Origin of the sequence: Mesorhizobium sp. BH1-1-5 (assembly GCF_020165615.1) — a bacterium.
GTDB lineage: Bacteria > Pseudomonadota > Alphaproteobacteria > Rhizobiales > Rhizobiaceae > Mesorhizobium.
On record NZ_JAIUIM010000008.1, the window covers coordinates 170,002 to 227,672 of the forward strand.

At 64.8% G+C, this 57,671-nt stretch carries 45 protein-coding genes and 1 pseudogene (2 of these 46 only partly in view); 30 read left to right on the plus strand and 16 right to left on the minus strand.

Annotated elements, in window-relative coordinates; genetic code table 11:
* The 3 genes in view from fliI to LB572_RS13350 are tightly spaced (at most 7 nt apart) and all read right to left on the minus strand, a layout consistent with a single transcriptional unit that may run on beyond the window.
* Positions 1-631 carry the 5' end (the start) of a flagellar protein export ATPase FliI gene (gene fliI, locus LB572_RS13340; RefSeq protein ID WP_224668026.1) on the minus strand. The gene continues 776 nt to the left of window position 1, outside the view, so 631 of the gene's 1,407 nt are visible here — the first part of the coding sequence; it begins with the start codon at positions 629-631; its stop codon lies off the left edge, out of view.
* Between the two features lie 4 nt (positions 632-635).
* Positions 636-1,358 carry a flagellar basal-body rod protein FlgF gene (flgF, locus tag LB572_RS13345; protein ID WP_140803112.1) on the minus strand — a complete coding sequence of 241 codons (723 nt, stop codon included), beginning with the start codon at positions 1,356-1,358 and terminating at the stop codon, positions 636-638.
* Between the two features lie 7 nt (positions 1,359-1,365).
* Entirely contained in the window at positions 1,366-3,177 is a 1,812-nt protein-coding gene (locus LB572_RS13350) for a DUF1217 domain-containing protein (RefSeq protein ID WP_224668027.1), read from the minus strand.
* 147 nt (positions 3,178-3,324) lie between these two features.
* Between LB572_RS13350 and motA the strand changes: the two genes are divergently transcribed.
* From motA to LB572_RS13380, 6 genes are read left to right on the plus strand one after another with little or no spacing between them, the layout of a single operon-like run.
* The gene (gene motA / locus LB572_RS13355) at positions 3,325-4,200 is read left to right on the plus strand and encodes a flagellar motor stator protein MotA (RefSeq protein ID WP_140807362.1); all 876 of its coding nucleotides are present in this window, start codon (positions 3,325-3,327) and stop codon (positions 4,198-4,200) included.
* 34 nt (positions 4,201-4,234) lie between these two features.
* Positions 4,235-5,173: a FliM/FliN family flagellar motor switch protein gene (locus LB572_RS13360; protein WP_140807363.1), complete on the plus strand. Its 939-nt coding sequence runs from the start codon at positions 4,235-4,237 to the stop codon at positions 5,171-5,173.
* A 30-nt stretch (positions 5,174-5,203) separates the two neighbouring features.
* Positions 5,204-5,584 (plus strand): flagellar motor switch protein FliN, encoded by a 381-nt coding sequence (fliN, locus tag LB572_RS13365; protein WP_140807364.1) that lies wholly within the window; start codon positions 5,204-5,206, stop codon positions 5,582-5,584.
* A 43-nt stretch (positions 5,585-5,627) separates the two neighbouring features.
* Entirely contained in the window at positions 5,628-6,650 is a 1,023-nt protein-coding gene (locus LB572_RS13370) for a flagellar motor switch protein FliG (RefSeq protein ID WP_224668028.1), read from the plus strand.
* Between the two features lie 24 nt (positions 6,651-6,674).
* The gene (gene flhB, locus LB572_RS13375; RefSeq protein WP_224668029.1) at positions 6,675-7,757 is read left to right on the plus strand and encodes a flagellar biosynthesis protein FlhB; all 1,083 of its coding nucleotides are present in this window, start codon (positions 6,675-6,677) and stop codon (positions 7,755-7,757) included.
* Between the two features lie 17 nt (positions 7,758-7,774).
* Positions 7,775-8,212, plus strand: coding sequence for a hypothetical protein (locus LB572_RS13380; RefSeq protein ID WP_040997087.1), 438 nt, complete (start codon positions 7,775-7,777; stop codon positions 8,210-8,212).
* Between the two features lie 51 nt (positions 8,213-8,263).
* Here LB572_RS13380 and LB572_RS13385 read toward each other — a convergent pair whose 3' ends face one another.
* From LB572_RS13385 to LB572_RS13400, 4 genes are all read right to left on the minus strand, one after another.
* Positions 8,264-9,034: a helix-turn-helix transcriptional regulator gene (locus LB572_RS13385; protein WP_224668030.1), complete on the minus strand. Its 771-nt coding sequence runs from the start codon at positions 9,032-9,034 to the stop codon at positions 8,264-8,266.
* A complete protein-coding gene (locus LB572_RS13390; RefSeq protein ID WP_224668031.1) occupies positions 9,031-9,741 on the minus strand; it encodes a helix-turn-helix transcriptional regulator in 711 nt (236 codons plus the stop codon). Before LB572_RS13390 ends, LB572_RS13385 begins: the two co-directional genes overlap by 4 nt.
* A 435-nt stretch (positions 9,742-10,176) precedes the next feature.
* Positions 10,177-11,208, minus strand: coding sequence for a histone deacetylase family protein (locus tag LB572_RS13395; RefSeq protein WP_224668032.1), 1,032 nt, complete (start codon positions 11,206-11,208; stop codon positions 10,177-10,179).
* Positions 11,209-11,251: 43 nt separating this feature from the next.
* Positions 11,252-11,905, minus strand: coding sequence for a TetR/AcrR family transcriptional regulator (locus LB572_RS13400; RefSeq protein WP_224668033.1), 654 nt, complete (start codon positions 11,903-11,905; stop codon positions 11,252-11,254).
* 252 nt (positions 11,906-12,157) lie between these two features.
* Here LB572_RS13400 and LB572_RS13405 point away from each other — a divergent pair, with 252 nt between their 5' ends.
* From LB572_RS13405 to LB572_RS13440, 8 genes are all read left to right on the plus strand, one after another.
* A complete protein-coding gene (locus LB572_RS13405) occupies positions 12,158-13,825 on the plus strand; it encodes an amidohydrolase (protein ID WP_224668034.1) in 1,668 nt (555 codons plus the stop codon).
* 139 nt (positions 13,826-13,964) lie between these two features.
* Complete coding sequence (locus LB572_RS13410; protein WP_224668035.1) at positions 13,965-15,065, plus strand: ABC transporter ATP-binding protein; 1,101 nt, start codon at positions 13,965-13,967, stop codon at positions 15,063-15,065.
* Positions 15,065-16,012, plus strand: coding sequence for an ABC transporter permease (locus LB572_RS13415; RefSeq protein ID WP_224668036.1), 948 nt, complete (start codon positions 15,065-15,067; stop codon positions 16,010-16,012). Before LB572_RS13410 ends, LB572_RS13415 begins: the two co-directional genes overlap by 1 nt.
* Positions 16,005-16,817 carry an ABC transporter permease gene (locus LB572_RS13420; RefSeq protein WP_224668037.1) on the plus strand — a complete coding sequence of 271 codons (813 nt, stop codon included), beginning with the start codon at positions 16,005-16,007 and terminating at the stop codon, positions 16,815-16,817. The genes LB572_RS13415 and LB572_RS13420 overlap by 8 nt, the downstream gene beginning before the upstream one ends.
* A gap of 44 nt (positions 16,818-16,861) precedes the next feature.
* On the plus strand, positions 16,862-17,890 hold the full coding sequence (locus LB572_RS13425) for an extracellular solute-binding protein (RefSeq protein ID WP_181179707.1): 1,029 nt from the start codon (positions 16,862-16,864) through the stop codon (positions 17,888-17,890).
* Positions 17,891-18,107: 217 nt separating this feature from the next.
* The gene (locus LB572_RS13430; protein ID WP_224668038.1) at positions 18,108-19,304 is read left to right on the plus strand and encodes a serine hydrolase domain-containing protein; all 1,197 of its coding nucleotides are present in this window, start codon (positions 18,108-18,110) and stop codon (positions 19,302-19,304) included.
* Between the two features lie 27 nt (positions 19,305-19,331).
* Positions 19,332-20,510 carry a serine hydrolase domain-containing protein gene (locus LB572_RS13435; protein ID WP_224668039.1) on the plus strand — a complete coding sequence of 393 codons (1,179 nt, stop codon included), beginning with the start codon at positions 19,332-19,334 and terminating at the stop codon, positions 20,508-20,510.
* Between the two features lie 123 nt (positions 20,511-20,633).
* Positions 20,634-22,955, plus strand: a complete 2,322-nt coding sequence (locus tag LB572_RS13440) for a Tex family protein (RefSeq protein WP_224668040.1) — start codon at positions 20,634-20,636, stop codon at positions 22,953-22,955.
* Here LB572_RS13440 and LB572_RS13445 read toward each other — a convergent pair whose 3' ends face one another.
* Positions 22,956-23,867 (minus strand): LysR family transcriptional regulator, encoded by a 912-nt coding sequence (locus tag LB572_RS13445; RefSeq protein ID WP_140807379.1) that lies wholly within the window; start codon positions 23,865-23,867, stop codon positions 22,956-22,958. It abuts the gene before it with no gap.
* Positions 23,868-23,972: 105 nt separating this feature from the next.
* On the opposite strand from LB572_RS13445, the gene LB572_RS13450 reads away from it, so the two are divergent.
* From LB572_RS13450 to LB572_RS13490, 9 genes are all read left to right on the plus strand, one after another.
* Entirely contained in the window at positions 23,973-25,169 is a 1,197-nt protein-coding gene (locus LB572_RS13450) for an acyl-CoA dehydrogenase (protein WP_224668041.1), read from the plus strand.
* Positions 25,170-25,537: 368 nt separating this feature from the next.
* Complete coding sequence (locus tag LB572_RS13455; RefSeq protein WP_224668042.1) at positions 25,538-28,897, plus strand: DUF2126 domain-containing protein; 3,360 nt, start codon at positions 25,538-25,540, stop codon at positions 28,895-28,897.
* A 6-nt stretch (positions 28,898-28,903) separates the two neighbouring features.
* Positions 28,904-31,315, plus strand: coding sequence for a circularly permuted type 2 ATP-grasp protein (locus tag LB572_RS13460; RefSeq protein ID WP_224668043.1), 2,412 nt, complete (start codon positions 28,904-28,906; stop codon positions 31,313-31,315).
* 124 nt (positions 31,316-31,439) lie between these two features.
* Entirely contained in the window at positions 31,440-32,315 is an 876-nt protein-coding gene (locus LB572_RS13465; RefSeq protein WP_224668044.1) for a transglutaminase family protein, read from the plus strand.
* A 117-nt stretch (positions 32,316-32,432) separates the two neighbouring features.
* Entirely contained in the window at positions 32,433-32,768 is a 336-nt protein-coding gene (locus LB572_RS13470; RefSeq protein WP_224668045.1) for a glycosyltransferase family 2 protein, read from the plus strand.
* Between the two features lie 90 nt (positions 32,769-32,858).
* Positions 32,859-33,950 (plus strand): DNA topoisomerase IB, encoded by a 1,092-nt coding sequence (locus LB572_RS13475; protein ID WP_224668046.1) that lies wholly within the window; start codon positions 32,859-32,861, stop codon positions 33,948-33,950.
* A 167-nt stretch (positions 33,951-34,117) separates the two neighbouring features.
* A complete protein-coding gene (locus LB572_RS13480) occupies positions 34,118-34,492 on the plus strand; it encodes a YciI family protein (protein ID WP_224668047.1) in 375 nt (124 codons plus the stop codon).
* The gene (locus tag LB572_RS13485) at positions 34,489-35,763 is read left to right on the plus strand and encodes an RNA polymerase sigma factor (protein WP_224668048.1); all 1,275 of its coding nucleotides are present in this window, start codon (positions 34,489-34,491) and stop codon (positions 35,761-35,763) included. The genes LB572_RS13480 and LB572_RS13485 overlap by 4 nt, the downstream gene beginning before the upstream one ends.
* Positions 35,764-36,109: 346 nt before the next feature.
* Positions 36,110-37,624, plus strand: a complete 1,515-nt coding sequence (locus tag LB572_RS13490) for an aldehyde dehydrogenase family protein (RefSeq protein ID WP_224668049.1) — start codon at positions 36,110-36,112, stop codon at positions 37,622-37,624.
* A gap of 243 nt (positions 37,625-37,867) precedes the next feature.
* Here the strand turns inward: LB572_RS13490 and LB572_RS13495 are convergent, their stop codons facing one another.
* From LB572_RS13495 to LB572_RS13520, 6 genes are all read right to left on the minus strand, one after another.
* On the minus strand, positions 37,868-38,944 hold the full coding sequence (locus LB572_RS13495) for an ABC transporter ATP-binding protein (protein WP_224668050.1): 1,077 nt from the start codon (positions 38,942-38,944) through the stop codon (positions 37,868-37,870).
* On the minus strand, positions 38,931-39,869 hold the full coding sequence (locus LB572_RS13500; RefSeq protein WP_224668051.1) for a PfkB family carbohydrate kinase: 939 nt from the start codon (positions 39,867-39,869) through the stop codon (positions 38,931-38,933). Before LB572_RS13500 ends, LB572_RS13495 begins: the two co-directional genes overlap by 14 nt.
* Positions 39,869-40,885: an SIS domain-containing protein gene (locus LB572_RS13505; protein ID WP_224668052.1), complete on the minus strand. Its 1,017-nt coding sequence runs from the start codon at positions 40,883-40,885 to the stop codon at positions 39,869-39,871. The genes LB572_RS13500 and LB572_RS13505 overlap by 1 nt, the downstream gene beginning before the upstream one ends.
* A 2-nt stretch (positions 40,886-40,887) precedes the next feature.
* Positions 40,888-41,733: a carbohydrate ABC transporter permease gene (locus LB572_RS13510; protein ID WP_140801358.1), complete on the minus strand. Its 846-nt coding sequence runs from the start codon at positions 41,731-41,733 to the stop codon at positions 40,888-40,890.
* Positions 41,733-42,617 (minus strand): carbohydrate ABC transporter permease, encoded by an 885-nt coding sequence (locus tag LB572_RS13515; protein ID WP_140801359.1) that lies wholly within the window; start codon positions 42,615-42,617, stop codon positions 41,733-41,735. The genes LB572_RS13510 and LB572_RS13515 overlap by 1 nt, the downstream gene beginning before the upstream one ends.
* Positions 42,618-42,702: 85 nt before the next feature.
* A complete protein-coding gene (locus tag LB572_RS13520) occupies positions 42,703-43,941 on the minus strand; it encodes an extracellular solute-binding protein (RefSeq protein ID WP_140801360.1) in 1,239 nt (412 codons plus the stop codon).
* 212 nt (positions 43,942-44,153) lie between these two features.
* On the opposite strand from LB572_RS13520, the gene LB572_RS13525 reads away from it, so the two are divergent.
* Positions 44,154-45,356, plus strand: coding sequence for an ROK family transcriptional regulator (locus LB572_RS13525; protein WP_224668053.1), 1,203 nt, complete (start codon positions 44,154-44,156; stop codon positions 45,354-45,356).
* Positions 45,357-45,383: 27 nt separating this feature from the next.
* On the opposite strand, the gene LB572_RS13530 is transcribed toward LB572_RS13525, so the two are convergent.
* Entirely contained in the window at positions 45,384-46,229 is an 846-nt protein-coding gene (locus LB572_RS13530; protein ID WP_224668054.1) for a hypothetical protein, read from the minus strand.
* 117 nt (positions 46,230-46,346) lie between these two features.
* Positions 46,347-47,213 carry a hypothetical protein gene (locus LB572_RS13535; protein ID WP_224668055.1) on the minus strand — a complete coding sequence of 289 codons (867 nt, stop codon included), beginning with the start codon at positions 47,211-47,213 and terminating at the stop codon, positions 46,347-46,349.
* Between the two features lie 351 nt (positions 47,214-47,564).
* Here LB572_RS13535 and LB572_RS13540 point away from each other — a divergent pair, with 351 nt between their 5' ends.
* The 6 genes and pseudogenes from LB572_RS13540 to LB572_RS13565 form a co-directional block, all read left to right on the plus strand.
* Positions 47,565-49,373: a ShlB/FhaC/HecB family hemolysin secretion/activation protein gene (locus LB572_RS13540; RefSeq protein ID WP_224668076.1), complete on the plus strand. Its 1,809-nt coding sequence runs from the start codon at positions 47,565-47,567 to the stop codon at positions 49,371-49,373.
* Between the two features lie 8 nt (positions 49,374-49,381).
* Positions 49,382-55,078, plus strand: coding sequence for an MBG domain-containing protein (locus LB572_RS13545; RefSeq protein WP_224668056.1), 5,697 nt, complete (start codon positions 49,382-49,384; stop codon positions 55,076-55,078).
* 107 nt (positions 55,079-55,185) lie between these two features.
* Positions 55,186-55,458 (plus strand): annotated as a pseudogene (locus LB572_RS13550) (GNAT family N-acetyltransferase); the annotation flags it as partial.
* Between the two features lie 208 nt (positions 55,459-55,666).
* Positions 55,667-56,437, plus strand: a complete 771-nt coding sequence (locus LB572_RS13555) for an SDR family NAD(P)-dependent oxidoreductase (RefSeq protein WP_224668057.1) — start codon at positions 55,667-55,669, stop codon at positions 56,435-56,437.
* Between the two features lie 82 nt (positions 56,438-56,519).
* Positions 56,520-57,275 carry an SDR family NAD(P)-dependent oxidoreductase gene (locus LB572_RS13560; RefSeq protein ID WP_224668058.1) on the plus strand — a complete coding sequence of 252 codons (756 nt, stop codon included), beginning with the start codon at positions 56,520-56,522 and terminating at the stop codon, positions 57,273-57,275.
* Positions 57,276-57,390: 115 nt separating this feature from the next.
* Positions 57,391-57,671, plus strand: the start of a protein-coding gene (locus tag LB572_RS13565) for an RsmB/NOP family class I SAM-dependent RNA methyltransferase (protein WP_224668059.1). 997 nt of this gene lie beyond the right edge of the window; the window shows 281 of its 1,278 coding nt (coding positions 1-281); its start codon is at positions 57,391-57,393; its stop codon lies off the right edge, out of view.

Consider the following 57,671-nt stretch of genomic DNA (forward strand, 5'->3'; position numbering starts at 1 on the left):
CCACCGTATCGAATGCGTCGGCGCCGGCGAGCATGGCAAGCAGCGTCGACTTGCCGACGCCGGAACCGGCGAAGATGCCGAGCCGCTGGCCGAAGCAGAGCGGGGTGAAGATGTCGATCACCCTGACGCCGGTGAGGAAGCCGGTGCCGACGCGCTGGCGCGACAGGGCGCCAGGCGTCGCGCCATGCGCGGCATCGGCCGCATTCGGCCTGATCAGCGGCGGACCGCCGTCAATGACGCGGGTCAAGGCGTCGATGGCGCGCCCTCGCCAGGAGACATGCGGCGTGACCGCGAGCGGGCCGCGGCGAAAGACGGCATCGCCGATGCCGGCATCGGCGCTGCGCTCGAAGGGCGCGACCACCACCTCGTCGCTGCCGATCTTGACGATCTCGCCGCGCCGCGCGCCGGCCTTGCCGCGCTGCTCGACGATGTCGCCGAGCCGGGCAATCCCGGACAGGCCGCGGACCTTGTAATGCGTCGGCGATATCTCGGCGACGCGGCCGCCGCGCGCAAGCAGCGCCTGCGGATCGTCGAACCGCCGCCAGACGCGTTCGAGCGCGGCCAGCCTGTCCGTATGCCCGGTATCCGCCGGGCCTTCGGAAGCGCGCAACAGGGACGAGCCGGTCGTCATGCCGTCACTTCGAGCCGAGCGTCTTGATCGCGTCGTCGGTGGAGGAATCGGTCTGCCGCATCAGCGCCGCGGTGTTCTCGAAAGCGCGCTGCACCTGGATCAGCCGGGTCATTTCCAGCACCGGGTTGACGTTCGACTCTTCCAGAAATCCTTGAGCGACGCCGACGTCCGAGCGATCGGTGACGGGTTCGGGCGTGCGCGCAGGAACGATGCCCGAATTGCCATAGCGGACGAAATTCTCGCCGGGGTCGAAATTGTAGAGGCCGATGGCGCCGACCAGCTGCTCGTTCTGCCTGAGCGAGCCGTCGGCGCCTGCCTTGGGCGGGCCGTTGCGCGGATCGAGCTGGATCGGAGCGCCGCCGCTGTCCAGCACCGGGTAGCCTTCGATCGACATCAGCTCGCCGTTCTCGTTCATGGAGAAGCGGCCGTCACGCGTCATCACCGTGCCTGCCGGCGTCTCGATGGCGAACCAGGCGTCGCCCTGCACGGCGAAGTCGAACGGGTTGCCGGTTTCGGTCAGCGCGCCATGCGCGCCGGAAAGATAAGTCTTGCCGGAGGAGGCGAAGGAGACCGATTTCGGCCCGGTGCCCGAGACCACGTCCTCGAACTTCACGCCGGTGGCGCGAAAGCCGATGGTCGAGGCGTTGGCGACGTTGTCGGCGATGGTGTCGAGACGACGCTCGAGGGCGATCTGGGAGGAAAGGGCGACGTAAAGACTGTCCTGCATGATCTTCTCAGAACTTCAACTGCTGCATGGCCATCATCAGATCGGTGGAGATGCCGACACTTGTCGGCTGCGCAAAGAGCACGCTGACCGACGTCACGGCCGTCGAGGTGGGATGGTTGATCTCGTACATGCTGGTGAAGCGGGTCAGGAACTTGCCGAGCTTGTCGGGATCGGTGAAGTCCGTGATGTCGAGCTTCTGCTCGAAAAGCTGCGCCTGCTTGTCGATGTCGGCGGTGGCGAAGGAATCGGGCAGGCCGAGCGCGGTGCGGACCACGCTGGCAAGCGCCGTGTCGGCCAGCACGTCGTACCAACTGGTGATGTCTGGCGCCTTGCGCTGGAAATAAAGTGCCAGCCGCACGCCTTCATTGGTCTTGCCGGCATCCTCCTCCAGCGTCTGGCGCATGTACATGTCGACGGTCGGCTGCTGCGCCGGATTGGTCGTGGTCGCGTTTTCGCCGTACTGCTCGAAGTTGAAGGCGGTGGCGAGCCCGGCATAGGCCTTGTTGGTCTGCTTGTTGGCGACGCTGTCGGGATCGCGAACGCCGCCGGCTAGGACGCTGCGGATGAGATCCTTGCTTTCCGTGGCCGGATCGAGCCCATAAGCCGAGAGCGCATAGTTGTACAATCGGCTGTTGGCCATCAGATCGTCGATGGATTTCACGTTCGTGACGTTGGCAAGGTAGTATGCGGTCTCCGACGCGATATAGTCCGCATTCGGCGGGATCAGGCCAAGCGCAGACTCCGTCGTGTAGATCTTCGGCGTGTCTTTGAGCACCACATCGCGGGTGCTCGTCTGGTCGCCATACTGGGCAAAGTCGAAAGCCGCGACGAAGTTGGCGTAGCGCTTGTCCGTCAGCTGGTTCGCGGGGCTGTCGGGGTCGCTGACGCCGCCTTCGAGCATAGCGCGGATCTGCAGCGGTTTTTCGGTCGAGGCATCCAATCCGTAGGAAGCCATGGCGAAGGTCAGCAGGCGCTTGTCGGCCATGAGGTCGTCGATCGACTTCACCTTGGAAATGTTTGCCGCGTAGTAATCGGCTTCGCCCTTGATGTATTGCGCGCTTGGCTCGACCAGCTTCAATCCGGCTCCAGCCGCGTAGCCTGCCGGAACTGCCTGCTGGACCGCATCGCGGGTGGTGGTCTGGTCGCCATACTGGGCGAAGTCGAAAGCCGCGACGAAATTGGCATAGCTCTTGTCGGTCAGCTTGTTGGCGGGGCTGTTGGGATCGCTGACGCCGCCTTCCAGCATCGTCCTGACGGTCGCTGCCGGTTCGGTTTCGGCGTCCAACCCGAATGCGGCCATCGCATATGTCAGCAGGCGGCTATCGCCCATCAGATCGTCGATCGACTTCACCTTGGAGATGTTGGTGGCGTAGTAGGCAGTCTCGCTCTGGTAGTAAGCGAGCCCCGTCTGCGAGGCGCCGATCTGGACTTGCAGCGCATAGTTCTTCGTTACCAGCTGCTGCGCCTGGTTGTAGACGGTGGTATCGGCGCCGTTGGCGGCGAAATTGAAGGCGCTGACGAACTGGGCGTAGCGCTTGTCGGTCAGCTTGTTGGCGAAGCTGTCGGGGTCGGAGACGCCTTCCTTGAGCGCCTTGACCATGAAGGCCTTGGCATAGTCCATGTCCTCCAGCCCGTAGGCCTTCATGGCATATTTGAACAGACGGTCGTTGTTGACGAAATCGTCGATCGATTTCACCTTGGTGATGTTGTCCAGATAATATTGAGTATCGCGGTCGACCGTCGGCTGCTGCTCGATACGGGTGATCGACTTGTTGATGTCTTTAACGATCAACTGATAGCTGGTGTAGGTACTGAGCAAGGATACGCCTCCGGCCGAAGCTATCCCCGCACAATAGCGTCACTTCCTTGCGCGAAGCTGAATCGCATTCGCTGCCTTCGATTCAAGCCTCACACAAGGCACGGGGACTATCCCTGATCCACGACGTGACATGCGGAAGGACCTGTCGTGGGCATTCTGATCGGACTAGTGGTGACGCTCGGCTGCGTCCTCGGCGGCTTCATGGCCATGGGCGGGCATCTGCATGTGTTGCTGCAGCCCTGGGAAGCGGTGGTCATCTGCGGCGCCGCGCTCGGCACCTTCCTCGTCGCCAATCCGATGAAGACGGTCAAGGACACCGGCAAGGGCATTCTCGAAGCCTTCAAGCAGGCCGTGCCGAAGGAGCGCGACTACCTCGAGACGCTGGGCGTCCTGCACAGCCTGATGCGCGAATTGCGCTCGAAGTCGCGCAGCGAGGTCGAGGCGCATATCGACAACCCGGAAGAGTCGGCCATCTTCCAGGCCTTCCCGACTGTGCTCAAGAACCACGACCTGACGAATTTCATCTGCGACTATTGCCGCATCATCATCATCGGCAACGCCCGCTCGCATGAGATCGAAGCGCTGATGGACGAAGAGATCCAGACGATCCGCACCGACAAGATGAAAGCCTATCACGCGATGGTAGCGGTCGGCGACGGCCTGCCGGCGCTGGGCATCGTGGCGGCAGTGCTCGGCGTGGTGAAGGCGATGGGCGCGCTGGACCAGTCGCCGGAAATCCTCGGCGGCCTGATCGGCGCGGCACTTGTCGGAACCTTCCTCGGCATCTTCCTATCCTATGCGGTTGTCGGTCCGGTCGCCACCAAGATCAAGACGGTGCGCGAAAAGAAGAACCGCCTCTACATCATCGTCAAGCAGACGCTGCTTGCGTATATGAACGGCGCCCTGCCGCAGGTGGCGATCGAATTCGGCCGCAAGACGATCTCCTCCTACGAGCGTCCGACGATCGATGCAGTGGAGCAGAGCACCATGAACGCCGGTATCGCCGAGAAGAAGGCGGCCTGAGCATGCAGCATCCGAGACAGGACCGCCTGCCGTCATGACAAGTCCGGGCAGTCCTTCGCAAACCCGCGAGTTGATCATCGAGCGGCTCGTCGGCGACAGCGGCGAGGCGGCGCAGGTGATCGGCGTCGGCCGCGGCATGGCCGAACGGGCGCTGCCTGTGCTGCAGAAGGCGCTTGCAGGCGAACTCGGCGCGCCGGTGACCGTCGACCTGCAAGCGGTGGAAGTCGGCCGCGTTCCCGAGGCGCGTTCGCGCGCCGGCGATGCCTTTGCGCTGACCGTTATTTCCTCGCCGACCTCGGCTGACGCCATGACGCTGGTAATGGATGCGCAAGCGGTCGCCGTCATGGTGAGCGCGCTGTTCGGCGGCGATCCCGACCAGCCGGTGGCGCCGATCGAGCGCGACCTGTCCCAGATCGAGGCCGATGTGGCGACCACCGTGTTCCAGGAGGTCGCGACGGCGCTCAACGGATCCGACAAACGTTCGCTCGACCTGCGCCTGCCGGTGCCGAGAGCAATATCCGGCAACGAGGCGAGGCGACGCGTGTTGCGCGACGGCGCCGCCGTGCGCATCGTTTATGGCCTGTCGACGCCATCCGACAGCGGCACGCTCACGGTGATGATCCCGCAGCGCCTTCTGCTTTCCTCGCGCGGCGGCGACGTCACCACGGGCGAGCATAGCGAGACTACGGAATTCGACTGGCGGGCCCGCTTCTCGGAAGAGGTGATGCGCTCGACCGTCCGGCTCGAGGCGACGATGCCGCTTGCCCGGCTGACGCTCGGCGACCTCGCCGCGTTCGAGCCCGGCCAGGTGATCGAATTCGAGGAGAACGCGCAGCTCAACGCTAGGCTCAGCGCCCGCGACAAGACACTGTTTGTCTGCGAGTTCGGCAAGTTGGGGCAGAACTACACCGTCCGCATCAGCCATCCGCATGATGCCGGGCAGGATTTCATCGACGGACTGATGCCGGGCTGACGCCAGGCTCGGGATTTATGGAGACGACAGATGGCAAAGACCAAGGTGGAAGCCGAACCCGACCAGCCCGACGAGCAGCTCGACCGCGCCATCGAGGAACTGCGCGGCGTGCTTCGCGAAGAGGAGGGCCGTCCGGACGCCGCGCTTCGGTCGGGGGCCAATTCCTCGATCATCATGACCATTCCAGTCGACGTGCAGATCATCTTGGGCAGCACGGAGATGCCGGTCTCGGACCTGATGGCGCTGCAGAAGGGTTCCACGGTCGCGCTCAACCGCCGCATCGGCGAGCCGGTCGACGTCGTGGTCAACGGCCGCAGAATAGCGCGCGGCGAGATCACGGTGCTGGAAAGCGATCCGACGCGCTTCGGCATCCGGCTCACCGAGATCATCGCCGCGACGAAGAGCGCCTGAGAATGGTCGGCGGACGGACCAATCGGCAGCGAGGGCAACGCGCATGACGACGGCATTGGCGCTCACACGTCCGCAAAAGGCGGCGGCCATATTGGTGGCCATGGGCAAGCCCGCGGCGAGCCGCCTGCTCAAATTCTTCAAACAGGACGAACTGAAGGCGCTGATCGAGGGCGCGCGTTTGCTGCGCACCATTCCGCAGGCCGATCTGGAGCGCATCGTCGCCGAGTTCGAAGCCGAATTCACCGAGGGCGCCGGCCTGCTCGATTCAGCCGACCGGATGGACACGATCCTGAACGAATCGCTGTCGCCCGAGGAGATGAGCGCCATCATGGGCGAAAAGAAGTTCGAACCGACCCCGGAAGGACCTGCGCCGATATGGCCGGACCTCGAGAAGCTCGAGCCGTCGCGGCTTGGCGGCTTCCTTGCCGGGGAGCATCCGCAAACGTCGGCCATGGTGCTGTCGAAGCTCGCGTCGCAGACCGCCGCCAACGTGCTGCTCACCATGGAAAAGCCGATGCGCAGCCAGATCATCAAGCGCATGGTGACGATGGCCAACATCCCGGACGCGGCATCCAGGATCGTCGAGAACCAGCTGCGTGTGAGCGTGCTGTCGCAGAAGGCCAGCAGGGACACGTCCGCCGGCCAGGAACGCGTCGCCGGCATGCTCAACGAAATGGCGAAGCCCGAGCTGGACGAGCTCATGCAGGACCTGGAGGAAGCCGGCACGCCCGATCTCGCCGGCGTCAGGTCGCGGTTGTTCGCCTTCGACGATCTGCCGCTGCTGCCGCAGAAAGCCCGGGTCTTGCTGTTCGACGGACTGTCGACCGAGCTCGTCACGCTGGCGCTGCGCGGGGCGCCGCCGGAACTCGCCGAATCGGCGCTGTCGGCGATCGGCGCGCGCTCGCGCCGCATGATCGAATCCGAACTCGGACAGGGATCGGAAGGCATTGCGCTTGCCGACATCATGGCGGCGCGCAAGAGCATATCGGTCGCCGCCATCCGGCTGTCGCGCGAAGGGGCGTTCGATCTGCCCTCGACGCAGACCGCTCAGGCCGAAGCCGCCTGACGATAACGACCAGGTCAGAGCGCCATGGCTGAAGCGGTCGACAAGGATTCCAAAACCGAGGAAGCCACAGAAAAGAAGATCCGCGACACGATCGAACAGGGCAAGCTGCCCCATTCGCGTGAGACCGCGATCTTTGCGTCCTTCCTCGCCATACTGGTTTTCGCCGTCTTCTACGCCAAGGACGCGATCGTCGATCTCGGCATGTTCCTGTCGACGTTCCTGGAAAAGCCGGAAGCCTGGCCGATGGACACCGAGACCGACGTCATCTCGCTCTACAAGCAGGTGATGACCGAGATCGGCCGCGCAGTCGTCAGCCTGCTGGTGCTGCTGACGGTTGCCGGGATCGGCGCCTCGGTCTTTCAGAACATGCCGCAGATCGTCGGCGAACGGATCAGGCCGCAGCTGTCGCGCATCTCGATCGCCAAGGGCTGGAGCCGGATGTTCGGCGTGCAGGGCTGGGTCGAATTCCTGAAGTCGCTTGCCAAGCTCGGCTTCGCTATAGCGGTGCTGAGCTTCACGCTTTCGGAAGATCATCGCAAGCTACTCGCCGGCATGATCACCAACCCGATCTCGTTCGGGCTGGTCATACGCGGCATCTTCGTCGACATCCTGGTGGCGATCGTCTTCGTCATGGGGCTTATCGCGGTGGTCGACATCGTCTGGTCGCGCTTCCACTGGCGGCGCGACCTGCGGATGACCAAGCAGGAGGTCAAGGACGAGTTGAAGCAGTCGGAAGGCGATCCGATCGTCAAGTCGCGGCTGCGCTCGCTGGCGCGCGACCGGGCGCGCAAACGCATGATGACGGCTGTGCCGCGGGCGACGCTGGTGATCGCCAACCCGACGCATTATTCGATCGCGCTGAAATATGTGCGCGAGGAAGATTCCGCGCCGATCGTGCTGGCCAAGGGACAGGACCTGGTGGCGCTCAAGATCCGCGAGATCGCCAGGGAGAACAACATCCCGATCTTCGAGGACGTGGCGCTCGCGCGCTCCATGTACAAGCAAGTTTCGGTTGATAGCGTGATCCCGTCGCAATTCTACCAGGCGGTCGCCGAGTTGGTGCGGATCGTCTACTCGAAGAAGGCCGCGCGCCAAGCAACCCAATGAACGGACGCCGCTAATCCATGGACCGGCAACCACACGCCAACTCCCGCGAGCTGATCGTCGCCAGCGCCATCGAGCCCGTGGTGGGCGAATTGAGGCTCATCGACGTTGCCGACTATATCGCCTTCATCCGGCTCGAGCATCTCGCCTGCCTGTCGGACCTCGTGGATTCGGCCGTCGAACTTTACTTCCGGCCAGGCACGCTGCGGCTCGGCCATGGCGCGGAGGCGCATGTCGACTGGAGCGGCAGCCCGCGCATCGTGCTCGATCTGGAGCTGCGGCCGCGCGGCGTGACGGTCTATTTCCAACTGACGCTGACCGAGCATCAGGCGTCCGTGGTGGTCAACTACGTGTCGTTCGAGAAGCCCGGCGAGACGCCGGAGCACAACACGGCCTTGCTCGAGGACGCGATCGAAGAGGCTCGCATCCGCAGGACCGAGCCCCTGGCATTCCCCTGATGATTTGATTGCCGACCTGGCCGCGGCACGTTCAGCGCCGCAGGCGTGACGTCACTCGATCAGGCCGAGCCGCAGAGCCTTGGCGACCGCCTGGTTGCGGTTGACCGCGTTGAGCTTCTGCGTCGACTGGGTGAGGTACTGGTTGGCGGTGTGCACCGAGAGCTTGAGAAGCTTGGCGATCTCCTCGCTGGTGTTGCCGTTGGCGGTCAGCTTGAGGCATTCGAGCTCGCGCTTGGACATCGAGCGCGCCCTGCCGGTGTCGCCGGGGCGGATGCGGGCGACCCCTGCAAACAACGCGAAGGAGCGGGCGTGGATCTCGCAGAGCGCGTCGTCCGACAAGGCTATTTCCGAGCCCAGGAAGACGACCAGCCCGCATTGGCCGCGATCGGCATGCACCGGAAAGGCAATGCCGTTGGTGCCGGGCGCCAGGGGCGCGGTCGGCTCGGCCCATGCGAGCGGCTGGAAGAGCTGCTGCGACCCGACGACGCCGTCGTCGGCCCACCAGCGCGGCGCCGTCGAGAGGCGGCTGTGGCGCACCATATCCTCGCCATTGGCGCCGGAGATGAATTTGGTCGCGACCGCGGTGCCGGGATAGTCGGAATCGAAGCACGCCACGAGACGCGCGCGCTCGGGCGAGGGACTGACGAAATAGAGGCCGAAGGCCGAGGCATTGATATCGACGGCGATCCAGCGGCAGCGGCGCACGGCATCGGGAATGGTGGCGGCGTGATGGGTCTCCGAGCCGAGCGAGAAGGCGCCGAACGGGTTGCGCTGATCGTTGAAAAGGGCCGCGGCGGCCTCTCTGACCTGTGCGTGCTTCAAATGATGCCGCTCCTGATCGCCGTCGCGATCGCCATCGCGCGGTTGCTGGCCGCAAACTTCTGGATGGCGTGCGTGATGTAGCTGTTGACGGTGTTCGACGAGACGCCGAGGATGACGGCCACCTCATCGGTGGTCTTGCCTTCCGAGACCCAGAACAGGCATTCGCGCTCTCGGTCCGACAGCGGATCCTGCATGGATGCCGCCGCGATCAGCTGCGGAATGCTGGAAAGCGCATAGCAGCATTTGATCTGCGCCTTCATCAGGGCGGCCAGGTCGATCCTATCCGCCTCGGCGGCCGAGAACAGCACGAACAGGCGCTGCCGGCCGACATTGAGGCGCAGCGAATAGATTTCGGCGTGACCGAGCACGTCGAGCAGGCGGGCTTCCTCGCCGGTCAGCAATGCGCCGGCGTCGGGCGCGTGCGCCGCCACCAACGGCTTCGGGCGTATGCCCGGCGCCACGGTCAGGGGGCCCAGCGCCAGGTTGGCGATCAGCCTTTTGCCGATCAGCTCTATGGCGTCGAAGATCCAGTTCGAGGAGACGATGCGCGCATCGTTGCGGTCCTGGTCATGCACGATGGCGACCAGCATGTAGCTGTCGGCGCCGATATCGGCGGCAAGCTGCATGAAGAAACTGGTGAGATCGCCGCGGGACGTCAGGCGCGAGCCTGGAGCGTCGGGTTGGAGAAGCGCGGCTGGACTGCTCATTTTAATTCTTGGATTCTTGCCGGAATCGATCCTTGTGCCCGGTGCTGGCGAAACCAACGGCCGGACCCGAAACGCGTCACGTTTACGAAGACACACTCACGGGCGCGAACGGCGCCCAACCGCGCCGAATCCCTCTAGGGAACGCGAAACCGTCCGCGTCTGGTGCCGGCCTGGCGCCGGAACTTGAGACTTTGGGTGGTCGCCGCGCCCCCCATGGACCGGCTGATTCGGGTCTAATCTACCTGCAGATGAATCCGACATCAAACGCGATTTGACAAAATCGAATCCGGTGGACTCGCATTGCGACTCAGCAGCCGGTCTTCGCGTTACTTGGCGGTGATTTGAAAGTCGAATTGAGCCGATGATTTCGCGGCGGGCCCGCAAAAATACGCCCCCGGTTGCCTCCGAGGGCGTATGTCCTTGAACAGGGTAGGCTCAGCGGTCCTCGAACCCGGTCAGCACGCCGACGGCGTTGATGCCGATCTCTTCGACGGCATAGCCGCCTTCCATGACGAACAGTGTCGGCAGGCCGAGCTTGGCGATGCGGCGACCGATTTTTGGATAGTCCTCGCTTTTCAGCTTGAACTGGCTGATCGGGTCCTTCTCGAAGGTGTCGACGCCGAGCGAGACGATGACCACGTCGGGGGCGTAGGCGGCGAGCTTGGCGCAGGCGTCCTCCAGCGACGCGCCCCAGCCGTCCCAGTTGGTGCCGAAGGGCATCGGGTAATTGACGTTGAAGCCTTCGCCGTCGCCTTCGCCGCGCTCGTCGGCATGGCCTAGGAAGAACGGATACTCGACCATAGGATCGCCATGCAGGTTGAGGACCTGGACGTCGCCGCGGCGATAGAAGATCTCCTGCGTGCCGTTGCCGTGATGATAATCGACGTCGAGGATCGAAACGCGTTTGGCGCCCTGGTCGCGGAACCATTGCGCCACGACGGCGGCGTTGTTGATGAAGCAATAGCCGCCCATGAAGGCGGCGCCGGCGTGATGGCCAGGCGGCCGGCAAAGCGCGAAGGCGGTGCGCTCGCCGCCCTTGACCAGGGCGGCGGCGGTCAGCGCCACGTCATAGGAGGACTTGATCGCCGCCCAGGTGCCTTCGACGAAGGTGGCGCCGGCATCGAAGGAGTAATAGCCGAGCAAGGCATCGATGCGCTTCGGCGGCACATCGCCGCGCAGGCCGCGCGTCGGCCAGGTGAAGCCCATGGCCGATCCCGTGAAGCCGGCGGCGACCCATTCCGGCCATACCGTCGGCAGGAAATCGATGTAATGGGCCTCATGCACGCGCTTGGCGGCGGCGAGGTCGCGCTCGACCGGCCCGATGATCGGGCCGAGTTTCTCGCTCTCCACCCGCGCCTTGATGAATTCGGCCCGCGACGGCTTCTCGAAACCCGGCACGATGGCCGACGTGACCAATTCCATCTGGCCTGAATGGCCGGCATGAAGTGGCGAATAGACAGTTTTCATGGAAATTCCCCTGGAAGCGCGAAATCAGTTGGAGGTGCGAAAATCACTCGAGGTTGAGATGGCGGGTCACCAGCGCGAGCCACATGGCTTCCACATCGTCCTCGATGAGGTCGTATGTCCTGCGGTCCCTCTTCAGCCCGACGAGCCGGCAGACATGGCCGACTTCCATCATCAGCACGCCGAGCCGGCAGGCGATCTTGTCTTCGAGAGCCGGATTAACGTGCTGCAGCCACGCGGCGTAGAGGGCGATGATCTCCTTGTCGTATTCGTCCTGGATCGGCCTCAGGTCGGCATTGCCGGATATGGCCTCGATCACCGGCATCAGCGTGGCGTTGTCGAGATAGAGCCTGGACGTGTCGCTGAAGAGCTTGCGCACCTCGCGCCGAAACTCGTCGCGGTTGGTTGGCCGGGGGACTTCGATGCGCTTCTGGATAACCTCGGGAAAAGACGACAGCCAGCGCCGGGCGAGGTCCAGAAGAATGGCCTCCTTGTTGGGAAAGTACTGATAGACCGAACCGACCGACAAGCCGGCGCGCTGGGCGATGGCGAGCGTCGTCGGCGTCCTGGTTCCTTGCTCGCGCGTCAGGATCAGTGCCGCGTCGAGAATTCTGTCGACCACCTTGCTTGACCGTTGCTGCCGCGGCTGCTTGCGCGGTTCGAGCGCTATTTTGGTCTTGCGGTCGAGACTGCGCTTCACTGCTCGTTGCCCCCCGTTCCCCGCTCGGCCCCACCATCGGCGCGCGGTGCAGTCCACTATACATTCCAAATTCCGGCTGTTGACAAACGCGAATAAACAGTCGCATTCTTTATCCACGCTGTCTTCCACGATAACAAGGGGAATTTCGAAGACGGCGCATCGGCATCGACTTTTGTCCATGGCGTCGCCCCGGTGGAGCGGCGGCTCGTTGGGCGTGGCGTTGCCGGTCCCTCAGCAAAATGCGGAGTCGCGATGTCGGTTGCGGATGGTGGTGCGGATCTGGTGGTCGTCAACGGCCGAGTGCTGACCATGGATGATGACAATCCCGCCGCCGAGGCTGTTGCCGTCAAGGACGGCGTCATCATCGCCATCGGTAGCCGCGCCTCCATCGAAGAGCTTAAAGGACCGGCGACAAAAATTGTCGATGCGCAGGGCGGCTCCGTGCTGCCGGGCTTCATCGAGGCGCATATGCATCTCTTCGGCGGCGCGGCGGAGCTCGACAACCTGCATCTGGCGGGCGTGCATGGCTTCGACGCGTTGCGCGACGCGATCCAGGATTTCGCGGCGAAGCGCCCGGACGCCAGGCTTCTGATCGGCGCCGGCGTCGATTACGCCATCCTGCCAGAGCCGGTGACGCGCCACGATCTCGACCGCATCATTCCCGACCGGCCCTTCGCCATGTCGGCGTCCGACCATCACACGATGTGGGCGAACACCAAGGCGCTGGAAGAGGCCGGGCTGCTCAATGGCAGGCAGGTCGGACAGGGCAACGAGATCGTCATGGGCGCCGACGGGCTTGCCGCCGGCGAGCTCCGCGAAGGCGAGGCCTTCGGGCCGGTCCTCGACCATTACGGAGCAAACCGGACGCGGCTTGGCCTCGAGGGCGCCGAGCCGGATCCCTATCCTTCGGCCAAGGAACTGGCGGCCGATCGCGACCTCATGCATCGTGGGCTGCAATGGTGCGCCAAGCACGGCATCACCTCGATCCAGAACATGGACGGCAATCTCTACCAGCTCGAGCTGCTGGCGGGGCTGGAAGAAGAGGGTCGGCTGCTGTGCCGCACCAAGATCCCGTTCCACTTCAAGAATTTCATGAAGCTGGACATCCTGGAAAAAGCCTCGCGGATGGCCGCGACCTACAATTCCGAATGGCTGTCGTCCGGCATGGTCAAGGTCTTCTATGACGGCGTGCTGGATTCCTGGACGGCGGTGATGGTCGACGACTATGCCGACCGCCCGGGCTGGCGCGGCGAGCCGCTTTTCTCACGCGAGCATTTCGCCGAGGTGGCGGTCGAGGCCGACAGGCGCGGCTTGCAGATCGCCGTGCATTCGATCGGCGACGGCGCGGTGCGGGCGGTGCTCGACGGCTACCAGGCGGCGCTCAAGAAGAACGGCAGGCGTGACAGCCGGCATCGCATCGAGCATATCGAGGTGACGACGGCTTCCGATGTGCCGCGCTTCGCCGAGCTCGGCGTGCTGGCGTCGATGCAGCCGGCGCATCCGCCGGGCGCGCTGAACTTCCCGATGGAGCCGACGATCTCGCGCATCGGTCGCGACAAGTGGCCGCTGAGCTATGCCTGGCGCACGCTGAAAAACGCCGGCGCGCGCGTGGTGTTCGCGTCCGACTGGCCGGTTTCGCCGGTCGATCCGATCCTGTCCATCCAGGCGGCAGTGATGCGCAAACCTTGGGCAGAAGGCATGCCGGACCAGAGCTTCTCGTTGCAGGAGGCAATAGGGGGCTACACGGTCGAGGGCGCCTATGCGGAGTTCATGGAAGATCGCAAGGGTCGCCTGAAAACCGGGTATCTCGGCGATATCGTCGTTTTGTCAGCCGATATAGAGGCGACGGCGCCGGAAGCGCTGCACACCGTGCGCCCGGTGACCACCATCTGCGGAGGGAAGATCACCTACCAAGCCTAACGATGGCATAGGAATTGCTTAATTGAATAGGGACTCGGATCGAGTCACTGCTCCGCAGTTGCCAAGCCGACCAGCTTGTGGTGACAATCAGATAGGAACACACCTGCCGACAAGAGCAGGCTCTCTCAATGGGGTAATCGTGCCGGAACAACCGGGTAAGAACGCGATCGAAGTTCGCGGTGTTCGCAAGGTCTTTGGAACCGGCGAAAACCAGGTAGCCGCTCTCGACACGGTCTCGGTGTCGATCCGCGAGAACGAGTTTTTCACACTGCTCGGCCCGTCCGGATGCGGAAAGACGACGCTGCTGAGACTGATTGCCGGCTTCGATTTCCCGACCGCCGGAGAGATATTGCTGCACGGCCAGGACATTGCGCCGCTGCCTCCCTTCAAACGCCCGGTCAACACCGTCTTCCAGAGCTACGCGCTGTTCCCGCACATGACGGTGGCGCAGAATATCGGCTTCGGGCTGGAGATGCTCGGCAGGCCGAAAGCGGAGATCGAGGCGCGTGTCGCCCAGATGCTGAAGCTGGTCAAGATGGAGGCGCTCAAGGCGCGGCGCACCAGCCAGATTTCGGGCGGCCAGCAGCAGCGCGTGGCGCTGGCCCGGGCGCTGGCGCCGCAGCCGAAGGTGCTTTTGCTCGACGAGCCGCTTTCGGCGCTGGACTACAAGCTGCGCAAGGAAATGCAGATCGAATTGAAGCGGCTGCAAAACGAGACCGGCATCACCTTCATCTTCGTCACTCACGACCAGGAGGAAGCGCTGACCATGTCCGACCGCATCGCGGTGATGTCGGCCGGCAAGATCCTGCAGGTCGGCACGCCGCGCGACATCTACGACCGGCCAGCCGAGCGCTTCGTCGCCGACTTCATCGGCGAAACGAACTTCCTGCCGGGCACGGTGGTTTCGAAAAAGCCCGGCGTGGCGACGGTCAAGTTCGCCAGCAATGCGACGATCGCCGCGGGCTATCCGGAAGGCTTCGATCCGACGGGCGAGGTGACGCTGGTGGTGCGGCCCGAGCACGCCGATCTGGTGCCCGACCCGGCCAAGGGCACGATCGCCGGCACGCTCTCCAACATCGTCTATTTCGGCACCGACACGCATTATCACGTCAAGCTTGACGGCGGCGAAGACTTCATAGTGCGTCACCAGAACAGCCGCTCGTCGCCGGTGACCTTCGCGACCGGCGCCAAGGTCGGCATCCAGTTCGAGGAGGACGCCGCCCGCGTCCTGAAAGACTGATGACGACAGCCACGCTCGCCCCGACCACGCTCTCCAAGGCAGCAACGTTCGAAGCCCAGGCGGTGAAAACCAGCGCGCGGCGCAACCGGCTGCTGTCGCTGCCGGCGCTGATCATCATCGGCATTTTCGGCGTGCTGCCGCTGATCATCATCTGTGTGTACTCGTTCCTCGTCGCCGCGCCATATGGCGGCGTGCAGTGGCAGTTCTCGACCGACGCCTATCTGAATTTCCTGTTCCAGCGCGACATCTTCGACGACACGCTTCAGTTCACGCCGGACTTCCTGATCATCTACCTGCGCTCCTTCCTGTTTGCGGTGGTGACGACGGTGATATGCCTGCTGCTCGGGTTTCCGACCGCCTATTTCATGGCGACGCGATCGCCGGCGCAACGCAACTGGTGGGTGCTGCTGATCACCATCCCGTTCTGGTCGAACCTTTTGGTCCGCACGCTGGCGATCATGTTCATCATCCGCGACGAAGGCCTGATCAACAACGCGCTCCTGGCGCTCGGCGTGATCGATAAGCCGATCACGATGCTCTACACCAACTTCGCCATCCAGCTCGGCCTGCTCTACGCCTTCCTGCCGTTCATGGTGCTGCCGCTCTATTCGAGCCTGGAGAAGCTCGACTTCCGCCTTGTCGAGGCAGCCTACGATCTTTACGCGACGCGCCGGCAGGTGCTGTGGCGGGTGATCATTCCGCTGTCCAAGCCCGGCATCATCGCCGGCTGCCTGCTGGTCTTCATCCCGGCGCTCGGCGCCTATGTGACGCCGCTGATCCTGGGCGGTGGCGTGCACCTGATGATCGGCGATCTCATCGCGCAGCAATTCGGTTCGGGCCGCAACTGGCCGCTCGGCTGCGCGCAGGCGCTGATCCTGATGGCGGCGGTGCTGGTGGCGCTGTTCTTCTATGTCCGCAACACGTCGGGGAAGATGCAGCATGGCTGAGCCCCGCGTCATGGACATCAAGGACCAGCCGGGCTTCCGCTCGATCGCCATCATCTGCCTGCTGGTGCTCTATGTGCCAGTGCTGATCCTGATGATCTTCTCGTTCAACAGCGGCTCGCTGGTCACGCATTGGGAAGGCGTCACGCTCAAATGGTACGGTAGCGCGTTCCTCAACGAGGAGTTCCACAGCGCAGCACGGAACACGCTGATCATCTCGGTGACCGCGACGATCGTCTCGACCATCTGCGCGACGCTGGCGGCGATCGGCATGACACGGGTGAAACCGTGGCGAGGCTTGGCGGCCGCCTTCATGGTCATAAACCTGCCGCTGATGGTGCCGGAGATCATCACGGCGGTGGCGACGCTCTCCTTCTTCGCGCTGATCGCCGGCGCGTTCGGGCTGAACTTCGGCATCGGCAATCTGATCTTCGCCCACACCGTGTTCTGCATTCCCTTCGCCTATATGCCGATCAGGGCGCGGCTGGAGGACATGGACCTGACGCTGGAATATGCTGCGGCGGACCTCTACGCGACGCCGTGGAACGCCTTCAAGCGCATCACGCTGCCGCTGCTGGCCCCCGGCATCATGTCCGGCGCGGCGCTGGCCTTCATCGTCTCCTTCGACGATTTCACCATCACGCAGCTCGTCGCCGGCCCAGGCCAGACGACGCTGCCCCTCTATATCTGGAACCAGATCCGGCGGCCGATGACGCCGGAGATCAACGCCATCTCGACCATCCTGCTCCTGGTGTCGATCCTGTTCGTCTCGGTCTCGTTCCTGATCGCGCGGCGACGCGCAAAATGACCACGAGCTCCAACACAACAATGGGAAGGCAAGGAGAACATAAAATGTCTGGAAAACTGATGGCGGCCGTTTCCACGGCCGTTCTGTTATGGGCAGTGCCGGCGCTCGCCGACGGCGAACTGCACATCTACAACTGGGGCGACTACACCAACCCCAAGCTGATCGAGAAATTCGAGAAGCAGTACAACATCAAGGTGACGCTGGACGATTACGATTCCAACGAAACCATGCTGTCCAAGGTGCGCGCCGGCAATTCCGGCTATGACATCGTCGTGCCGTCCGACTACACCGTGAAGATCATGGTCGAAGAGGGCCTGCTCGAAAAGACCGAGCCCAACGCGATGCCGAACGGCAAGAACATCGATCCGCGTTTCGTCGACGTCTATTGGGACTCCGGCCGGCACTACACCGCGCCGTGGCAGTTCGGAACGACGGCGTTCTCGGTCAATATGGACAAGTTCAAGGGCGACATCGACACGCTGGCGATCCTGTTCAACCCGCCGGACGGGCTCAAGGGCCAGATCAACGTGCTCGACGACGTCAACACCGTCATGCACGCGGCCGAACGCTATGCCGGCGTGCCGCGCTGCGGCGCCGACAAGGCCAACCTGAAGAAGGTCAACGACATCCTGATGGCCGCCAAGCCGTCGTGGAAGACCTTCAGCTACGACACCATCACCAAGATCACCTCCGGCGACGTCATCGTGTCGGAGCAGTGGAATGGCGCCAGCTACCGCTCGCGCCAGAAGATACCGGCGATCAAATATGCCTATCCGAAGGAAGGCATCGAAGGCTGGATGGACAATGTCGCGGTGCTGAAGGGCGCCAAGAACCTCGACAACGCCAAGCTGTTCCAGGACTTCATCATGGCGCCGGAGAACGCGGCGCTGATCTCGGAATTCGCCGGCTACGACAACGGCATCGCGGGCAGCCACAAGTTCCTGCCTGCGGAGTTCGCCAACTCGCCGGAAATCAGCCCTCCGGCCGGCTCGCCGACGCCGGAATTCGTACCGCCATGCCCGCCTGACGTGGTGGAGATCTACAACAAGATTTGGACCAACCTGCGCAAATAAAACAGCGCGACGCATGAAAGGAGGGGAGGCTCCGGTCTCCCTTTCTTGTGACTAGAGCGGTTCGCCGTTTCATGGAAACGGCGAACCACCTATCTCTTTGTTTTTACGCAATTCCGGACGGAAAACCGCTACACACTTTTCCTGGAATTGCTCTGTGCATGTCGCTCCGCGAAAGCCGCTCACGCATTTTTGGGCGACACGCATCGAGGAGGAAATCTTGTCGTCCTATCGCAACTCCGACCCGCGGCCGCCGATCATGCAGGGCTCGCCGCCGAAGCTGGTGCCGCCGAAGCTCGACTGGGACCGGCCGCCCTGGAACCGCTGGGCCTTCCAGCACATCCGCGAATTCCTGCCGACGGTCGAAGTGTGGCGCGGCAGCGGCCACCGCCATCGCCTCGAGCGCGCGGAGGTGGATCTCGACGATCTGCCAGTGGTCGACAGCAACGGCGCGCCGACGACGCTCGCCGGCCTGCTGGACGAAACCTATGCCGACGGCTTCCTGGTGCTGAAGGACGGCAAGGTTGCCTATGAGCGCTATTTCAACGGCATGGACGAGCGCTCGCTGCATCTGTCGCAGTCGATGGCGAAATCGGTCACCGGATCGGTGTGCGGCATCCTGGTCGGGCGCGGCCTGATCGATCCGGGCAGACTGGTGACCGATTATCTGCCGGAGCTCGGCGAGACCGGCTGGGCCGGCGCCACCGTGCAGCACGTGCTCGACATGACGACGGGCGTGCGCTTTTCCGAGGAATACACCGACCGCTATTCCGAGATCGGCCAGGTCGATGTCGCGACCGGCTGGAAGCCGATCCCACCGGGCAGCGATCCGGACTTTGCCTGGCCGTCGCACCTGTTCGAGCTGATCCTGCGGCTGAAGGACAAAGTGCGTCCGCATGGCGAGGCGTTCGAATATCGCTCGATCGAGACCGATGTGCTCGCTTTCATCATGGAGCGGGCGAGCGGCAAGCGTCTGGCGCAGCTTGTCTCCGAAGAACTCTGGCAGAAGCTCGGCGCCGACGAGAGCGCCTGCTTCACCGTCGACAGCGCCGGCTACGCGCTGGCCGATGGCGGCTTCAACGCGACGCTGCGCGACTATGGCCGCTTCGGGCAACTGATCCTGGACAATGGCGGCGGCGTGATCCCGGCCGACTGGATCGAGGCGACGCGCAGCGGCAAGCACGGGCCGGATTTCAGCCCGAGCCTGCCGGACGGCAGCTATCGCAACCAGTTCTGGATCGAGGATTCGCGCTCGCGCTCGCTGATGTGCCGCGGCGTGTTCGGCCAATTGATCCATATGAGCTGGGAACACAGGATGGTCGTGGTCAAGCTTTCGACCTATCCGGATTTCCTCAACTCCGCCTATTCGGTGGCGACGCAGAAGGCGGTGCATGCCATCGCCGCCGCGCTGGCCTGAAACCGCAAATAGATCCCGGAGAGCATCATGACCGGCAAGACCGTGTTCGAAGCCAAGTATGGCTTCGCCCGCAAGGATGTGCGGCTCGAAACCTGGCGGCTTTCGCCGTTCAACCGATGGTCCTTCCAGAATGTCGGCGAATTGGTGCCGAGCGCCCATGTCGCGGCGGCTCCCGGCGGCGAGGAGCAGGCGAAATCGCTTGGCGGCTTGCTTGAGGAAAAGGTCTCGCTTCCCGGCGGCAGTGAAACCGTCGAGAGCTTCTTGAAGCGCTCCGATACGGATGGGCTGACGATCCTGAAGGCGGGCAAGCTTACCGGCGACTGGTCGGCGCCGCATATGCCGTTCGGAGCCCGCCACATCATCTTTTCGATCAGCAAGTCGGTGACGGCGATCCTCGCCGGCATATTGGAAGGCGAGGGGATCTTCGACCCCAACGCGCCGGTGACGCAATACATTCCCGAAGCCAAGGGCTCGGCCTATGGTGATGCGAGCGTGCGCAACGTGCTCGACATGACGGTGAGCCTCGATTTCGAGGAAGCCTATCTCGATCCGGAGAGCGCTTTCGCCCGCTACCGCCGCTCGACGCTGTGGAATCCCGGCGGCGGGTCGGAGAGCCTCGCGGCATTTCTGATGACGATCCAGCGCTTGGCCGAGCCGCATGGCCAGACTTTTCGCTACCGCTCGCCCAATTCGGACGTGCTCGGCATCCTGGTCGAGCGGGCCTCCGGCAAGCGCGTCAGCCAATTGCTCAGCGAAAAACTGTGGCAGCCGCTGGGGGCCGCAAGCGAAATGTGGGTGACGGTCGACATGGAAGGCACGGCGCGCACCGCCGGGGGCATGTCGATGACGCCGCGCGACCTTGCCCGTATCGGCGAGATGATGCGGCAGGGCGGCACCGCCAGTGGCCGTCGCGTCGTGCCGGAAGCCTGGGTGCGCGACACGGTCGCCACCGGCGGCAGCTTTGAGGCCTGGCAGCGGGGCACGATGGCGTTCCTGTTCCCGAAGGGACGCTATCGCAACAAATGGTATCAGACGGGCCATGACAGCGGCGCCTTCTGCGGCATCGGCATCCACGGCCAGTGGCTCTACGTCAATCCGAAGACGGAAGTGGTCATCGCCAAGATGTCGTCGCAGCCGGAACCGGTGAACGACAAGCTGGATGAGGACATCGTGGCGTTCCTGGAGGCGCTGAGCGGCATGGTTTGAACCGACCTGAGGTTGGTTCCAAGGGCTGTTTTCTGTGGACCTTCGGCGCATGATGAAACCGTTGCGGTTGGCGCGGCGGTTCTCCCGGCCTATGGTCGCCGCTCTTTTTCGACAGGGACCGGCATGGCATCTGACATCAAGCGCATCGCAGCAATCATCGCAGCCGAGATCAACGCGCGGCCGGAGCAGGCCGCGGCGGCAATCGGGCTGCTCGACGAGGGCGCGACCGTGCCGTTCGTGGCGCGTTACCGCAAGGAAGTCACCGGCGGGCTCGACGACACCCAGTTGCGCGATCTTTCCGAGCGGCTCGCCTATCTGCGCGAGCTCGATGCGCGCCGCGACACCATCCTCGGCTCCATCCGCGAGCAGGGCAAGCTGACCGAGGAGTTGGAAGCCAAGATCGTGGCGGCCGCCACAAAGGCGGAACTCGAGGATATCTACCTCCCCTACAAGCCGAAGCGGCGCACCAAGGCCGAGATCGCCAGGGAACGCGGGCTCGGGCCTTTGGCCGAGGCGGTTCTCGCCGATCGCTCGAAAGTTCCGGCCGAGCTTGCGCTCGCCTATGTCACGGAAGAGGTGGCCGACGCCAAGGCCGCGCTTGAAGGCGCGCGCGACATCCTGTCGGAGCAGTTCGCCGAGAATGCCGATCTGGTCGGCAAGCTGCGCGCCTATATGAAGGAACGCGCCTTCCTGCGCGCCAGGGTCGTCGACGGCAAGCAGGAGGCGGGTGCGAAGTTTTCCGACTATTTCGACCATGTCGAGCGCTGGTCGGGTGCCCCCAGCCACCGCGCCTTGGCCATGTTGCGAGGCCGCAATGAAGAGGTGCTGTCGCTCGACATCGAGGTCGACGCGGACGATACCTCGCCGGTGAAACCGGTCGAGCGCATGATCGCCAATGCGTATGCGATTGGCGGCAGCCTTCCCGGCGACAAATGGCTGATGGAGGTGGCTGGCTGGACCTGGCGGATAAAGCTGTCGCTGCATCTGACGCTCGATCTGATGCGCGATTTGCGCGAGCGGGCCGAGGAAGAGGCGATCCATGTCTTTGCCCGCAACCTGAAGGACCTGCTGCTGGCGGCTCCCGCCGGCTCGCGGGCGACCATGGGGCTCGACCCCGGCATTCGTACCGGCGTCAAGGTGGCGGTGGTCGACGGCACCGGCAAGCTGGTGGCGACGACGACCGTCTATCCGTTCCCGCCGAGGAACGACGTGCGCGGCACGCAGGCCGAACTTGCCGCCTTGATCCGCCAGCACAAGGTCGAGCTGATCTCGATCGGCAACGGCACCGGCAGCCGCGAGACCGAGAAGCTGGTTGCCGACATGCTGTCGGACCTGCCGGCCGGCGCGGGGCCGAAGCCGCTCAAGGTGATCGTCAGCGAGGCGGGCGCATCGGTGTATTCCGCCTCGGCGACGGCAGCGGCCGAGTTTCCCGGGCTCGATGTCTCATTGCGCGGCGCGGTGTCGATCGCGAGGCGCTTGCAGGATCCGCTGGCTGAACTGGTCAAGATCGAGCCGAAATCGATCGGCGTTGGCCAGTACCAGCACGATGTCGACCAGTACCGCCTCGGCCGCTCCCTGGAAGCGGTGGTCGAGGATGCGGTGAACGCCGTCGGCGTCGACCTCAACACGGCGTCGGCGCCGCTGCTGGCGCGGGTTTCGGGGCTGGGGCCGTCGCTTGCCGAAGCCATCGTCGCGCATCGCGACGCGACGGGGCCGTTTGCCAGCCGCAAGGATCTGCTCAAGGTGGCGCGGCTCGGGCCGCGCGCGTTCGAGCAAAGCGCGGGCTTCCTGCGCATCCCGAACGGCGCGGAGCCCCTCGACGCGTCGTCGGTGCATCCGGAAGCCTATGGCGTGGCGAAAAGAATAGTCGCTGCCTGCGGCCGCGATGTGCGCGCCTTGATGGGCGACAGCGCCGCGCTCAAGGCGCTCGATCCGCGCGTCTTCGTCGACGAGCGTTTCGGCCTGCCGACGGTGCGCGACATCATCGCCGAACTGGAAAAGCCTGGACGCGACCCACGTCCGGGCTTCAAGACCGCGACTTTTGCGGAAGGGGTCGACGACATCAAGGACCTGAAACCCGGCATGCTGCTCGAGGGTACCGTCACCAATGTTGCGGCCTTCGGGGCCTTCGTCGATATCGGCGTGCACCAGGACGGGCTGGTGCATGTTTCGCAGCTCGCCGACCGTTTCGTGAAGGACGCGCATGAAGTGGTGAAGGCCGGCGACGTGGTGAAGGTGCGGGTCGTCGATGTCGACATCAAGCGCAAGCGCATCGGGCTATCGATGCGCAAGGATGGCGGCGAGGGCGGGGCGCCTCGTGGCGACCAGCGCGATAACGGCGGTGGCAAGCCGGCGCCGCGCTCGCCTGCGCCGCAGCGTCAGCCGGAAAAGCCTTCGCAGGGTGCATTTGGCGCGGCGCTTGCCGAGGCGATGAAGCGCAAGTAGCTACCACGCCAGGACGGTCGGCTCCTTGCCGATCTGACCCAGCAGCCAGTCGCGAAAACTGGCGACTGGCGGGTGGCCGCGCTTGTCGTGCGGCACGACCAGATAATAGGCGCTGCGGCTTTGCATCGGCGTGCCTGGCGTCGGCACCAGCTGGCCACGCTGCAATTCGCCGGCAATCAGGATTTCCGGCAGCAGCGCCACGCCGAGGCCCGCCATGCAGGCCTGCGCGACCGTGCCGAACTGCTCGAACTGCATGCCGGGTCCGGCCGGCGCTTCCAGCCCCTGATGCTCGAACCATTCGCTCCAGGCGCCGGGGCGGGTCGCCATGTGCAGCAACGGCAGGCGGCTGATATCGGCGGGCGTGGCGATGGCGCGGGTGGCGAGAAATTCGGGCGAAACCACCGGCATCACGGTTTCGCGCATCAAAAGCGTGCTGTCGGCCTCCGGCCAGTCGGGCATGCCGTGATGGATGGCGGCATCGAGCCGCTCGCGGGCGAAGTCGAACCGCCCGATGCGGGTGGCGAAGTTGATGGTGATGTCGGGATGGCGGGCGACGAAATCTGGGATCAGCGGCATCAGCCAGCGCGTGCCGAAGGTCGGCAGGATGGCAAGGTTGAGAACGCCGCTATGCCGATTGCTCATCAATCCAAGCGCTGCGTCGCGCAACTGGCCAAGTGCGGAGCGCACTGCTTCGGCATAGATCTCGCCCGCCGCGGACAGCCGGACATTGCGGCTGTCGCGGTCGAATAGCCGCCGCCCGAACTGCTCTTCCAGCAGGTTGATCTGGCGGCTGACGGCGCCCTGCGTCAAGTCGAGCTCGCGCGCCGCGGCGGTGAAGGAGCCGAGACGCGCCACCGCCTCGAAGGCGGCAAGGGCCGCTGTGTTCGGCAACAGGCGGCGCTGGACGTTCATGATCCATTACTAACGCTCATTGATCTGCGATGCAATTTCGTTTGATTTTTTCGAGTTGGAGGCCGATAAGCCGGGCAATCCAAGATTTTTACCGGGAGCGAGGCCATGGCCGCCGAGAAGAACGCCTTCGTCTGGAACGATCCTTTCCTCATCGAGGACCAGCTTTCCGAGGACGAGCGCATGGTGCGCGACGGCGCAGCCGCCTTCGCCGCCGACAAGTTGGCGCCGCGTATCGAGGAAGCCTACGCCGACGAGAAGACCGATCCGTCGATCTTCCGCGAGATGGGCGAGGCGGGCCTGCTCGGCATCACCATTCCGGAAGAATATGGCGGGCTTGGCGCCGGATATGTGACCTATGGCCTGGTGGCGCGCGAGGTCGAGCGTATCGATTCCGGCTACCGCTCGATGATGAGCGTGCAGTCGTCGCTGGTCATGTACCCGATCCATGCCTACGGCTCGGAAGCGCAGCGCAAGAAATACCTGCCGAAGCTCGCGTCGGGCGAATGGATCGGCTGTTTCGGCCTCACCGAGCCGGATGCCGGCTCCGATCCGGGCGGCATGAAGACGCGCGCCGAGAAGACCGCGAACGGCTACAAGCTCTCCGGCTCGAAGATGTGGATCTCCAACGCGCCGATCGCCGACGTTTTCGTCGTCTGGGCGAAGCTGAAGGGTGAGAACGGCAAGGACGAGATCCGCGGCTTCGTGCTGGAAAAAGGCATGAAGGGGCTTTCGGCGCCGAAGATCGGAGGGAAGCTCAGCCTCCGCGCGTCGATCACCGGCGAGGTGGTGATGGAAGGCGTCGAGGTCGGCGAGGACGCGCTGCTGCCCAACGCCAAGGGGTTGGGCGGGCCGTTCGGCTGCCTCAACCGGGCGCGCTACGGCATTTCCTGGGGCGCCATGGGTGCGGCCGAGGATTGCTGGCAGCGGGCGCGGCAATACGGCCTCGACAGAAAACAGTTCGGCAAGCCGCTTGCCGGCACGCAGCTGTTCCAGAAGAAGCTCGCCGACATGCAGACCGAGATCGCGCTCGGACTGCAGGGCTCGCTGCGCGTCGGCCGGCTGATGGACGCAGGCAAGATGGCGCCGGAGATGATCTCGATCGTCAAGCGCAACAATTGCGGCAAGGCGCTCGACATCGCCCGTCAGGCCCGCGACATGCATGGCGGCAACGGCATCCAGATCGGCTACCATGTGATGCGCCACGCGCAGAATTTGGAGACGGTGAACACTTATGAGGGCACGCATGACGTGCATGCGCTGATCCTGGGACGGGCGCAGACTGGCATCCAGGCGTTTTTCTAAGGCATCCTCGGCTTCGTCATCCTCGGGCTTGACCCGAAGATCCATTCCGTAACGTCAAGGCGTCTCTGCGGTGCAGGAATTTTGACGCAAGAAGCGCGACGGAGGTTTGTTTGCGGCGCCGCGTTCTTCGCTTGGTGTCACGGAATGGATCCTATGGTCTGCGCGCGTCGCTTCGCTCCTTGCTTCGCCATAGGATGACGAACGCGCAGGGGGTCTTCGCCAATTGCGGACGCTGGAGACTGGCCATTACCCGGCGACGTCGAGCGTTTATTCGCTGCTTAAATTAGGTGCAGCGCAACATCTCTGCTTGGAGAACGGCCAGGATTTGTGTCAGGGTCTGGCGGTAAAACGCCATTCTCCGGGACACCATGGCAATTCTGGCAGCCGTTCACCACCTGACCCATTACAAATATGACCGGCCGGTGGTGCTTGGGCCCCAGGTGATCAGGCTGCAGCCGGCGCCGCATTCGCGCACCAAGGTGCTCAGCCATTCGCTGAAGGTCGAGCCGGCGAACCACTTCGTCAACCTGCAGCAGGATCCCTACGGCAACTTCCTTGCCCGCTTCGTTTTCTCGGAGCCGGTGACGGAATTGAAGATCGAGGTCGACCTCGTCGCCGACATGACGGTCTACAACCCATTCGACTTTTTCGTCGAACCGTCGGTTGAGACTTTTCCGTTCGAATACCCGGAAGAGATCCGAGACGACCTCGCCATCTACCGGACGCCGGAAGCTGCCGGACCGCTTCTTTCGGCCTTCCTGAAAACCGTCGACCGCAGCCCGAAGAACACCGTCGATTTTCTGGTCGACCTCAATGCAAGGCTGCAGCGCGAGATCGCCTATATCGTGCGCATGGAGACCGGCGTCTATTCGCCGGAAGAGACGCTTGCCGCGGCCAAGGGCTCATGCCGGGATTCGAGCTGGCTGCTGGTGCAGATCCTGCGGAATCTCGGCATCGCCGCGCGCTTCGTCTCGGGTTACCTGATCCAGCTCAAGCCCGATCTCGTCTCGCTCGACGGACCGCCCGGAACCGCCGTCGACTTCACCGACCTGCATGCGTGGTGCGAGGTCTATATTCCGGGCGCCGGCTGGATCGGCTTCGACCCGACCTCCGGCCTGCTCACCGGCGAAAGCCACGTGCCGCTTGCCGCGACGCCGCATTTCCGCAATGCGGCACCCATCTCCGGCATGGCGAGCTTCGCCAATGTCGATTTCGGCTTCGACATGCGGGTCGACCGCATCGCCGAACATCCGCGCATCACCAAGCCGTTCTCGGACGAAAGCTGGGAGGCGCTCGATCGACTGGGCGAAAAGGTCGACGCGGCGCTGAGAGATGGCGACGTGCGGCTCACCATGGGCGGCGAGCCGACCTTCGTGTCGGTCGACGATTTCGAATCCGCCGAATGGAACACGGCCGCCGTCGGCCCGACCAAGCGCGACAAGGCCGACCAGCTGATCCGCCGGCTGCGCGAGCGCTTCGCGCCGGGCGGCTTCCTGCATTACGGCCAGGGCAAGTGGTATCCGGGCGAGAGCCTGCCGCGCTGGACCTTCTCGCTCTACTGGCGCACCGACGGCGAGCCGGTGTGGCGCGACCCGTCGCTGATCGCGCGAGAAACGGGCAAGGCGGACATCGGGCCCCAACAGGCCGAAAGCCTGCTCAAGGCGATCGCCGATGAACTCGGCATCGACAAGGCGATGGTCGGCGAAGCCTACGAGGATCCGGGTGAATGGCTGCTCAAGGAAGGCAAGCTGCCCGACAATGTCGACCCGTCCAATTCGAAGCTGGAAGACCCGGAGGAGCGCAGCCGCATGGCGCGCGTCTTCGAGCGCGGCCTGACCAAGCCGTCTGGCTATGTGCTGCCGGTGCAGCGCTGGAACAGCCAGGCCGCCGGGCAGCGCTGGCGCTCGGAAAAATGGAAGACGCGGCGTGGCCGCCTGTTCCTGGTGCCGGGCGATTCCCCCGTCGGCTATCGCCTGCCGCTCGGCACGCTGCCCTACGTGCCGCCAGCGCAATTCCCTTATATCGTGCCGGTCGATCCATCCGTGCCGCGCGGCGCGCTGCCGGCGCGCGACGCGATCCTGACGGAAGCCGCTCCGGCAGAGCCTGAAGGCGCCGATGAAATGGCGCGCCGCCAGCAGGCGGTGTCCTTCACGGCCGCGACCGGCCAGCAGGACCGTGTCGAGCAGGAGATCACGGAGATCGGCGGCGCGGTGCGCACCGCGCTCAGCGTCGAGCCGCGCGATGGCCGGCTCTGCGTGTTCATGCCGCCGGTCGAGGCGCTGGAAGATTATCTCGAACTGGTGGCGGCGGCGGAGAATGCCGCCAAGGCGATCGGCCTGCCGGTGCATATCGAGGGTTACGCCCCGCCGCACGACCCGCGCCTCAACGTCATCCGCGTGGCGCCCGATCCTGGCGTCATCGAGGTGAACATCCATCCGGCCGCCAACTGGCAGGAATGCGTTGCCACGACCACGGCCATTTACGAGGAAGCACGGCAGTCGCGGCTCGGCACCGACAAATTCATGATCGACGGCCGCCACACCGGCACCGGCGGCGGCAACCATGTCGTGGTCGGCGGCGCCACGCCCAACGACAGCCCGTTCCTGCGTAGGCCCGATCTCCTGAAGAGCCTGGTGCTGCAATGGCAGCGGCATCCGTCGCTGTCCTACATGTTTTCCGGTCTGTTCATCGGCCCGACCAGCCAGGCGCCGCGCTTCGACGAGGCGCGGCACGACTCGCTTTACGAGCTCGAGATCGCGCTGGCGCAGGTGCCGCATCCGGACAAAGGCGCAGCGCCTTTGCCATGGCTGGTCGACCGGCTGTTCCGCAATCTCCTGACCGACGTGACCGGCAATACGCATCGCTCCGAAATCTGCATCGACAAATTGTTCTCGCCGGATGGCCCCACCGGCCGGCTTGGGCTGGTCGAATTCCGCGGCTTCGAGATGCCGCCCAATGCGCGCATGTCGCTCGCCCAGCAATTGCTGGTCCGCGCGATCATCGCCCGTACGTGGAAGAACCCGCTCGACGGCCGCTTCGTGCGCTGGGGCACCTCGCTGCATGACCGTTTCATGCTGCCGCATTATGTGTGGGCGGATTTCCTCGACGTGCTGGAGGATTTGAAGCTCAACGGCTTCGACTTCCGCCCTGAATGGTTCGCCGCCCAGCTCGAATTCCGCTTCCCGTTCTGCGGCGAGGTTAGCCAAGCCGGCGTCAAGCTCGAGCTCAGGCAAGCGCTGGAGCCCTGGCATGTGATGGGCGAGCAGGGCGCGATCGGCGGCACCGTTCGTTTCGTCGATTCTTCCGTCGAGCGGCTGCAGGTGCGGACCGAAGGCCTCAATGCGGAGCGCCATGCCATCGTCTGCAACGGCCGCATCGTGCCGATGAAGGTGACTGACACCAGAGAGGTCGCGGTGGCCGGCGTGCGCTTCAAGGCCTGGCAGCCGGCGTCTGGCCTGCATCCGGCCCTGCCGGTCAACACGCCGCTGGTCTTCGACATCTATGACCGCTGGTCGGGCCGCTCGGTCGGCGGTTGCGTCTACCATGTCGCGCATCCCGGCGGCCGCAACTACGACACCTTCCCGGTCAACGGCAACGAGGCCGAGGCGCGGCGCCTTGCCCGCTTCGAGCCGCGCGGCCACACTCCGGGCGGCTATGTGCTGCGCGACGAAGAAGCCTCTGAAGAGTTTCCCATGACCCTTGACCTGAGGCGACCAGCGAGACTCTGATCGACAATGGCCAAGGGGAATCAAAGACGGGCGGGCGGAAGGCCGCGGGCGCAGAGCCTGCTGGAACGCTACCGGCCGATCGAAGGCATCGCCGACGAGATGGTCGATGCGTCGGGCAATGCGCGTCCGGCATGGCGCTCCTTCATCGGCGCGCTCGATGATTTGGGGGCCGAACGGCTGGGGCAGCGTTTTGCCCGCGCCGACCAGTATCTGCGCGATGCCGGCGTCTATTACCGGGTCTACGAACAGGCCGGCGCCAATGAGCGGGAATGGCCGCTGGCGCATGTCCCGTTGCTGATCGACGAGAAGGAATGGGCCGAGATCAGCGCCGGGCTGGTCCAGCGCGCCGACTTGTTCGAGGCGATCCTGGCCGATGTTTACGGGCCGAACCGGCTGGTCGAAAAGGGCATCTTGCCGGCGGGGCTGATCGCGGCGAGCCCCGAATACCTGCGCCCCGTCGCCGGCGTCCGGCCGGCCAATGGGCATTTCCTGCACATGGTCGCCTTCGAGCTCGGCCGCGGCCCGGACGGCCGCTGGTGGGTGCTGGGCGACCGCACCCAGGCGCCGTCGGGCGCCGGCTTTGCGCTTGAGAACCGCGTCGCCACCACACGCGCGCTGTCGGACGTCTATGGCGAGATGCATGTGCATCGCCTTGCCGGCTTCTTCCGCCGCTTCCGCGACGCGCTGAACGGCATGGCCAAGGAGTCCGGCGGCCGCGTCGCCATCCTGACGCCCGGACCGCTCAACGAGACCTATTACGAGCACGCCTATATCGCCCGCTATCTCGGTATCATGCTGCTCGAGGGCGAGGACCTGACCGTCTCCGGCGGCAGGCTGATGGTGCGCACGGTTTCCGGCCTGATGCCGATCGGTGTCTTGTGGCGGCGGCTCGACGCGGCCTTTGCCGATCCGCTGGAGCTCAGGCCGGAATCGCAGATCGGCACGCCAGGGCTGGTCGAAGCGATCCGGCGTGGCACGGTGTCCGCAGTCAATGCGCTTGGCTCCGGCCTCATGGAAACGCGCGCGCTGCTGTCGTTCCTGCCCAGGATCGCGCGCGAGCTCAAAGGCGACGATCTCAACCTGCCGAGCATCGCCACCTGGTGGTGCGGGCAGGAGGCCGCGCGCGCCCATGTGCTGGCCAATATCGACCGCATGGTCGTCGGCCCGGCGCTGTCGACCCGGCTTGCCTTCGAGGACGACGGCGCGACCCGGCTTGGATCGTCGCTATCGGCGGGCGAGCGGGCCGAGCTCGTTGCGCGCATCGAGGCGGATGGCGACGGTTTCGTCGGCCAGGAAGCGGTGACGCTGTCGACCACGCCGGTGTTCGTCGGCGGCCTGCTGGAGCCACGGCCTGCCAGCCTGCGCGTCTATCTGGCGCGCACGCCGGAAGGCTGGGCGGTGATGCCCGGCGGCTTCGCCCGCGTCGGCTTCTCGCTCGATCCGACGGCGATCGCGATGCAGCGGGGCGGCCAGGCGGCGGATGTCTGGGTGGTCAGCGACAGGCCGGTCGAGCGCGAGACGCTGCTGCCGCAGGAGCATGACGGCTTCACCCGCACCATGCCGGGCAGCCTGCCCAGCCGAGCGGCGGAGAATCTGACCTGGCTCGGGCGCTATATCGAGCGCTCGGAGGACACGGTGCGCGTGCTGCGCGCCTATCATGTGCGGCTCGCCGAGACGTCCGACCCTGATATGCCGCTGCTTGCCGATATCAGGGACTATCTCGAGCCGTTCGGCATCGAGGTCGAAACGGCGATACCGCCGGGGCTGATCGGCACTTTGGACAGCGCGGTCTACAGCGCCGGTCAGATTCGCGACCGCTTCTCGCCGGATGGCTGGCTGGCGCTGAAGGATCTGTCGAAGACCATCCACAAATTCGCCGAGACGGTCGCGCCTGGAGACGACGCGACGCGGGCAATGACGGTGATGCTGCGCAAGCTCGCCGGCTTTTCCGGCCTGCTGCACGAGAACATGTACCGCTTCACCGGCTGGCGTTTCCTGGAGATCGGCCGCAGGCTGGAGCGCGGCATCCAGATCGCCCGCACGCTTAGCCAACTGACGAGGAATGGGGCGCCGGAAGGGGCGCTCGACATGATGCTGGAGATTGGCGACAGCGTCATGACCCATCGGCGGCAATATCCGGTGCAGGCCGGGCGGCGCACGGTGATCGACCTGCTGGCGCTCGACCCGCTCAACCCGCGCTCGATCCTGTTCCAGCTCGAACGGCTGAAGGCCGAGATCGGCATGCTGCCTTCGATCGGCGGCGAGGGGCACATGTCGGCCGCCGCCAAGGAAATCCTGCAGCTCAACACGGCAATCGCCGTCATGGAACCTTCCGACATGAGTGCCGGGACGCTCGACGATCTCGCCGGCCAGATCGGCGGTCTCTACAACAGTCTCGCCAAGGCCTATTTCGGGTAGAGCATTTCCAGCGAAAAGGATCGCCTCCAATGCTCTATCTCTTTGTTTTTGTGCAATTCCGGACGCAAGGCTACGGCGAAGCCGCCGAGCCTGACCACTGCGCATTTTTGCTGGAATTGCTTTAATGCTCTACGATATCAAGCTTCATTTGCATTACGACTATGCCGCCGCCGCTGGCGGCGGGCGGCACCAGGTGCGCGTGATGCCGCAGACGATCGCCGGGGTGCAGCGGGTGATCGCCGCTTCGCTGTCCTTCAAGCCGACGCCGGCCGAGCGTGCCGATTTCTCCGATTTCTTCGGCAACAACGTCACCTCGATCGCCTTTCGCGATGCGCATGAGACGCTCGACATCCGGATGAGCGCGCGCGTGTCGGTCTCGCGGCCGGAGCCAGGCCTCGATGTCTCACCCGACATAAGCGGGCTGAAGTCGGAACTGGATACGGTGCGGTCGCTATCGCCTTCCGCGCCGCATCATTTCCTGGCCGCCAGCGATCATGTCGGCATCGATGCGGCGATCACGGCCTATGCACGGGACAGTTTGTCGGGGTCAACCGTCGCCACGGCGGTCGATCTGTGCAACCGCATCCATCGCGACTTCACCTATGACGGCAAGGCAACCACCGTGCAGACGCGGGCCAGCGACGCTTTTGCGCTGAAGCGCGGCGTCTGCCAGGATTTTTCCCATATCATGATCGCCGGCCTGCGTGGGCTCGGCATCCCGGCCGGCTATGTCAGCGGCTTCCTGCGCACCATTCCGCCGAAGGGCAAGCCGAGGCTCGAAGGCGCGGACGCCATGCATGCCTGGATCAGGGCCTGGTGCGGGCGCGATGCCGGCTGGCAGGAGTTCGACCCGACCAACGGCATGCGGGCGAGCAACGACCACATCACGGTCGGCTATGGGCGCGACTATTCTGACGTGGCGCCGATCGTCGGCGTGCTGAAGACGACGGGTGGCCAGGTCGGCGAGCAGGCGGTCGACGTCATTCCGGTCGCCGCCTGATGGCTGGCGGGCGGCCTACACCGTCCGAGTTGCTTCTCAAATTGCGATCCGCCCACTATCCTGCTACTGGGGCCTGCTACTGGGGCGACGGATTGGCGGGGCATAGGGGGCTCGGCTATGACGGCGATCAGCATCATCATTCCGGCACACAACGCGGCGGCGACCATCGCCGACACGTTGACTACGCTGCGCTCGGAAGCCGAGGTCATCGGCGAAGTGATCCTGGTCGACGATTGCTCGACCGACGGCACGGCGACCGCGGATGCCGTGGCGCTCAAGATTGCCCGTGTCCACTACGCGCGGGGCGATCTGGAAACAGCGGCTAAATTCCTGGCCGTTGCCGAAGCCGCGCCCAAGGCCTCCGCCGACATCTGGCGTTGCCTGCGCTACCGGCTGAAAATCGGGGCACGGCGGCGGTTCCCGGCCCATCCCATCCAATTGCAACGCGCTTGACGGCAGACGGGCCAAGGTTGCCGTCGCTCCGCACGGTGGAACCAGCCCCCGTCGCCTGGCTTATCTACGGACCAGTTCCGTGGAGCCATCATGCTGCAACGAGCACAATCGTCCTCCGACCGCCTGGCGGACGGTACGGAAATGCAAAGGAACGGCGCGCAAAATTCCGCCGATCGCGCCTCGCTCAGCTATGTCAGCGACGCCGATCCGGGCATCCGGCGCCTGAGAAAAGGCAAGGGATTTCGGTACACGAGCCCTAACGGGAGCGCGGTAAGCGCTGAAACGCTTGTCCGCATCAAGGCGATCGTCATTCCGCCGGCCTGGACGGACGTATGGATCTCGCCCGATCCGGACGGCCATATCCAGGCGACAGGACGGGATCAGCGCGGTCGCAAACAGTATCGCTATCACCCGCAATGGACCGAGGAACGCGACGACGTCAAATATTCAAGCCTCGTCGCGTTCGCGGAGAGCCTGCCTGCCCTCAGGCGGCAGATCGATGCCGACCTGCGCCGGCACGGGCTGCCTTTGGAGCGCGTCGTCGCCTCGGTGGTCTGGTTGCTCGACAACACCATGATCCGCATCGGCAACGCGGCCTATGCGCGCGACAACAAAAGCTTCGGGCTGACCACGCTGCGCGACCGCCATGTCGAGATCACCGGCTCCAGCCTGCGCTTCGCCTTCAAGGGCAAGTCGGGCAAGGAATGGAAGCTGAAGCTGGTCGATCGCCGCATCGCCAAGGTCGTGCGCGGCGCCCAGGACCTGCCCGGACAGAAGCTGTTCCAATATCTCGACGAGGATGGCGAGCGGCGACCGGTGCGCTCGGAGGACGTCAACCGCTACATCCGCGAGGCGTCCGGCGCCGAATTCAGCTCAAAGCATTTCCGCACCTGGGGCGGCACGATCCACGCGGCGTCGCTGTTTGCCGGGACCGAGCTGCCGGAAAACAAAACGCAGCAAAGACGGGTGATCAACAATGTCGTCGACAAGGTCGCCGAGCGGTTGGGCAATACACGAGCGGTCTGCCGCAAATGCTACATCCATCCGCTGGTGTTCGAGGCTTGGAGCAAAGGGCGCCTGCTTGACGAAATGGCTGAGGCCAGCAAGCGCAAACGGCTGATATCCGGCCTCGACGAGGAAGAAACGCTGGTGCTCAGATGGCTGCAGGCGCACGGCGCCTGACAGGCAGACGCGAAGACCGCCAAGTCCGTGATCCCTAGAGCGTTTGACGCAATTCCAGACGGAAAACCGCTCACACTTTTCCTGGAATTGCTCTAGGAAATTTTTTTATCGACCTGGTGTCGGGAAGGGTCCTAGTGTCGCGTCCTTTGATACGGAAAGGACGCACCATGCTCTACGCCATCCTCTGCTACGCCTCCGAAGACGTCGTCTGCTCCTGGAGCAAGGAACAGGACGACGAGGTCATGGTAAAGCTCCTCAACGTGCAGGACAAATACGCCAAGGCAGGCAGGCTCGGCCCCGTGGCACGCCTGTTGCCGACGACTGCGGCGACCACGTTGAGAAAGGTCAAGGGCGAGGCGGTCGTGCTGGATGGCCCGTTCGCCGAGACCAAGGAACAGTTCCTCGGCTTCTACACGCTCGAATGCAAAGATCTCGACGAAGCCGTCGAATTCGCGCGCGAGCTTTCCGAGGTCAATCCGAGCGGCGGCTCCTACGAGATCCGGCCGGTTTCGGTCTTCAACCCGACAAAGGTAGCGGTATGACGGAGTTCGCCTGGATAAGCACCGCGATCGGCAATGCCCGTCCGCAGGCGATGGGCGCGCTGCTGCGCTACTTCCGCGACCTCGACGCCGCGGAAGAGGCTTTCCAGGACGCGTGCCTGAGGGCGCTCAAGAACTGGCCGAAGAACGGGCCGCCGCGCGATCCGGTCGCCTGGCTCATCTTCGTCGGCCGCAACAGCGGCATCGACGCCGTACGCAAGCGCGCCAAGCAAGCGCCGATGCCGGAAGAGGACCAGGTGTCCGATCTGGAGGATGCGGAAAGCGACATGGCCGAGCGGCTGGACGGCGCGCATTACCGCGACGACATCCTGCGGCTTCTGTTCATCTGCTGCCATCCGGATCTGCCGGCGACACAGCAGGTCGCGGTGGCGTTGCGTATCGTCTCCGGCCTCACCGTCAAGCAGATCGCGCGCGCCTTCCTGGTCGGTGAGAGCGCCATGGAACAGCGCATCACCCGTGCCAAGGCGCGCATTGCCGATGCCGGCGTGCCGTTCGAGACGCCCGGTGCGGTCGAGCGCTCGGAGCGGCTCGCCGCCGTCGCCGCGATGGTCTATCTGATCTTCAACGAAGGCTATTCGACCAATGGCGGCGAGGCGCCGGCCCGCGCGCCGCTCTGCGAAGAAGCGATCCGGCTTGCCCGCCTGCTGCTGAGGCTCTTCCAGGCCGAGCCGGAGATCATGGGGCTGACCGCCCTGCTTCTCTTGCAGCACGCGCGGGCGCCAGCGCGTTTCGACGCGAATGGCGAGATCGTCCTGCTCGAGGACCAGGACCGCTCGCTATGGAGCCGCAAGATGATCGACGAGGGCCTGGCGCTGGTCGACAAGGCGCTGCGCCATCGCAAGCCCGGTCCTTATCAGGTGCAGGCGGCGATCGCGGCGCTGCATGCGCGGGCGGCCGTCGCCGAGGATACCGACTGGACCGAGATCGACCTGCTCTACGGTCTGCTGGAGCAGATGCAGCCGTCGCCGGTGGTGACGCTGAACCGCGCGGTTGCGGTGAGCAAAGTGAAGGGTCCGGAAGCGGCACTTGCCATGATCGAGCCGCTGGAGGACCGGCTGTCCGGCTATTTCCACTTCTTCGGTCTGAGGGGCGGGCTGCTGATGCAGCTCGGTCGCAATGAGGAGGCGCGTGTCGCCTTCGACCGCGCCATCGCTTTGGCCAACACGGCGGCGGAGGCAGCGCATATCCGCCTGCATATCGACCGGCTGATCAAGGAGAGCGCGGAGAAGTCGTCGATCCAAAAGGCGCGTTGAGTTTCAGGTGATGCCGGCCTGCAAATGGCGGGTTCCTGCGCTTCCGGTGCTCACGTACTTTAAGTACGCTCCGCTCCGGTTCTCGGAACCCACCCAGTTTGGTCGCTTCGCGCCCGTCTTCGACTCCGACTCGGCCTGACCTGAAACTCACACGCCTTCGTCTCAGCCCTCGCCTTCTGGCCCAATTTCACAGCCCGGGCTTGGACCATGCCGGGGTGGCGGTTTTTCCCTGAAACGAGTAATGCCACGCCATCAAAGCGCCCAGACCGTGCCCGACCGCACGTCCAAGGGATGGCGCATGGCTCCATTCCCGCCCTGTGAGAGGTGGGACCTGAAAGGGACAAAAATGACATTAGCCAAGGAAACGGCCTCACTTCTTGAGAAACTGGGCGTGGCCAGGGATGCGCTTGTCGGCGGCGACCTTGTCGTGCGCAGCCCGGTGACGGGCGAAGAGATCGCGGCGCTCAAGTCGATCTCGGCCGCGGACGCCGGCAAGGCCATCGATGCCGCGCACAAGGCCTTCCAGGCCTGGCGGCTGGTGCCGGGCCCGAAGCGCGGCGAGCTGGTGCGGCTGCTCGGCGAAGAATTGCGCGCGCATAAGGACGAGCTCGGCCGGCTGGTCTCGATCGAGGTCGGCAAGATCCCGTCCGAGGGTCTGGGCGAAGTCCAGGAAATGATCGACATCTGCGATTTCGCCGTCGGCCTGTCGCGGCAATTGTATGGCCTGACCATCGCCACCGAGCGCCCCGGGCACCGCATGATGGAGACCTGGCATCCGCTGGGCGTGGTCGGCGTGATCTCGGCCTTCAACTTCCCGGTCGCGGTGTGGTCGTGGAATTCGGCGCTCGCCTTCGTCTGCGGCGATGCCGTGGTGTGGAAGCCGTCGGAAAAGACGCCGCTGACCGCGCTTGCCTGCGAGGCGATCTTCAAGCGCGCCGCAAAACGCTTCGGCACCGATGCGCCGGCAGGCCTGCTGCAGGTGCTGATCGGCGACCGCGTCGCCGGCGAGGTGCTGGTCGACCATCCGAAGGTGCCGCTGGTCTCGGCCACCGGCTCGACGCGCATGGGCCGCGAGGTCGGTCCGAGGCTCGCAAAGCGCTTCGCCCGCGCGGTGCTCGAGCTCGGCGGCAACAATGCCGGCATCGTCACGCCCACCGCCGATCTCGACATGGCGCTCAGGGCCATCGCCTTCGGCGCGATGGGCACCGCCGGCCAGCGCTGCACGACGCTGCGGCGCCTGTTCGTGCATGACAGCGTCTACGACGCGCTCTTGCCGCGGCTGAAGAAGGCCTATCAGTCCGTCTCGGTCGGCAATCCACTGGAAGGCAAGGTGCTGGTCGGTCCGCTGATCGACAAGGGCGCCTTCGACAACATGCAGAAGGCGCTGAAGGAAGCCACCGCCCATGGCGGCAAGGTGACGGGCGGCGCGCGCGTCGAGAACGGTCACCCGGACGCCTATTACGTGCATCCGGCGCTGGTCGAGATGCCGAAGCAGGTTTCGCCGGTGACGGAAGAGACCTTCGCGCCGATCCTCTATGTGATGAGATACACCGATTTCGACGAGGCGCTGGAACAGCATAATGCGGTCGGCGCCGGGCTGTCGTCATCGATCTTCACCCGCGACCTGCAGGAATCGGAGCGCTTCCTTGGCGTCGACGGCTCGGATTGCGGCATCGCCAACGTCAACATCGGCACCTCGGGCGCCGAGATCGGTGGGGCGTTCGGCGGCGAGAAGGAGACCGGCGGCGGCCGTGAGAGCGGCTCGGATGCCTGGAAGGCCTATATGCGCCGCGCCACCAACACGGTGAATTTCTCCAAGGCGCTGCCGCTGGCCCAGGGTGTCTCGTTCGACATCGATTGAACCGCAACGGCGCCGCGAAAGCGGCGCCGTTTTCCAATTGCCGCAGAGAAGGTCAGTCGACGCAGGTGGAGGGCGTGCAGACGGCCGTGACGCTGGACAATTTCTGACGCTTGTTCAACGTCGGTTTCTCATAGGTTTTCTTCATAAGCTTTCCCCATGCGCGGTGTTGCCGAAGGCGCGCAGCGTGCCGTGAGTACAAGCTTCGCGATGTGACGGCATCTCCCGCGCGGGAGATATCGCTTCTCAGAGAGCCTTCCCGGTGGTCGGATCGAACAAGCGAAGCGCATCCGCGTCGAAGACAAAGGCGCATGGCTGGCCCTTGGCGACACGGGCTTGCGGCGGCAAGGTCGCCGTCAGCCGTTGCGTTCCGGTGCGGGCAGTGGTGACCTGCTCGGGACCGGTCAGTTCGACGACGTCGATCTCGACGGATAGCGACAGTTCCGCACCGCTGTCCGATCCGAGGCGTAGCGCTTCGGGCCTGATGCCGACAACAACAGGAGTACCGTTGCGGACAGCATTGGCGTAGCGGCCCGGCAGCGCCAGCCGTGCATCGGTGCCGGCAATGGCGAGCTTGCCCTCCTCGACGGTCGCTTCCAGCATGTTCATCGCGGGCGCGCCAACGAAACCAGCCACATAGAGCGTCGCCGGGTGGTTGTAGATCTCCTGCGGCGTGCCGAGCTGCTCGATACGACCATCGCGCATCACGGCGATGCGGGTCGCCAGCGTCATCGCCTCGATCTGGTCATGGGTGACGTAGACGACCGTGGTCTTGAGCATCTCGTGCAGGCGCTTCAATTCGGTGCGCATCTCGAGCCGCAGCTTGGCATCGAGATTGGAGAGCGGCTCGTCGAACAGGAAAACCTGCGGCTTGCGCACCAGCGCCCGGCCGATGGCGACGCGCTGGCGCTGGCCGCCGGAGAGCTGGCCGGGCTTGCGGTCGAGCAGGTTCTCGATCTGCAGGAGCTTCGCCGTCTCGCGCACGGCCCTGTCGCGCTCGGCGGCGGGAACCTTGCGCATCTCCAGGCCGAAGCCGATGTTGCGGCTGACGGTGAGGTTCGGATAGAGCGCGTAGGACTGGAAGACCATCGCGATGTCGCGGTTCTTCGGATGCACGCCGAGCACGGACCGACCGCCGATCAGAACGTCGCCGCTCGTTGCCTCGGCAAGGCCGGCGATGATGTTGAGCAGGGTGGACTTGCCGCAGCCGGACGAGCCGAGCAGCACCAGGAACTCGCCGTTCTCAAGCGCGATGTCGATGCCTTTCAGCGTTTCGACGCTGCCGTAATTCTTGCGGACATCGCGGATTTCAAGCGCGCTCATGGACGGCATCCTCGAATTGGATCGGCCCGCCATAGTCGCGGGGCAGTGTTGAGATGGCGCGCGACGCCACCTGGACGGCGGCGGACAGGCAGTTCTCCAGCGGCCGTCCCTGTGCCAAGGCGGCCAGGAAGGCGGCGTTGAAGACATCGCCGGCGCCGATCGTGTCGACGACGGTGACGCGGGGTGCCGGCACTTCAATGAGATCGCCGTCGGCGCCGATGGCGATCGCGCCGTCGGGCCCGCGCTTGACGACGACGGTTGCCCCACCCTTCATGCCGTCGCGGATCTTGCGCGCCGCCTGCGCCGGATCTGCCAGGCCGGCCAATGTCGTCGTCTCGACCTCGTTGAACAGGGCCAGCGCACAGCGCGACAGCCAGCCGCGCGCGGCAGCGCAGTTTGCTTCCGTCCAGCCATCGATCGGCCAGCCGGTGTCGAGCGCAACGGCGATGCCATGCGCTTCGGTCCAGCCGAAGAAAGCGTCGTAATCGCGCGTCAGGTCTTCGGTGAGGAAAGAGCCGCAGAGCAGCGCATAGCCGCCGGAAAGCCGATTGCCGTCCAGCACGGAGAGCACGTCGGCCAGGCCGAAGCGGGGCAGGTGGCCGCGCGTGGTGAAGAAGGTGCGCTCGCCGTCGGGATGGGTCATGCCGACCGACAATGTCGTGCCTTCGGGACGAACAGGCCAATTTTGCGCGCGGCGCCCGAAGGCTTCGCGCAGCCAGCGGCCGAACTGGTCGTCGCCGAGATTGGCGGCGATGTCGAAATCAATGCCCAGCGCCTGCCAGGCAAGCGCGGTGTTGCCGGCCTGGCCGCCGACCCGCAGATCATCGTGGTCGACGACGGTCTCGGTGCCTGCCTTTGGCCAGGGCGCGACCGGGCCGACGATCAGGTCGACATTGACGTTGCCGATCACCGCGAGCGGCCGCATCATTCGCTCCTGGTGATCTTGGTGGTGCGCACCGGCGTTCCAGCGTTCTCGACGCGGGAGTCGGCGAAGGCGATCATCAGACGCTGCGCCACCGGCAGCATGGCAAAGACCGCCGCCAGCCCCGAGGCACGCTCGAACCTCAACGTGACGGCGCCCGCGACCGGCGACATGGCCGAGGCATCGAAGACGATCAGCGGCGCGCCGGCTTCGACGACCGATTCGGCCATCGCGGTGACGAGATCCGCAGTCGGGTCGTTACCGCGGAAAAGCACGATGCCGATCTTGGGACCGAGCATTTCCATCGGCCCGTGGCGAAGCTGGCCGCCCTCGAGCGAGTAGCAGGGCAGGCGCGACAGTTCCGTGAGGCCCAGCGCCAGCGCTTCGGCCACACCTTGCAGGCTGCGGCCCGATGTGACCACGGTCGCCACATTGCCGAGTGCCGCAAGGGCGGCATCGACTGCAACCGTTTCCGGCATTTTAAGCGCCGCAAGGGCGGCGGCGGGATCTTCGCCAAGCGCCGCGAGGATGGCGAGATGCAGGGCGAAAGTCACCGTCAGGCTGCGGGTCGCGGCAAAGGCAAGCTCGGTGCCGCCGGCGCCGACGAGGCAAGGCACTGTCCGGCCGAGAAACGAGCCGGCCTCCAGCGTCAGGCCGAAGGTTTCGGCGCGATCGCCGGTCCCGGCGAACCAGCGCAGCACCTCGGCGCTCTCGCCGGACTGCGAGGTGACGATCACCGTCCTGCCGTCCAGCGGAAGCGGCTGTCCGAGCTGTTCCGACAGCGGCATCGCGATGGCATCGATGCCGTGCGCGCGATAGAGCGGCTCGACGGCGCGCGCGACGGCATGCGAGGCGCCCATGCCGAGCAGGACGAGCCTGCCGTTCTTCCTGATCGAGGCGGCGACCTCGGCGGCGGCCTCCCGATTGCTCTCGAACGAGGCAAGCGCATCCGCATGCTGGCGCGCCATCTCGCGGTCGATGGCGACGAGCCCTGCGGGGCGGTTCTTTTGTGCAGTCATGATTATCCTTTCACTCCGCCGCTGGTCAGGCCCGAGATCAGCGCGCGTTGCATGACGAGGCCGATCAGCACCGGCGGCAAGGCCGCGAGCACGCCGGCGGTGGCGATCAGTCCGTAGTCGGAAACGCGGCCGCCGGCGAGATCGGCGATGGCGACGGTCAGGGTCTTTGCCCGCTGGTCCGAGGTGAAGAGCAGGGCGTAGAAGAACTCGTCCCAGGCAAGCAGCACGGCAAACAGCGCCGATGTCGCCACCACGGGCGCCGCCAGCGGCAAGGTGATGATGCGCCAGGTCTGGAGCAGGCCGGCCCCGTCGATCATTGCCGCGGCCTCGATCTCGCGCGGGATGGAATCGAAACCCGATTTCATCAGCCAGGTGGTGAAGGGCGCGAGAATCGTCAGATAGATCAGCGCCAGACCGAAGACATTGTTGAGCAGGCCGAGCCAGGACAGGCCCATATAAAGCGGCACCGAGAGCGCCACCGGCGGCAGCATGTAAGTGGCGATCACCATCGACAGCGACCAGCCGACCGAAGGCGTGCGCGAGACGGCCCAGCCGGCCGGCACGGCAAGGACGACAGCGGCAAGCGTCGCCATGCCGGCGACTTCGAGGCTGTTGCGCAGCGAGGCGGTGAAGGCGGCGCCGGCGCTGTTCTCGGCTGTCGACAGAAGCTGCGCGTAACGGGAGAAGTCGGCCGCCTGCGGCCACCAGCGCAGCGGCTTGGCGGCAAGATCGGCGGCTGGCGATATGCTCATGACGAAGAGCCAGGCGAGCGGCGCCAGGATCACCGCGGCGAGCAGGATCGCGCAGGCATAGACGAAAGCGGTGAAGAGCGGGCTCTTGCGTTCCATCAGGTCGCGCTCCCCGCGGTCTTCCTCACCAGCGCCGCATAGGCGACGGCGAGCACGGTGACGAGCAAGGTGACGATCAGCGCCAGCGAAGCGCCGGAGCCGGCGCGCTGGAACGAGAAGGCCTCCTGGTAGACGAGGATCGACAGCGAGCGCGTGCTGTTGGCCGGGCCGCCGCGGGTCATCACCCAGATGATGTCGAAGACCTTGAAGGCCTCGATTGTGCGCAGCACCAGCGCCACCATCAGCGGACCAGCGAGATAGGGCAGGATGACGAAGCGGAAGCGGTTGAACGGGCCGGCGCCGTCGACAAGCGCCGCGGCCGTGATGTCGCGCGGCACCGCTTGCAGGGCGGCGAGCGCGATGAGCGCGACAAGCGGAAAATTCTTCCAGCAGTCGGCGACGATCAGCGCCGCGAGCGCCGTGCCGGGCTCGCCCAGCCAGGAGCGATAGTCGTCGATGAGATGAAGTTGCGTCAGCGCCGCGTTCAGCGCGCCATATTCGGGATTGTAGATAAGCCGCCAGAGCGTAGCGTTGACGACGGTGGGCAGCGCCCAGGGCAGGATCATCAGCCCGCGCAAGACCGCGCGACCGCGGAACTCCTGATTGAGCAGAAGCGCCGCCAGCACGCCGAGCACCATTTCGGCCGCGACCGAGACGACCGCGAACCAGGTGGTGGTCGAGAGCGTGCGGGTGAAATTCGAGCTCGTCAGCATCTTGGCGTAGTTGTCGAAGCCGACGTAATTGCCCGCCGTGCCGACCAGTTGGGCATCGGTGAAGGAGAGCCTGACCGTGTCGACCAATGGCCAGCCGATGACGGCCACCATGATCACCAGAAGCGGCAGCATCAACAGCCACGCGCGAGTCGTCATCCAGGTGCCTGACATCAGAGGCGCCTCTCTTCCTTCATCCGATCAGAAATAGCACGGGCGGCGCTCGCTTATGAGGCCGCCCGCGTCGAGGAACGACAGATCAGAGGCCGCTGTTCTCAGCTGCGGTCTTGAGCGCGTCTTCCGGCGTCGTCTGGCCGAGCAGCGATTCTTGGATCGCCTGCTGCAGCGCCGTCGACAGCTGCTGGTATTTAGGTGTGGTCGGGCGCGGATACATCGCGGCCAGGCCGAGCTTGGCGGCGGCGATCAGTTCTTCCTGACCCTTGGTGACGGCCGGATCGTCGTAAGACGAGGCCCAGATCGGCAGCGAGAGCTTGGCATACTGGTTCTGCGTCGCCTGCGAGGTCATGAACTCGATGTATTTCCAGGCCTCGTCCTGATGCTTCGACACCGTCGTGACGCCAAGGCCCATCGAGCCGTTGACAGCCGAGACCTCGCTGGTGCCGGTAACGCCCGGCGCCGGCACGACGCCGACCTTGCCGGCAACCTTGGAGTCCTTCGGATCGTTGGCCATGTTGTACATGTAGGTCCAGTTCAGCGCGAAGGCGGCATCGCCGTTCTCGAACACCTTGCGGACATCTTCCTCCAGGAACTCCTTGGAATTGGGATTGGTGAGGCCCGACTTGTAGCTGTCGACCATGTATTTCAGCGCCGAGACGCCGCCACCATTCTGGAAGTCGGGCTTGCCGTCCTTGAGGAAGTCGCCGCCATAGGCGCTGACCAGCGTGGTGTAGTCGCAGACGGCGGCTTCGGCCTGCGACCAACTCCAGGCGATCGGCGTCTTCAGCAGGCCTTTGTCCTGGATGATCTTGGCCTGCTGGCCAAGCTCTTCCCAGGTCTTCGGCGGCGCCTTGATGCCGGCCTTCTCCAGGATTTCCTTGTTGTAGAACAGGTATTTGGTGTCGAGGATCCACGGCATGCCATAGTACTTGCCGTCATACTGGACGGTGGTCCAGGCGCCGGGCAGCACGCCCTTCTTCATGTCGTCGGTGATCTTCGACGATACGTCGACCAGCACCTTGTTGGTCGCATATTCGGCTGGCCAGATGACGTCGAACAGCACCACGTCGTAGCCACCGCCGGACCCCTGGGCGAGCACGGTCTTGTCGTGCAAGCCTTCATAGGGAACGAATTCGAGATTGACCTTGATGTCCGGATTGGCCTTGGTGAAGGCCTCCGTCATCGAGCGCACGTCGGCCTCGCTATAGGCGGCCTGCGCCATGAAGAGCGCGTTCAAGGTGGTTTCGGCGAAGGCGTGGGGGACGAACAGTCCGCCGACGAACACCGCGCCCAGAAGTGTCTTACCGATCGATTTCAGCATTTGTCTTCTCCCATTTTCGACAGCTGCGAGGGGCGGCGGGCCGCTTCCTCGAATTCGCATCGCGTATGACCGGATCCGTCCCAACGGCGTGCGGCGGAGCCCGAAAGCTTTGCCGTCTTTTTGTGGAGCCGCGCGGGTCTCACCTATTAAGTCAATTCGCTTGACTTAATTAGTCGATCAATCCTTTAATGGAGTCAAGAGGGGAAACGACGGTGCATGACATCAGCCCGATCCGTGCCAAAAGCGGCACCAACCAGGAGGGAACGAGCGCGCATAACCGCCGCGTCATGATCGAGGCGCTGCGGCTCAACGGCGCGCTTTCGCGCGCCGACCTGGCGCGGGCGACGCAGCTTACCAAGCAGGCGGTTTCCAACATCATCGAGGATCTCGAGCGCGATGGGCTGGTTGTCGCCCTGGATGCGGTGCGCAAGGGCAGGGGGCAGCCTTTCACGCCCTACCGGCTGGTTCCCGAAGGGGCCTTCGCCATCGGGCTGCAGATCGACCGGCATTTGACACGCGTCGTTGTGGTCGATCTCGTCGGCAAGGTGATCGCGCGCGCCGAGGCGGGGCTGCCGTTCGACGAGCCTTCGACGGGCGTCAAGATCATCCTCGGCCTGGTCGACCGCGTAAGGCGCGAGCTGGCTTCCTTGTTTGCCCAGTCCGAACGGCGGCTGGTCGGGTTGGGCGTCGCCATGCCGGGCCCGTTCGGGCTGAAGAATCCCGACAACAAATGGATGATGCCGGCCTGGCAGCAATTTCCGCTGGTGGAGGCGCTCGCGGCCGGCACCGGGCTCAATGTCGGCCTGCAGAACGACGCGGCGGCCTGCGCGACGGCGGAGCGGATCGTCGGGGCCGCGCATGGCGTCGATCACGCCGTCTGCCTTTATGTCGGCTACGGCATAGCCGCCGGGCTGATCCTCAACGGAGAACTCTACGGCGGCGGCAACGGCAATGCGGGCGAGGTCGGCATGGCGTTGCTTTCGCCGGCCGGCCCCGGCTCCACGCCGTTGGAGCATCGCGCCTCGCTCGCCTCGCTCTACCAGCATCTCGGCCTCGACCCCGCCGAGAGGGGACTCTACGAGACGCTCGGCGCACTGGCGCTTGCGCAAGACCCGCGGGTCATGGGCTGGGTCGAAAGAGCTGCGTCCGACCTGCGCTGGGGCGTGCACCTGATCGAAACGATCTTCGATCCGCAGACCGTCATCCTCACCAGCAGCGCGCCCGAGGCGCTGGCCCGGCTTCTGCTCCAAGCCATGCATCCGCTGCTGCCGTCGATCGCGGATCGTCCCGTTCGGCGCCTGCCGCGGCTGCAACTCGGCACCACGGATCCCTGGGCGATCGCCGTGGGCGCCGCGGCCGAGCCGATCAGCCGGGCCTTCGATCCGCGATTTTCCGCAATCCTGAAGGCCGGGTAGAAAGGCGCAAGGCGCTCAGTTGGCCGCTTACGTCACGCTGGCGGCGAAGGCGGTATCGATGATGGCAAGCTTGACCGCCTGCGCGGTGACGTATTCGCCATAGAATTCCTTCGATATCCACATGACGGAATGGCCGCGCCGCCCAAGCCAGCCGACGCTGCCGAGCGCCTCGGCGTCGCGCAGTTTGCGCGCAAGGTGGGTGCGCGACAGCTTCAGCCACCTGGCGAAATCGCCAATCGACAGCACGCCGGTGGGAATGCGCTCCTGGCCGGCATTTTGAGGGTCGACGCCGGCGATCAGCCAGTCCATAACGACGCCGCCATTGTTGAGCCAGGTGAACAGCGAAAAAGTCTGTTGCGGCTCGCGCACCGGCACCGAGGAAATCAGGCCGTCCGCGATCAGGGGCTGCAACTTGGCCAGCATTTGCGGCCGCGCTTGAAATGTCTCCAGGCGGTTCGCGCCGTCAAGAGCATCAAGCGTGCTCAGATGCATATGAATCCAGCCGATCAACGGCTCCAGGGTCATGGCGGGCAGGTGCAGGGGGCGAATGCGGCCGTCGTCGCCCGCCGGCCCGACCTCGATGAAATTATAGTGCTGCATTTCCTTGATGAAGGCATGGGCCGTGTTTCGGCTTGCCACCGCATGCTGAACGGTGACGTCGACAAAACGCGCCGCCGTCATTTCCTTTCGGTAGTCGCTGGGGTCTCTGCGGAAATGCAGGGCAAGACCGATATGGGCCATCAGCCAGCGTTGCTGGGTGGCAAAGACCGAGGATGCCCGCGGGTTTCCTTCATAGGCCTGCTGCATCGCCATCGCCTGTGCGCGCACGCAAGCATGCAGCGCCGGGTGACCGGCAATGTCTTCATAGGTCAAGGCACCCTCCCAGCTTCCACCCAAAGATGCTGTAGTCTCGCAAGTTGCGGATAGCAGTTTTGGCCGGCACCCGCCAGCGTGGGGGCGGCTTTGCGCGAGGTGCGCCGACTTTGACGGTCAACTATCTTTCAGAGCCGAGAGACAGCCCTCGAAGGCTTCGTCGACTACGGCGAGCTTGGACGCCTGGACCGCCATGTATTCGTCGTAGAACTGCCGCGAAACCCACATCACGGAATGACCGCGCTGGCCGACCCAGCCGATGCTGCCGAGTGCCTCGGCATCATGGAGCTTGCGCGCCAGATGGGTGCGCGAGAGCTTCAGCCAGTGGGCGAATTCGCTGACCGAAATGACGCCGGTCGGTATCCTGTCGAGATGGACGTCCTCGGAATCGATGCCGGACATCAGCCAGTCCATGACGATGCCGCCGTTGTTTAGCCAGATAAACAATGAAAAAGTCTGCCCAGGCTCCCGCACGCCCTCGCTGGCCAGCAATCCATCGGCGATCAGCGGCTGCAGGGTAGGCAGCATTTCGGGCCGATCGAGGAAGGCTGCCAACCGGCTTCCGCCATCTATGTGGTCGAGCGTCCTCAGATGAGCGTAAATCCAGCCGGTGAAGGTCTCGATGGTGCCCGCCGTGACCCGCATGGGATGGGCGCGGCCATCACCGCTGGTCGAGATGTATTCGGCGATGTTGTAGTGCAGCATCTCCTTGACGAAGGCCTCGGCGGTGTTGCGGCTGGCCACGGAATTGCGGCGCACGACCTCGATGAAACGCGCCATCGTCATTTCGGTGCGGCGGTCGTTGGGATCGCGCCGGAAATGCAGCGCCAGGCCGACATGAGCGAGCAGCCAGCGCTGCTGGGTGGCAAACACGGCGGCCAGTCGCGGGCTCGTTTCATAAATATGGATGAGCGCCTTCGCCTGTTCCTGCACACCGCGCAGCGCTGCCGGATGACGGGCGATCTCTGCGGCGCTCTGCGGCATTTCCTGCGGTACTCCATGCGATTCCAAGCAACGACAAATGAAGATTCCCAGTCTTAGCCGGCCGTGTCCAGTTGCCTATTGGAACAACGAACGATTAGGCGATGGATTCGTTGCTAACTCTTTGCGTCGGCTTGGGAAACCCGTGCCAATAATAGTCGAGCCCGCAGCCCTGCGTTGAATTGACGAGTCTCGGCAAGCGGGCATAGGTTCCGCGCCATCGGGGCTGCGGGGAGCGCTTTCCCGGGAAAAAAGTAACAAGGACAGGGTCTGGCGCCCGATGCGCGGCATCGGCGATGGCAACGCTTTGCGCCCAGATTTCCGTCTCGGATCGAGAGTGACTGCGTGAGCCATATGGGCGGAACCGGCTTCCATGCCGATGAAAACCGCAACCTCCGATACGGCGACCGGCCCCGGCCCGGCGAGGCAGGATGGTGTGGCTATGGCGGCGTCAAGACGGCGCTTGTCGCCGCTTCTGCCTGCCTCTGGCTTTCATCCGGCGCTTTCGCGCAGACCGCAAGCCAGATCACTCCGCCCACCTTTCGGCCACCGCCCGGGCCGGACACGGCAGGTGTCTCCATCCCTGAAAGCAAGGGACTGGAGGCACCCGCCGGCGCCGAGAAGCTGAAGGTCAGGCTTGCCGGAGTGCATATCGAGGGCGGCCTTGCCGACATGACCGAAACAACGCGCAAGGTCACCGCCGGACTTTCCGACCGCACGGTCACGGCAGCCGAGATCTTCGCCGCGGCGCGCCAGTTGGAAGCCGAATACGCGCGCGCCGGCTACGTGCTGGCGCGGGTGGTGCTGCCGGCGCAGAAACTGACCAACGGCGCGACGTTGCGGCTGGTCGTCGTCGATGGCTTCCTTGAAAAGATCGACACCGGCAATCTGCCGGAACGGATAAGGGGTAGGGTCGAGGCGACGCTGGCGCCGTTGGTCGGTAAAAAGGGCATCAAGCTGTCCGCGATCGAACGCAAGCTGCTGCTGGCCGGCGACACGCCGGGCGCCAGGCTGCGCTCGACACTGAAGGCAGGCTCGACCAAGGGCGCCAGCGTGCTTGTCATCGACGGCAAGTACCGGCCGATCGGCGGGCAACTCACCGTCGACAATTCGCTATCGCCTTCGTTGCAACGCTGGTCGACCGGCGTCGGCGTCGATTTCAATTCATTGCTCGGTCTCGGCGAACTCGTCTACCTGCGGGCCGGCGGATATCCCAATGGCGGCGACCAGGGCCTGACCAGCGACGATCCGCGCAATCGCAACTACGCGGCCGGTATCGTCGTCCCGATCGGTTATGACGGGCTGACGCTCAATCTCGAAGCCAGCCGCACGCGCGCCAATCCGGACGCCGAGCCTGGTTCGTTGGGCTTCGGCAGCGAATTCGAGCGCTATTCCGCGCGGCTGCGCTATCCCTGGATCCGCAGCCGGGCGCTGACGGTAAGCAGCCAATTGTCCTTCGACGCGCAGAACGACCATCTCGACGCCGTCACGCCGATCTCGTTGCCCATCGCCGAGGACAGGCTGCGCATCATCCGGTTCGGCACCGACGCCACCTGGTTCACGCCGCTCGGCGGCGTCTTCGTCGGCAACATCACGGCTTCATTCGGCATAGACGGCCTCGGCGCGCGTATGGCCGCCGACGCCACGCCGCTCCTGCCGCTGTCGCGCCAGGGCGCGGATGCCGAATTTCAGAAGCTGGAGGTCTCGGCGAGCTACAGCCAGCAACTGGCGGACCATCTCGGCGTCGATCTGTTCGCCCGGGCGCAAACCTCGTTCGGCAAGCCGCTGCTGCAGTCCGAGCAGATCGGCCTTGCCGGCGCGACCGGACTGTCGAGCTTCGATGCCGGCGCACTGCAAGGCGATTCCGGCTATGTGGTTCGCGGTGAATTGTCCTCGCCCTGGTACATGCCCTTCACCGGCGGCGTGGTCCAGCTTTCGCCTTACGTCTTCGGCGCCGTCGGCGAAGTCCGGCTGGAAATGCCGACGGCGCTCGAGAGCGCCAGCACCGTCGGCGCCTCCTACGGGCTTGGCGTCAAGCTCGGCACGGCCTTCGCCAGCGATCCCACCAACACGAGCCTGACCCTCGAATGGGGCCGTCAGCACCGTGACGATCATCAGCCTATCAGCGATCGCTTCTCGCTGAGCGGCGCCATCCAGTTCTAGGGCCGGCCATGCGCGACACATTTCCCCTTTTTCGCACCGTGAACCTGCCGCTTACGGCGTTGCTTCTTGGCTCGACCGCGCTTGTCGGCTTCACCTCGGCCCGGGCGCAGGAACTGCCGACGGGCGGCAGCGTCGCGTCGGGCGGCGTGACCATCTCCAAGCCGTCTTCGTCGCAGCTGGCGATCAAGCAGTCGACCAACTCGGCCATCGTCAACTGGCAGAGCTTTTCCATCGGCGCCGGCGCACGCGTCGACATCGACCAGCCGAATTCATCGTCGGTGATGCTCAACCGCGTCACCGGCAACACCAGGTCGACCATTGCCGGCCAGCTCAACGCCAATGGACAGGTGTTCCTGGTCAATCCCAACGGCATCGCCATCTCCAAGACCGGCAAGGTGAGCGCGGCCGGCTTCGTCGGCTCCTCGCTCGACATCGACGACGAGGACTTCAAGGCCGGCAAGCTCAGGTTCAAGGGCAAGGGCGCTTCTGCCGCGGTGACGAACGAGGGGTCCGTCTCGATCGGTTCAGGCGGCTATGCGGCCCTGATCGGCGGCAGCGTCGACAATTCCGGCACCATCAGCGTGCCGCTCGGCAAGGTCGGGCTGGGCTCAGGCGAGGAGGCGACGCTCGATCTTTCAGGCGACGGGTTCCTGCAGGTCGCGGTGCCGACCAGGGCGGATGGCTCGAGCGCGCTGGTCTCCAATTCGGGCGTGATCAGCGCCGATGGCGGCCGGGTCGAGATCAAGGCGGCGGCAGCCAAGGAAGCGGCGCGGCAGGCCGTCAATATGTCGGGCCTCGTCGAGGCGCGCACCGTGTCGGGCCAGTCCGGCGAGATCGTGCTTGGCGGCGCCGACGGCTCGGTCGAAGTATCGGGCAAGCTCGACGTTTCGGCCAAGGCCAGCGGCCAGGGCGGCAAGGTGACCGTCACCGGGCGGAAGCTGAAGCTCAAGGGCGCTGTTGTCGACGCCTCGGGCAAGGATGGCGGCACGGTCAAGATTGGCGGCGACAAACAAGGCTCGGGCCCGCTGCAACGGGCCGAGACGACCGAGATCGACAAGGACACGGTGATCAGCGCCGACGCGACCGGCAATGGCGACGGCGGCACGGTGATCGTCTGGTCGGACGAACAGACGGCATTTGCCGGCAAGATCTCGGCGCGTGGCGGCGATGTCAGCGGCAATGGCGGCTTCGTCGAAGTTTCGGGCAAGCAGCGCCTCGACTTCACCGGCTCGGCTGATCTTCGCGCCCGCTTCGGCTACACGGGCGATCTGCTGCTCGACCCCTACAACGTCACCATCTCCAACGTCGCCGGCAACACCGGCGGCAGCATGAGCGCCAACGCCAACGACAGCGTCATCAACGTCACGACGCTGCAGAACCTGCTCGCGACAGCCAACGTCACCATCTCCACGGGCAGCGGCGGCTCTCAGGCGGGCGACATCACCGTTGCCGCGCCGATCACGTGGAGCACCAACACGCTGACGCTCGACGCCTATCACTCGATCGTCTTCAACGCCGACGCCACGCTCGGCGGCGTCGGCGGGCTTTCGCTTGTCACCAATCATGGCGGCTCCGGCGGAACGATCTCCTATGCGCTAGGCGCCTCGGCCACTTTCACCGGCGCGCCGGGAGCGCAGGCGCTGTCGATCAACGGCCAAAGCTACACGCTGATCTACGACGTCAACGGCCTGCAGGCGATCAACAGCGGGCTGACGGGGCGCTACGCCCTGGCAAGGAACATCGATGCCAGCGCTACCTCAAGCTGGAACGCCGGTCTCGGCTTCATATCCCTCGGCACCGATGGCAACAGCACTGTCCAGAATGGCGGCAACGGTTTCACGGGCACCTTCGATGGCCTTGGCCATGCCATCGACAAATTGTCCGTATTGCAACCCTCGGCTCAATATGTCGGTCTGTTCGGCTATGTCGGCGCGGGTGGCCTGGTCCAGAATGTCGGCGTCACCGATGCAACCATCCGCGGCAACAAGACACTTGGCGCAATCGCCGGCCTGAATGCCGGCACGGTCACACAGGTCTATTCGACCGGCCAGTTGTTCACGACGGGTTATGGGTCGGTCTCCGGCGGTCTGATCGGTGAAAACGACGGCGCGCTGTCCGACAGCTTCTCCACGGTTATCGTCAGTGCCCGTGACACCAACACCGCCGGCGGTGCCGTGGGCACCAATGGTTACTCGGGAACCATCGATCGCGTCTACGCCTCGGGCGCCGTCGACATCGGCAGCGGCGGCGCGGCGGCCGGCGGTCTCATCGGATCGAATTCGGCCATAGGCGCGGTCGGCGGCCGGGTCACGGACAGCTATGCGACCGGCGCGGTGAGCGGCGGGGCCTATATCGGAGGGTTTATCGGCGCCAACTACTTCCAAAGCGTGGTCAGCGGCGCCTACGACACGACGACGTCGGGCGGCAAGCCTGCGATCGGCTACGGCACGGCCAGCGGAGCGGACATCACTATAGTCGGCCTCTCCACCTCCAGCTTTCAGAATGGCGGCGCCAGCGGATTGAGCGCCAGTTACGGCGGCGGCGTGGGCGGCCTCTATCCCTATCTCAAAAGTTTCTACCCCAATGGCGTGCAGGCGATCTCCGGCATTGCCTACAAGGATGCCGGCGCGACCGTGCTAAGTTCCGGTGTCCGCCAGCCTGCCTATGTTCCCGATGCCGGGCTGGTGTCGGTTGTGTCGGGCGGCGTCAACCTCGGCACGGTCTCGACCGGCGTCAACGGCTACTACTATCTCGCCCTTCCGACCGGTACGGTCTCGAACTCGGTTGTCGCCTACACCGTTGCCAACCCAAGCTCGGGTGCAAAGAACGGTGCAACTTTCCGTACGGGCCTCTCCGGCGGCAATATCTCGAACCTCAACGTCTATGGCGACTGGCGCGTCGATGAAGCGGACGGTTCGATCGCTTCCCTCTCGGCGCTGAACAGCGCCTATGCTTCGGCGGTCGGCTCGACCTCCGTCGGCAGCCTCTCCTTCGCCAATCGCCAGATCGAGACGGCGGCGACGACGTTCGCTCTCGACCAGGCGCTGTCGGTGGGCAGCGGCACGCTGGCGCTGTCGTCCAGTGGCACGGTCACGCAGACCGGCGGCCTGACCGCGGCGTCGCTCTGGCTTGGCGGCACGGGGAGCTTCAGCCTTACCAATGCGGGCAACCAGGTCGGAGCGGTTGGCGGCAATGCCGGCTCCGTCGATCTGCAGGATGGCACCAGCTTGACCGTCGCCCGGGTCACGAACGCTCGTGGGGTCGCCACGAACGGCGTGAGCACCAGCGGTTCCGCAAAGCTTCGGACAACAGGCGATCTCACCATCGCGGCGAATGCAACGGTCAGTGGCGCGGACCCGGTGCTGTCGGGGGCGCACTTCATCAACAACCGCGGCAGCGACGCCGTCACCGCGACCAGCGGACGCTGGCTGGCCTATGCCGCAGGTCCGGACGGCAACACATTCGGCAACCTCGACAGCGACAACACCGCGATCTGGAACACCGCAGCCGGAGGCGCGGTGGGCGCATCAGGCAACCGTTATGTCTTCGCCTATCAGCCGACGCTGACTTTCACCTCCGACAATGCATCGAAGGTCTATGGCGACGCCATGCCGGCACTGAGCTATTCGGTGTCGGGCTATCAGGCGGGGGTGGCCAACGCCTATCTTGGTGACAGCGCTTTGACAGCCTACAGCGGCACGCCGACGCTCTCGGCCCCCAATACGCTTGCCCTCCAGCAACTCGGCGCCGGGACCTATACGATCACCATCGACGCCGGCGACGTCGCCGCGCAGAACGGCTACGCGCTTGCCTTCAACAGCACGGGCCAGCTTTCCGTCGCAAAGCGAGCCGTGGCGGTCACGGCGACGCCGGGGCAGAGCAAGACCTATGGCGATGCCGATCCTTCGTCTTATGGCTACACGTATAGCGATCTCGGCACCGGCGCGTCGTTGGTCGGCACGCTCAGCCGGGATGCCGGCGAAAATGCCGGCAGCTACGCCATTGGCCAGGGCACGCTGACCAGTGCGAACAATGCGAACTACGACATCAGCTATGTCGGCGCCGATTTCACCATCGACAAGCGCGCGGTAACGGTCACCGTCGATCAGGGCCAGAGCAAGATCTACGGCAATGCCGATCCGTCGCTCTACACCTATTCCGTCTCCAATCTCGACGGCGGCGTGACGCTGACCGGCAGCCTCGATCGCGTGGCCGGCGAGAACGCCGGCACCTACGCCATCGGCGAGGGCACGCTGGACGTGTCCAATTCCAACTACGATATCGCTTTCGTCGGTGCGGACTTCACCATCGCCAAGCGCGCGATCACGGTGACGGCCGACGCCAAGGGCCGCGCCTACGGCGATGTCAATCCGGCGCTGACCTATCAGGTCACTTCGGGCAACCTGGTTGGCAGCGACAGCCTGATCGGCTCCCTGGCGACGTCGGCAACGACGGCGTCTGGCGTCGGCACTTACGGCATCACGCAAGGGACGCTCGACAACGGCAATTACGCGATCAGCTATGTCGGGGCCGACCTGACCGTCGCCAAGCGCGCGATCGCGGTGACGGCCGATGCCAAGAGCCGTACCTATGGCGACAGCAATCCGGCGCTGACCTATCAGATTACCTCGGGCAACCTGGTTGGCAGCGATAGCCTGATCGGCTCCCTGGCGACGTCGGCAACGACGGCGTCTGGCGTCGGCACCTACGGCATCACGCAAGGGACGCTCGACAACGGCAATTATGCGATCAGCTATGTCGGCGCGGATCTGACCGTCGGCAAGCGTGCGATCACGGTTACAGCCGATGCCAAGAACCGTGTCTATGGCGACGGCAATCCGGCGCTGACCTATCAGGTTACTGCAGGCAATCTGATCGGCAGCGACGTGCTGACCGGTTCGCTGGCGACGACAGCGACCGCGACCTCGGATGTCGGCACTTACGGCATCGCGCAAGGGACGCTCGACAACGGCAATTATGCCATCAGCTATATCGGCGCCGATCTGACCGTCGGCAAACGCTCCGTGACGGTGACCGCGACGGCAGGCCAGGGCAAGACCTATGGCAATGCCGATCCGTCATCCTACAGCTATGCCTACAGCGACCTCGGCGGCGGTGCTGCGCTGGTCGGCGCTCTTGACCGCGCGGCGGGCGAAAATGCCGGTGGCTACGCCATCGGCCGGGGCACGCTGACCGATGCCGCGAATTCCAACTACGACATCACCTTCGTCGGCGCTGATTTCACCATCGCCAAGCGCGCGATCACCGTCACGGCCGACGCGCAAGGCCGTCGGCTGGGCATGCCCAATCCGCCGCTCACCTATACGATCGGCGGACTTGGTTTGGTCGACAATGACAGCCTGACCGGCGCGCTCGCCACCGACGCCACGACGGCAAGTGCGCCTGGAAGCTACGCCATCGAACAGGGAAGCCTCAGCGCCTCCGCCAATTATGAGCTGACTTATGTCGGCGCCAACCTGGCGGTGCAGCCGTCCAATGTGCTGCCGACGGTCGACGCCGCCAGCACTGTTGCCTTCAATGCCGGCGCCCATGGCAGCGGACAGCCGGCCCCAGTCTTCTTCACCGGCCTGCCGGCGCAAGGTGACACCCAGACGCTGGTCGTGGACCCACGCTTTGACAGCGCCGCTTTCTGCCAGCGCATGGCGGAGGCTGCGTCGGTCTGCGCTTCGGCGCTGGTCCAGTAGAGAGCGGGGGTGGATATGCGGCTCCAGCCCTTTGCAGGCCGCGGATGGCGGCCTATCGTGGCCGCTGATGGCCGACCATGGCGCGGCCTTTGCCACAGAGTGAAACGATGCCGAGAACAATCCGGACCCTGACCGCCAGCGAAGTGGAAACGCTTGTCGGCTGGGCGGCGGGGGAAGGCTGGAATCCGGGCATCGGCGATGCCGCGGCGCTACGGGCGGCCGATCCGGAGGGGTTCATCGGCGCCTTTGTCGGCGGCGAGATGGTGGCCGGCATTTCGGCCGTCGCATACGGCCCGGCTTTCGGTTTCATCGGCCTCTATATCTGCCGGTCGGACCGGCGTGGCGAAGGGCACGGCAAGGCGGTTTGGGCCGCCGGCATGGTTCCGGGCTTCTCCACGACGCACATGTACAAGGGCGGCAAGCCCGGCAACGCCCCCTCGACGGTTTTCGGCATCACGACGCTCGAACTGGGATGATCGCGGGCGGCACGGCATGCTGAGATCATTGTTTTGCCTGGCTGGTCCATGCGACATGGCCCAATGACGTGGTTGCCTTTGCCGGGCGATGCGTTTCGCGGAGGTTTATCGAATGGCTGGCAGGACTGTCCTGATCGCCGGCGGCGCCGGGGGAATGGGTCTGGCGACCGGACTGCGTTTCGCCGCTGACGGCGAGCGGATCGCGCTCGCCGATCTTCCCGGCCCCAAGCTCGACGCCGCCTTGGCGCGGATTGCCGCGACCGGGGCGGACGCGATCGGCTTGCCGCTCGATATCCGCTCCGCCGCCGCCTGCCGCGACGTGGTGGGCAAGGCCAGGGACTGGGGCGGCGCGATCGACATCCTCGTCAACGCCGCCGGCGTCTGGCTGGAGGGGCCGGCAAACCAGGTCGAGGAAGAGCAGTGGGACCTGGTGCTGGACGTCAATCTCAAGGGCGCGTTCTTCCTGATCTCGGCGGCCATCCCGCATCTGGCGGCGGCGCAAGGCGTGATCGTCAACATTGCCTCCGACGCCGGCATCGTCGGCAACAATGGGGCTTCCGTCTATTGCGCCTCGAAGGGCGGGCTGGTGCTCTTGACCAAGGCACTTGCCCTGGAGCTCGCGCCGCAAGGCATCAGGGTCAACGCCGTCTGCCCCGGCGACACGGCAACGCCGATGATCGAATATCAGGCCAAAACTTATGGTGGAGATGATCCCGACGGCTACAAGCGCCGGCTTCTCGGGCACTATCCGCAAGGGGACAAAGCAAGGTTCATCCAGGTGGAAGAGATTGCTTCCTTCATCCACTATCTTTGCCAGCCGGGCGCTGCGCCGATCAACGGGGCCGCGCTTTCGATCGATTTCGGCGTCAGTGCCGGTTATTGAACCCGGCGTGGGATCGGTTTCATCGCGGGTGTGATTGCCCGCGCCGGCATGCCGGCATTCTAACCCTGGAGAGGAAATGATCGTGTTCCGCAAGTCTCGCAAAGCGCTGGTGACCGGCGTGGGCGCCGCCGACGGCATCGGCATGGCGACCGCGCGGGCGCTGGGCGAGGCCGGACTTTCGGTCGTCATCACCGCTTCCTCTGCCCGCGTCGAGCAACGCGCGGAGGAACTGCGAGGGGAGGGGCTCGAGATAAGCGCTTGCGTGGCCGACCTGACACTCTCCGGCGATGTCGAGCGTTTATGCTCAGAGGCCGGCGAGATCGATATCCTCGTCAACAATGCCGGGATGGGCACCGTTGCCCAGCCGGCATTGCAGCGGCGGTTTCTCGATCTCAGCGAAAGCGAATGGGACCGCGGCATCGATGTCAGCCTGAAGACCACCTTCTTGAGCACGCGCGGATTTCTGGCCGGTATGGTGCAACGCGGCCATGGCCGCGTCGTCAACATGGCCTCGGTGACCGGGCCTTACGTATCCAACGAAGGCGAAGCCGCCTATTCGGCGGCCAAGGCCGGCATGGTCGGGCTGACGCATGCGCTTGCCCTGGAGGTCGGCCGCAGCGGCGTAACGGTCAACGCCGTGGCGCCGGGCTGGATAGCGACCGGAGCCTCGACGCCTGAGGAGCTCGTCGCCGCGCGGAACACTCCGCTCGGCCGCGCCGGCAGTCCCGTGGAAGTCGCGGCCGCCGTGCTGTTCCTGGCATCCGATGCAGCCAGCTATGTCAACGGCGCCGTCCTCGTCGTGGACGGCGGCAACATCCTGCAGGAACGCAAGGGATGAGCGCGGAGCCGCGCGAACAATGGTCAGGAGCTGTTCTGTCGCCTATATAGGCGTTTTTCAGCCTTATCGTCGTTCCGTGACCCCTGCCGCCCGCCTGCAAGCCACAATCGAACTTATGCATGAAGTCGACAGCGTCGCGCGTCCCGCGGATGCGGTCGTCTCGGCGTGGTTTCGCGCCCGGCGCTATATCGGCGACAAGGACCGCGGCCAGATTCTGGAATTGCTCTATGCGCTTCTGCGGCATCATGCACGGCTTGGCTGGTGGCTGGGCAGGCATGGGCGCGAGGATACGGCCCGCAATCGGCTGCTTGCATGGCTTACGCTGAAGGAAGGCAAGACGCCCGATCAGGTCAAACGCTTGTTCGATGGCGCGAAGTTCTCACCTGCCGTCCTGAC

What these genes read in the sequence shown, in the direction of transcription:
- flgF (WP_140803112.1), bottom strand. Translation starts at nt 1,358, where the DNA reads ATGCAGGACAGTCTTTACGTCGCCCTTTCCTCCCAGATCGCCCTCGAG.
- LB572_RS13360 (WP_140807363.1), top strand. Translation starts at nt 4,235, where the DNA reads ATGACAAGTCCGGGCAGTCCTTCGCAAACCCGCGAGTTGATCATCGAG.
- fliN (WP_140807364.1), top strand. Translation starts at nt 5,204, where the DNA reads ATGGCAAAGACCAAGGTGGAAGCCGAACCCGACCAGCCCGACGAGCAG.
- LB572_RS13370 (WP_224668028.1), top strand. Translation starts at nt 5,628, where the DNA reads ATGACGACGGCATTGGCGCTCACACGTCCGCAAAAGGCGGCGGCCATA.
- flhB (WP_224668029.1), top strand. Translation starts at nt 6,675, where the DNA reads ATGGCTGAAGCGGTCGACAAGGATTCCAAAACCGAGGAAGCCACAGAA.
- LB572_RS13380 (WP_040997087.1), top strand. Translation starts at nt 7,775, where the DNA reads ATGGACCGGCAACCACACGCCAACTCCCGCGAGCTGATCGTCGCCAGC.
- LB572_RS13390 (WP_224668031.1), bottom strand. Translation starts at nt 9,741, where the DNA reads ATGAGCAGTCCAGCCGCGCTTCTCCAACCCGACGCTCCAGGCTCGCGC.
- LB572_RS13395 (WP_224668032.1), bottom strand. Translation starts at nt 11,208, where the DNA reads ATGAAAACTGTCTATTCGCCACTTCATGCCGGCCATTCAGGCCAGATG.
- LB572_RS13405 (WP_224668034.1), top strand. Translation starts at nt 12,158, where the DNA reads ATGTCGGTTGCGGATGGTGGTGCGGATCTGGTGGTCGTCAACGGCCGA.
- LB572_RS13415 (WP_224668036.1), top strand. Translation starts at nt 15,065, where the DNA reads ATGACGACAGCCACGCTCGCCCCGACCACGCTCTCCAAGGCAGCAACG.
- LB572_RS13420 (WP_224668037.1), top strand. Translation starts at nt 16,005, where the DNA reads ATGGCTGAGCCCCGCGTCATGGACATCAAGGACCAGCCGGGCTTCCGC.
- LB572_RS13425 (WP_181179707.1), top strand. Translation starts at nt 16,862, where the DNA reads ATGTCTGGAAAACTGATGGCGGCCGTTTCCACGGCCGTTCTGTTATGG.
- LB572_RS13435 (WP_224668039.1), top strand. Translation starts at nt 19,332, where the DNA reads ATGACCGGCAAGACCGTGTTCGAAGCCAAGTATGGCTTCGCCCGCAAG.
- LB572_RS13440 (WP_224668040.1), top strand. Translation starts at nt 20,634, where the DNA reads ATGGCATCTGACATCAAGCGCATCGCAGCAATCATCGCAGCCGAGATC.
- LB572_RS13445 (WP_140807379.1), bottom strand. Translation starts at nt 23,867, where the DNA reads ATGAACGTCCAGCGCCGCCTGTTGCCGAACACAGCGGCCCTTGCCGCC.
- LB572_RS13450 (WP_224668041.1), top strand. Translation starts at nt 23,973, where the DNA reads ATGGCCGCCGAGAAGAACGCCTTCGTCTGGAACGATCCTTTCCTCATC.
- LB572_RS13455 (WP_224668042.1), top strand. Translation starts at nt 25,538, where the DNA reads ATGGCAATTCTGGCAGCCGTTCACCACCTGACCCATTACAAATATGAC.
- LB572_RS13460 (WP_224668043.1), top strand. Translation starts at nt 28,904, where the DNA reads ATGGCCAAGGGGAATCAAAGACGGGCGGGCGGAAGGCCGCGGGCGCAG.
- LB572_RS13465 (WP_224668044.1), top strand. Translation starts at nt 31,440, where the DNA reads ATGCTCTACGATATCAAGCTTCATTTGCATTACGACTATGCCGCCGCC.
- LB572_RS13470 (WP_224668045.1), top strand. Translation starts at nt 32,433, where the DNA reads ATGACGGCGATCAGCATCATCATTCCGGCACACAACGCGGCGGCGACC.
- LB572_RS13475 (WP_224668046.1), top strand. Translation starts at nt 32,859, where the DNA reads ATGCTGCAACGAGCACAATCGTCCTCCGACCGCCTGGCGGACGGTACG.
- LB572_RS13480 (WP_224668047.1), top strand. Translation starts at nt 34,118, where the DNA reads ATGCTCTACGCCATCCTCTGCTACGCCTCCGAAGACGTCGTCTGCTCC.
- LB572_RS13485 (WP_224668048.1), top strand. Translation starts at nt 34,489, where the DNA reads ATGACGGAGTTCGCCTGGATAAGCACCGCGATCGGCAATGCCCGTCCG.
- LB572_RS13490 (WP_224668049.1), top strand. Translation starts at nt 36,110, where the DNA reads ATGACATTAGCCAAGGAAACGGCCTCACTTCTTGAGAAACTGGGCGTG.
- LB572_RS13495 (WP_224668050.1), bottom strand. Translation starts at nt 38,944, where the DNA reads ATGAGCGCGCTTGAAATCCGCGATGTCCGCAAGAATTACGGCAGCGTC.
- LB572_RS13500 (WP_224668051.1), bottom strand. Translation starts at nt 39,869, where the DNA reads ATGCGGCCGCTCGCGGTGATCGGCAACGTCAATGTCGACCTGATCGTC.
- LB572_RS13505 (WP_224668052.1), bottom strand. Translation starts at nt 40,885, where the DNA reads ATGACTGCACAAAAGAACCGCCCCGCAGGGCTCGTCGCCATCGACCGC.
- LB572_RS13510 (WP_140801358.1), bottom strand. Translation starts at nt 41,733, where the DNA reads ATGGAACGCAAGAGCCCGCTCTTCACCGCTTTCGTCTATGCCTGCGCG.
- LB572_RS13515 (WP_140801359.1), bottom strand. Translation starts at nt 42,617, where the DNA reads ATGTCAGGCACCTGGATGACGACTCGCGCGTGGCTGTTGATGCTGCCG.
- LB572_RS13520 (WP_140801360.1), bottom strand. Translation starts at nt 43,941, where the DNA reads ATGCTGAAATCGATCGGTAAGACACTTCTGGGCGCGGTGTTCGTCGGC.
- LB572_RS13535 (WP_224668055.1), bottom strand. Translation starts at nt 47,213, where the DNA reads ATGCCGCAGAGCGCCGCAGAGATCGCCCGTCATCCGGCAGCGCTGCGC.
- LB572_RS13540 (WP_224668076.1), top strand. Translation starts at nt 47,565, where the DNA reads ATGGGCGGAACCGGCTTCCATGCCGATGAAAACCGCAACCTCCGATAC.
- LB572_RS13545 (WP_224668056.1), top strand. Translation starts at nt 49,382, where the DNA reads ATGCGCGACACATTTCCCCTTTTTCGCACCGTGAACCTGCCGCTTACG.
- LB572_RS13555 (WP_224668057.1), top strand. Translation starts at nt 55,667, where the DNA reads ATGGCTGGCAGGACTGTCCTGATCGCCGGCGGCGCCGGGGGAATGGGT.